Here is a 57,006-nt window from a genome sequence, read left to right as displayed (position 1 = left end):
AGGGGTCCAGGATCTTCCAGGAGAGCTCGACCTCTTCATGGCGCGGGAACAGCGGCGGCTCGCCGAGCAGCACATCGAGGATCAGCCGTTCATAGGCCTCGGGGCTGTCCTCGGTGAAGGCGTGGCCATACCCGAAGTCCATCGTGACGTCGCGGACCTCCATCTGGGTGCCGGGCACCTTGGAGGTGAACCGGATGGTGGCGCCCTCGTCAGGCTGGACCCGGATGACGACGGCGTTCTGACCGAACTCGTGGTCGTCGTGGTCCTGGAAGAGCAGATTCGGGGCGCGCTTATAGATCACCGCGATCTCGGTGACCCGACGGCCCAGGCGTTTCCCGGCGCGAAGGTAGAACGGGGCGCCGGCCCAGCGGCGGGTGTTGATGTCCAGCTTCAGCGCGGCGAAGGTCTCGGTGGTGGAGTCCGGGTTGAAACCCTCTTCGTCCAAGAACCCGACGACCTTCTCCCCGCCCTGCCAGCCGGAGGTGTACTGTCCGCGGGCCGAGGCGGAGCCGAGGTCCTCGGGGAGCCGGACGGCGCCGAGCACCTTCTCCTTCTCGGCGCGCAGATGCTCCGCGTCGAAGGAGATGGGCTCCTCCATGGCGGTCAGCGCGAGCAGCTGGAGCAGGTGGTTCTGGATGACGTCGCGGGCCGCGCCGACGCCGTCGTAGTAGCTGGCCCGACCCCCGATGCCGATGTCCTCGGCCATGGTGATCTGCACGTGGTCCACGTACTGGGCGTTCCAGAGCGGCTCGAAGAGCTGGTTCGCGAAGCGCAGCGCCAGCAGGTTCTGCACCGTCTCCTTGCCCAGGTAGTGATCGATCCGGAAGACCGCGTCCGGCGGGAAGACCGACTCCACCACGGCGTTGAGCTCCCTGGCCGAGGCCAGGTCATGGCCGAAGGGCTTCTCGATGACCACCCGGCTCCACGGATCCTCCACGCTGTTCTGCGCGGTGGCGAGGCCGTGGGAGGAGAGCTTCTCGCAGACGATCTCGAAGGAGTTCGGCGGGATCGAGAGGTAGAACGCGTGATTGCCGCGGGTCCCGCGCGATTCCTTGAGCTCATCCAGGGTCTCCCCGAGACGGGCATAGGCGGCGTCGTCGTCGAACCCGGTGGTGGTCACGAAGCGCAGCCCGGCGGAGAGCTGGTCCCAGACCTGCTGATCGAAGTGGGTGCGTGCGGAGATCTTGACCTGCTCGAGCACCTCCGCGGCGAACTCCTCATGACTCCACTCCCGCCGGCCGAAGCCGACCAGCGAGAAGCTCGGCGGCAGCAGCCCCCGGTTGGCCAGGTCATAGATGGCCGGGAGCAGCTTCTTGCGCGCCAGGTCCCCGGTGACGCCGAACATCACCATCGCCGAGGGCCCGGCGATCCGGTTCAGCCGGCGGTCACGCGGATCGCGCAGCGGATTGCCCGGCTTGGCCCGGGAGCTGCTCCGAGAGCTGCTCGTGCGCGATGACCCGGTCCGCGATGACCCGGTCCGCGATGACCCGGTCCGCGAGGATCCGGCGCGCGAGGAGTCGCCGGTGCGGGCTGCGTTCACAGGGCGTCCACGGTCTCGATGACCTGGGTCAGGCCCGCGGTGCGGTCATTGAGGTGCACCTGCAGCACCGGCATGTCGTGTCCGGCCAGGACCTGGGCGTCGCCCTCGGCCTGGGCGGCGATCAGCTTGGACAGCGTGAACGGCCGGTCCGGGACCTCGACGTCGGTGCTGGAGCTGGTGGTCAGCTGCAGGAAGGCGCCGATATGCGGGCCGCCCTTGTGGAACTGTCCGGTGGAGTGCAGGAACCGGGGTCCCCAGCCGAAGGTCACCGGGCGTCCGGAGAGCGAGGAGAGCTGGGCCCGGATGGCTTCGAGCTGGGTCTCGGTGGTGCGGTCCAGGTACGCGGTGACCGCCAGGTAGCCGTCCTCCGGGACAGCCTTCACCAGCGCCTGCAGAGCCTCGCTCAGGTTCGACGCGTCGGCGTCGGTCAGCGCGGACCCGCCGAGGGTGCGGAACGCCACGGCGCCGTCGGTCACGGAGTCCCCGGCCTCGGGGGCGGGCGCGTCGAGCAGGCCGCGGGCGGCGGTCTTGGCGGATTCCACGTCGGGCTGGTCGAAGGGGTTGATGCTCAGCAGCGCGCCGGCGACCACGGTGGCGACCTCCCAGAGCATGAACTGCGCCCCGAGGCTGCCACCGGTGCGCACCGCGTGGGAGCTGACCACCAGATCGGCGTCGTCGTTGTCCACCGAGGCGCCGTCTTCGACCTCGACGTCGATGATCTGGGTGATCAGCACGTCGTCGACGTCGCGGTGCAGCTCGGGCTCGCCGTCGGCGACGATCACCGGCAGCAGACCGGTGCCGTTCTTGCCGGTGGACTCGGCGACCAGCTGTTCGATCCAGTTGCCCAGCCCGATCAGCGGGGAGCCGGCGTCGACGATCACGAGCTTGTTGCGCAGCGGGACGGTGCCGCCGATGGCGGAGCCCAGGCGCAGGCCGGGGTTGTCGGCGTCGTCCTCGGCGAGGATCGCGAGCGAGTCCTCGGCGTCGTCGAGCAGGGATTCCACGTCGGCACCGGCCAGGCCGGAGGGGACCAGACCGAAGGCGGTGAGCGCGGAGTAGCGCCCGCCCACGGTGGGGTCGGCCTCGAAGATCGCACGCACTCCGGCCTCGGCGGAGGACTTCGCCAGCGGGGAGCCGGGGTCGGTGACGATCACGGTGCGGGTCACGGCGTCGATCCCGGCCTCGGTCATGGCCTGCTGCACGATCCGGCGCTGCGAGTCGGTCTCCACGGTGGAGCCGGACTTCGAGGAGACCACGAGCACGGTCTTCTCGATGTCGGTGCCGATCACGGCGGCGACATGCTGCGGGTCGGTGGAGTCCAGCACGGTGAGCTCGACCCCGGCGGTGGCGCAGATGACCTCGGGCGCCAGCGAGGACCCGCCCATGCCCGCGAGCACCACCCGGGTGAGGCCTTCGGCGGCGAGCTCCTCGCGCAGCGCGGCGATCTTGGGCAGCAGCGCGCGGGAGTCCTCGAAGAGCGAGACCCAGCCGAGCCGCTTGCTGGCCTCGTCCTCGGCGGCCACACCCCAGAGGGTGTGGTCCTTGGCGGCCAGCCGGGAGGCGAATTCGTGGTCGAGCAGACCTGGAACCTGGTTCTCGGCGGCCTGACGGGCCGCTCCGGTCAGTGTCAGGGAGAGTGAGCTCATGACGTGCTTCCTTTCTCAGCCGAACGCCTCGGTTCAGCCTGGCCAGCATCTGCGCTTATAGGGGGCCGGTGGGATTGACGTGGCTGTTGTCCCTGATCGGCGCCCGGTGGGGGAGTCTCTGCTCCAGTCTTGCTGGATCAAGACGCCGCCCGGGCCGGGCGCCGTACGGGGTGAACAGTCGAATGATCAGCTCAGCGTGCGAGCCGACCGGCATGCACGGTTCAGCTGTTGCGCTTGAGCCCATCATCGATGGTGCCCAGCAGGCCAGTCCAGGAGACCTCGAACTTCTGCAGACCCTCGGTCTCCAGGGTGTCGACGACCTCGCGGTAGCTGATCCCGGCGGCGGAGATGCCGTCGAGGACCCGGTTGGCCTCCACGTAGGTGTCGGCGAGCGTGTCCTTCTCGACGACGCCGTGGTCGGCCAGCGCCAGCAGGGTCTTCTCCGGCATGGTGTTGACCACGTCGGCGCCGGCCAGCTCGGTCACGTACAGGGTGTCCGAGAGGTTCGGGTCCTTGGTGCCGGTGGAGGCCAGCAGCAGCCGCTGCGGGCGTCCGCCGCGCTCGGCCAACAGCTGCCAGCGCTCGGAGGAGAAGGTCTCCACCGCGATCTGGTGCGCCAGTCGGGCGTTGGCGACGGCGGCCTGGGACTTCAGCTTCTCGGTGCCGGGCTTGCCCGCTTCGGCGGCGAGCTCCAGGCGCTTGTCGATCTCGGCGTCCACGCGGGAGACGAAGAAGGAGGCCACCGAGTGGATCTTCGAGATGTCGATCCCGTCCGAGTGGGCCTTCTCCAGGCCGAGCATGAATGCGTTGATGACCGCGCGGTAGCGCTCGAGCGAGAAGACCAGGGTCACGTTGACGCTGATCCCCTCGGCGGTCACCGCGGCGATCGCCTCGATGCCCTCGACGGTGGCGGGAATCTTGATCAGCACGTTCTCCCGGTCCACCGCCTTGTAGAGCTCGCGGGCCTGGGCGATGGTGCCGGCGGCGTCGCGGGCCAGCCGGGGGTCGACCTCGATGGAGACCCGGCCGTCGACGCCGTCGGTGGCGGCGTAGACCCCGGCGAACACGTCGCAGGCCTCACGCACATCGGCGGTGGTGATGTCGAAGACGGCCTTCTCGGCGTCGGCTCCGGCGGCGGCCAGCTCGGTGAGCTGCGCCTCGTAGGCCTCGCCGTCCTTCAGCGCGGACTCGAAGATGGTCGGGTTGGTGGTGACGCCGACGATGTTGTGGGTCTCGATCAGCTTCGCCAGCGAGCCGGAGTTCAGCCGTTCGCGGGAGAGGTCGTCGAGCCAGATCGAGACGCCGAGGTCGGAGAGCGCCTGAGTGTTCTTGTTTGCAGTCATATCTGTTCTCCTGATGCCAGGTGATGGATGAGTCTTTGCGCGCCGGGTGCCTCCAGGAGGCGGCGGCGATTAGGAGGCGGCGGCGATGGATTCCTGGGCGGCCTCGGTGACAGCGGCGGCGGTGATGCCGAACTGCTCGTAGAGCACCTTGTAGTCGGCGGAGGCGCCGAAGTGATCCAGTCCGATGATCCGGCCTGCGTCACCGACGATGTCGCGCCAGCCCATGGAGGACGCGGCCTCCACCGAGACGCGCGCCCTGACCGCGGCCGGGATGACGCTCTCGCGGTAGGCGGCGTCCTGCTCGAAGAACCACTCGCGGCAGGTCATCGAGACCACCCGGGCGGCGATGTTCTGCTCGGCCAGCGCTTCGCGGGCCTGCACGGCCAGCTGGACCTCGGAGCCGGTGCCGATGAGCACGACGTCGGGGGTCACCACGGCGCCGTCGCGGACGGCCTCGGCGAGCACGTAGGCTCCCTTGGCCGCGCCCTCGACCGCACCGAACTCGGTGGCGGTGGCCGCACCGGCGCCGCGGGCGTAGGTGGGGATGTTCTGCCGGGTCAGCGCCAGACCGGCGGGACGGTCGTTGCGGCGCAGCACCTCGCGCCAGGCGATGGCCACCTCGTTGGCGTCGCCGGGACGCACCACATCGAGGTTCGGGATGGCGCGCAGGGTGGCGAGCTGCTCCACCGGCTGGTGGGTGGGGCCGTCCTCGCCCAGACCGATGGAGTCATGGGTCCAGACGAAGATCGAGCCCGCGCCCATCAGCGCGGCCAGCCGGATGGCGGGGCGCTGGTAGTCGGAGAAGATCAGGAAGGTCCCGTTGTAGGTGCGCAGCGGGGTGGACAGCGAGATGCCGTTGCTGATCGCGGCCGCGGCGTGCTCACGGATCCCGAAGTGCAGGTTGCGCCCGTAGGGGTTGCCGGTGAACTTCTCGGTGGAGTGGGACTCCGGGATGAAGGAGTCGTAGCCGGCCAGCAGGGTGTTGTTGGACCCGGCGAGGTCGGCGGAGCCGCCCCAGAGCTCGGGCAGCACCTCGGCGATGCCGTTGAGCACCTTGCCCGAGGCCGAGCGGGTGGCGACCTCTTCCCCGGCGGGGAACTCCGGCAGCTGGGACTCCCATCCCTCGGGCAGCTCGCCGGCGGTGAGCCGGTCCAGCAGCTTGGCCTCATCGGTGTGGGCCTCGCGCCAGGAGGCGTACTTGGAGTCCCATTCCTTGCGGGTCTCGACGCTGCGGTTGAGGATCTTGCGGGCGTGGTCGATGACCTCGTCCTCCACGGCGAAGTGGGCTGACGTGTCGAAGCCGAGCAGCTCCTTGAGCGCCACGAGCTCCTCGGTGCCCAGCTTGGCGCCGTGGATCCCGCCGGTGTTCTTCTTCTTCGGCGAGGGGTAGCCGATCATGGTGCGCAGCGCGATGAGCGAGGGCTTGGAGGTCTCGGCCTTGGCCGCCTCCAGCGCGCGGTGCAGCTCGTTGATGTCCTCGTCGTAGTCGCCGGTCTGCATCCAGTCCACGCGCTGGACGTGCCAGCCGTAGGCCCGGTAGCGGGCCTGGACGTCCTCGGTGAAGGAGATGTCGGTGTCGTCCTCGATGGAGATCTTGTTGTCGTCCCAGATCACCACGAGGTTGCCGAGCTCCTGGTGCCCGGCGAGCGAGGAGGCCTCGGAGGTCACGCCCTCCTGGAGGTCGCCGTCGGAGGCGATGACCCAGATGGTGTGGTCGAAGGGGGACTCTCCGGCGGGGGCGTCGGGGTCCATCAGTCCGCGCATCCGGCGCTGGCCGTAGGCGAAGCCGACCGAGGAGGCCAGGCCCTGGCCCAGCGGGCCGGTGGTGATCTCCACGCCGGCGGTGTGGCCGTACTCGGGGTGGCCGGGGGTGAGTGAGTCCCAGGTGCGCAGCGCGGCCAGGTCCTCGACCTCGAGGCCGTAGCCGGAGAAGTAGAGCTGCAGGTACAGGGTCAGGGAGGTGTGACCGGGGGAGAGGATGAAGCGGTCGCGGCCGAGCCACTTGGGATCGGTCGGATCGTGCTTCATCACCTTCTGGAACAGCAGGTAGGCGGCTGGGGCCAAGGACATCGCGGTGCCGGGGTGGCCGGAGCCGACCTTTTCGACGGCGTCTGCGGCCAGCACGCGCAGCGTGTCGACTGCTCGCTTGTCCAGATCGGTGAATACGGCATTATCGGTCACTATGTTTCCTCCAGATGGTGAGGGACGGTGGACAACGAGGGCCGCGCACATCGTTGTGCCGCGCAGGTTCAACCCTACCGGGGTAGAGGCTATTCCTGGCGGATCATCAGAGCATTGCAGAATGCTCACGCGTGATGATCGCGAGTATGAGGACTTGGAGCTGCGACGTCTTCGGGCAGCTCAGCCCATCCCCAGGGCCAGGGAGATGAGCTCGAAGGAGCGGTGATCGATCACCAGGTCTGCCTGCTCGGCCAGTGCGGGCTTCGCGCAGAAGGCGATCCCCACTCCGGCGGCCGCCAGCATGTCCAGGTCGTTGGCGCCATCGCCGACGGCGACCACGTTGCGGGGGAGCAGCCCCTGTGACGCCGACCACTGTTCAAGATACTCCCTCTTGGCCGCCCGGTCGACGACGGCGCCCCGGACGGTCCCCTCCAGGGTTCCCTGCGCCGAGATGGCCAGGTCATTGGCGTGGTAGCCGGTGAGTCCCAGATCAGCGGCCAGCGGAGCCAGCACCTGGAGGAACCCGCCGGAGACGGCGTAGCTGGGCCAGCCGCGGCGGCGCAGGTCTGCGAGCAGCTCGCGGGCGCCCTGCGTGGGGGTGATCGCGGCGAGGGTGGAATCGATCACGCCCTCGGGCAGTCCGGTGAGCGCCTGGACCCGCTGGTGCAGCGAGGCCGCGAAGTCGATCTCTCCGCGCATCGCGCGCTCGGTGACCTCGGCGACCTCGGCCTCGCGGCCGGCGTCGCGGGCCAGCAGCTCGATGACCTCCTGGTCGATGAGCGTGGAGTCCACGTCCATCAGCAGCATCAGCCGGCCGTCCTCGGCGTGCAGCTGGGCCCGCCGCGGGGCGGGCAGCACCGTCTGGGTGACCGTGCCCTCGAGCTGATGAGCGGCGTCCTCGAGCAGCGAGACCGCCAGCTGCGAGCCGTAGGAGTCATCGGAGTCATCGAGCGTCAGGGACCAGCGCACGGCGGAGACCTCGGTGCCGTCGCCCAGCGGGACCTGGCGCAGCTCCACGCTGTGCACGACGCCGCGCCGGGAGAACTCGTGGGTCAGCGAGCGGATGAGCGGCCCGTCCAGCTCAGCGGCCGCCAACATGGCCACCGTGCCGTGGGGGAGATCAGGGCTGGGCAGATCAGGTGTGCGGAGATCATGGTGAGGGTGCGCAGTCATAGCGTGTTCAGCCTATAGCGCCTCATCGGGTTCGATAGTGTTGGGCCCATGAGCCCTGTCCTCGATATCCAGAATGTCAGCGTGCGCCGCGGGCGCAAGAAACTCCTCGATGACGTCTCCTGGACGGTGAACGAGGACGAGCGCTGGGTGATTCTGGGGCCGAACGGGGCGGGAAAGACCACTCTGCTGCAGATCGCCGCCGCCCGGATGTTCCCGACCACCGGTACGGCCGCGATCCTCGATGAGCAGCTCGGCGCCGTCGACGTCTTCGAGCTGCGCCCGCTGATCGGCTTCAGCTCCAACTCGCTGACCACCACGGTCCCGATGCAGGAGACGGCGCTCAACGTCGTCGTCACCGCCGCCTACGGGGTCACCGGACGCTGGCGCGAGGAGTACGAGCAGCTCGATGAGCGCCGGGCCTTCGCGCTGCTCAACGAGTGGGGCGTGGGAACGGTCTTCGACCGTCCCTTCGGCACCCTCTCCGAGGGGGAGCGCAAGCGGGTCCAGATCGCCCGGGCGCTGATGACCGACCCAGAGCTGCTGCTGCTCGACGAGCCCGGCGCCGGACTGGACCTGGGCGGGCGCGAGGCGCTCGTGGCGCGGACCAGCGAGCTGGTCCGCAGCGAAGAGGCTCCCACCACCGTGCTGGTCACCCACCACCTCGAAGAGATCCCGCCCGGATTCACCCACGTGCTGCTGCTGCGCGACGGCAAGACCGTCGCCGCGGGACCGATCGAGGAGACCATGACCTCGGCGAACCTCTCCACCACCTTTGACACCGAGCTTGATCTGATCCACCGCGACGGGCGCTATTCGGCCTTCAAGAAGCAGCCCGAGGCGGCTGCGGCCGGCTCCATGGCTGCTCCGGCGGCTGGGCTGTCGCAGGCTCGTGGTTGATGGAGGCGCTCGCTGACTTCTTCCTGAACGAGCTCAGCGTCGCGCAGCTGCTGCTGATCCTGGTGGCCGGGATCTGGGCCGGCGCGATCAACACGGTGGTCGGCTCCGGCACCCTGGTGACCTTCCCGGTGCTGGTGGCCATGGGAGTGCCGCCGGTCTCGGCCACGGTCTCCAATGCGATGGGCCTCATCGCCGGGAACTTCACCGGCGCCTGGGGGTACCGGCGCGAGATCCGGCAGGTGAAGTCGGTGCTGGTGAAGCTGGTGCCGGCCTCGATCCTGGGCGGCGTCATCGGCGCCACGCTGCTGATCACCCTGCCCGAGGAGATCTTCGGGAGGGTCGCCCCGATCCTGATCGTGGTCTCGCTGGGCTTCGTCATCGCCCAGCCCAGACTCTCGGCCTGGGTCCGGGCGCGCGCCGCGGCCCGAGAGTCCGACGCCGGGGCCGCCGGAGCATCCGGAGCTGCCGGAACTTCCCGGCCGGCCGAATCCGGTGCGGGCGACGCGCCCAAGGCGGGCAGGCCCTCGATGCCCACGGTGAGCCTGGCGCTGATGCTGCTGGTCTTCGCGGCCGGCATCTACGGCGGCTACTTCGTCGCCGCGCAGGGGATCCTGCTCATGGGCATCCTCGGGATCTTCCTGATGGCCAACATCCAACAGGCCAACGGCGTGAAGAACCTGCTGGTCGCCGTCGTGAACCTCACCGCCGCGATCAGCTACGTGTTCGTGGACTATGTGCTGCGCGAAGCCGGGGACCGCGTGATCCTCTGGGAGGTGGTGGTGGTCATCGCCGTGGGCTCCACGCTGGGCGGCCTCATCGGCGCCTGGGTGGGACGCCGCCTCTCGCCGCTGGTGCTGCGAATGATCATCGTCACCCTGGGCCTGGTGGCGCTGTTCGTGATGCTGCGCAACCTCTTCGTCGCCTGACCCCTCCTCTGACCCTCCCGGGTGGTTGAGTTTTCCGGCTACTACGTAACCGCCGGAAAACTCAACCACCCGGGAGGGTTAGGTTCTTTGCGACCGGCGCCGGACAGGGGCACGGCCGATTTGATATAGTGCTGTGTTGGTCCAAACTCGGCCCACCCTCAGTTCCACGCCTCTGGCAAAATCCAGCGGCAGATGAAAAGGACACACTCCATGAAGTCTGATATCCACCCCAAGTACGAGCCGGTCATCTTCAACGACCTGGCCTCCGGTGAGAAGATCCTCACCCGCTCCACCACCTCCTCGAAGAAGACCATGGAGTGGGAAGACGGCAACACCTACCCGGTCATCGACGTCGAGATCTCCGCCGCTTCGCACCCGTTCTACACGGGCAAGCAGCGCATCATGGACTCCGAGGGTCGCGTCGAGCGCTTCAACGCACGCTTCAAGGGCTTCGGCGGCAAGAAGTAGGCAGTTCACGCTTCTGGCGTCTCAAGCATCCTCAGCAGGGCCGCAGTCACCTCGACTGCGGCCCTGCTGCTGTCTCAAGGCCCTGGGCAGTGAGGCGCAACGCCGACTAGAATGAGTCATGACCAAGACCGGCCGGAACACCGCCGCGGCGGTGCTGCTCGTGGCAGCGGCAGCGCTGGCGCTGCTGGGGGTATTGGTCCATCACAGTTTCACGGCTGAGTACGGCATCATCACGCATAGTGCAGTCGAGGGCCTGGTCTGGGGATTTACGGCCGGCCTCTCCGGAGCAGCTCTCGTGCTGGTCGGGGTCGTCGCCGTGTTCGCCCTGGTGCTCTCACCGCGACCGTGGATGCGGTGGACGGCCGTCGCCATCCCGGTCCTCATGCTGCTCGGGATGCTTGCTCTCACCCCCGTGGCGCTCCAGCAGAAGACTGAGGCCCAGTACGACGCCGTTCCGCAATGCGTGACCGAGGGTTCGGGTGAGCCCGCTGCCGCTGCAGAGCGTGAGTCCCAGCGGGCATTCGACTCCATCGAACACGTCGGATACTTCGGCGGCGGCGGCGCCAGTGGGGTCGATGGCTGTGACCGCAGCTTGGTGGTCTCCGAAGAGGTCGATGTGCTCGAGCACTATCGGGCAGCGCTGCCCGAGGCGGGCTGGGAGGTGATCGAGGACGACGGACGCCATCTGCGGGCCCAGCGGGAGGGGATGGCGTTCGAAGTGGCGCTCTGCCCCGGAGGCGGCGTCGTGTGGGCTGGAAGCGACGACGGCGCCGGTGCGCAGTGCGAGCCTGGCTGACCCGGAGCTGTCCTGCAGGGTCACCGCTGCGCGGGTGCTCTCAGTCGTCAGCGACCACCGGGTAGATGTAGTTCATGAAGCACAGCGCCGCGATCGCGGTGCCATAGGCCTTGGAGGGGACGATCGACTCCACGATGTAGCGGATGCCGCTCAGCTCGAAGTGCTGGTAGCCGTTGTAGTACAGCTCATCGAGCATGTCGCGAAGATGAGGTTTGACGTCTTCCTCGCCCATCCCCCCGCCGAACTCGCACACCAGGCCGCCCTGCTTCTCCCCGTTCTCATCGTGGAGCAGTCCGTAGATGATCCCTGCGGTGGCCCGCTCGCCGGGGCCGCACGAGAACTCAGCCACGATGGACTCCATCACCTCGCCGTGTGCGATCGCCTTGCGACCGGGATACTCCTTCAGCACCGCAGTCTTCGGCAGGATCGAGCTGTACGTCATGATGTTCGCCATCTCGATCCCGGCGTCGTGGAGTGCCAGGTGGTAGGACCCCGCGTGGATGGTCACATCACTCTCACCCTTCCCCTGCGTCTCGAAGTAATCACAGGGTATGCGGTTGCCAATTTTCATAGATCTACTCCAAACGTGGGGCTCTGTCGATCACGGGGACGGTGCATGCCCGTCGGCTCTGCAGCTCCCCGAGGTCCGACATCGCAGATGTTCAGGGCGCCCCTGGAACGGAGGGGCGCCTGTCACGGTGCACTGACCACGCTAGGTCGGGAGGCCGGCCCTGCATCACAGTGATGGGCGAACCCCCGCGTGGACTACGGGGGAACCCCCGTGATTCCCGGTGGTGAAACATTCCTGCCCTGCTTGCCCTATCACCGGCAGGAATAGGATTGCCCCATGACGGACACGCATCAGCAGCACGGGGAGTACAAGGTCGTGGGCGGCAAGCTCGTCGTCGTCGACCTCCACACCGACCTTGATCCCCGCACCCACCCGCGCGACGCGCGCATCACCGCCGCCTCGGTCAACGGGGACTTCTTCCTGGAGCCCGATGAGGCGCTGGACTCGCTCAATGCCGCGCTGATCGGGCTGCCGACCCGCGCCACCCGGGAGGAGATCGCCGAATCCGTGCGCGCCGAGCTGCCCGCGGAGGCCCATATGTTCGGCTTCGACGAATACGCCATCGCCACCGCGGTGCGCCGCGCCCTGGGCCATGCCACCCGCTGGGAGGACCACGACTGGGAGGTCATGCCGGCGGTGCAGATGCCCGTGGAGATGCACGTGGCGCTGGATCAGGTCCTCACCGAGGAGGTGGGCCGCGGCACCCGGCCGCCGCTGATGCGGATGTGGGACTACGCCGGCCGGGCCGTGGTGATCGGTTCCTTCCAGTCCCTGGTCAACGAGGTCGACTCGGAGGCCGCCGAGCGGCTCGACGCCACCGTGGTGCGGCGGATCACCGGCGGGGGAGCGATGTACATGGACGAGGGCAGCTTCGTCACCTACTCGCTCTCGGTGCCGCAGTCCCTGGTGGACGGGCTCAGCTTCGCCGACTCCTACCCGTTCCTGGACGCCTGGGCGATGGAGGCGCTGACCTCGATCGGGATCACCGCCTCGTATAAGCCGCTCAACGACATCGTCTCCACCGAGGGCAAGATCGGCGGGGCCGCGCAGAAGCGCCTGGCCAGCGGCGGAATGGTGCACCACGTGACCATGAGCTACGACATGAACGCCGACGACATGCTCCAGGTGCTGCGCATCGGGCGGGAGAAGATCTCCGACAAGGGGATCACCTCCGCAGCGAAGCGGGTGGATCCGCTGCGCAGCCAGACCGGGCTGGCCCGAGCGGAGATCCTGGACGCGTTCGTGCAGACCTTCGCCACCAAGTACGGGGCGCGGATCGCCGAGATCCGTCCCGAGGAGCTGGCCCGCGCCGAACAGCTGGTGAAGGAGAAGTTCAGCACTCCCGAATGGACCGCCAGAGTCCCCTGAGCTGGGAGGATACAGAGTTCGACGGCGGGGCTGAGGTCCACGATTCGCGGTCCAGTTCAGCGTCGTGCTAATGTTTCTTGTCGTTGCCTCTGAGGCAATAACAAGATGCGCGGGTGGCGGAATAGGTAGACGCGCTAGCTTGAGGTGCTAGTCCTCGTAAAGAGGGTAGGGGTTCAAGTCCCCTTCCGCGCACATCTGAGAACGAAGCAAAGACCCCGGTCTGACATGGAGCAATCCATGTCGGCCGGGGTCTTTTGCTTGCCTCCTTCAGAAGGGCACCTGGGTGGCGAGCAGCCCGGCCGCCGGTGCGCGACCGCTGGTGACGCGGCAGAACTCAAACGGGTCCATGGCGAGGTGCTCTCCGCCCACGCCGGCGTTCCCGCCGTCGCCGAATGTCCAGTGCCCGCCGGCGGGTCCGCTGAGCTCGAGGACGACGGGCCGCCCGTGGCGCAGGGCCCACTCGTGGACGGCGTCGTCGACGATGACGCCCTCATGGTCGGCCGTGGCGAGCATCTCCATGCCGGTGGCCCGGGTGATGTCGATCCGGTGCATGAACGGGTCGCGGGTCAGGATCACGTCGAACAGGTAGCCGAAGGTCCATCGCCCGTCGGTCTCCTCCTCCATGGTCTGGTTTCGCAGGAACGTCGGTGAGCGGCGCCGGTTGCGGACAGCCTGTGGGCTCAGCCTCCGGTACTGACGGGCGACCTCCTCGGCGGTGAGCGCTGCGTTCTTCTCGACTTGGAGCGCGGTCAGCGCATCGATCTGCAGGCCGCCGCGGCGCCGTGCGCGCAGGGCGGCCGTCGCCTGCTGGCGGATCATCTCGGGCACCGAGGCTGCCATCTGGACCATCCCCAGCATGTGCCCGGCCATCGCGCGCACATCCCACTCGGGGCAGTCGGTCTGGGCGGCCCACTGTTCAGGGGTGAGCTGGTCCAAGAGATCGGCGACGCGCGCGTATTCGGTGGTGGCGAGCTGGGTCGCGAGGGCGCGGTCCAGCTGGGGGAGGCGGGCCTCCCGGGTCAACTCTTGCTGCTTGGTGCTCATGACTGCTCCTTAGGCAGTGGGTGGTTCTGGAGTCAGGGCAGGTCGAGGTCGTCGGCCAGCATGTCGATGGCACGGTCGAGCAGTCGAGCCCAGCGGTCTCCGCCGGGATCGTTGGCGTGTTGAGAATCCACCAGGCCCCCTACCAGCGCGGTGAACAGGTCGAGGTCCTCTTGTGCCGTGATGCCGTGGCGAATGAAGATCTCGCGAGCGAGGTCCAGCGTCGCGACGGCAGGGGCGTAGTTGTGCGCGCTCGGGGTGAAGCCCGGGATCGTCCGCAGATTCATCAATTGATGTCGGGGAAGGTCGCTGACGGCGAAGTCGAAGAAGCTCCGCGCGATGAACCGGAGCGCCTCGCGCGCGTCCTCCGGGACCTGGTCCCGCAGGGACTCGAACTGGGTGAGACATTCGGCCCAGGCCTGCCCGAACATGGCGTCGTAGATCGCGTGTTTGGATCCGAAGTGCGTATAGAGCGACGGCGCGCGCATGCCGACCCGCTCGGCCACCCCGCGCAGGGTGATCTCCGCGAGCCCGGCCTCACGCGCCATGGACCAGGCCGCGTCGAGGATTTCGAGCTGCGTGGCCTCACGCCGTTCGGCCTGCCTATCACGCGTAGTTCCACCTAACATAGTTAGGATTCAAGCACCGGCGCGTATGGCCTGTCCAGGGTTCGGGTCCTCATCCCCGCCCCTCAACGCAGGGGGCGCCGCTCAGCCGTCGTTGGCGTTGCCTCGGTCGGCGTAGTCCTCCGGGTCGCCGCCGTCGTGCTGTGCCCACTGCTCCGCGCAGGTGCCCCCGGGGGGATTCGGCTCCCAGTCGGCGCGGGCCTGGGACTGCTGCCACAGGTTCTGGTCGACCTCTTCCTGGGACTGTCCGCCCCGCACGAGCGTCGAGGTCTCGATTCCTTCCCAGCAGGCGAAGTGGGACTCCAGGTGTTCCCACTCATCGATCTGCAGGTAGTCCGGGTGGCACAGCGGGTCCGGCATCGCTCCGCTGCCGTCCCAGTCCTGCGGCCAACCTGCCGGCTGGGCGCCGTCGTTGTGCGCGGCTTTCGCGGCCAGCGCCTCGTCGTCGTTGCAGTGCAGATGGAAGACCTCGCTGCCGTCGTCCTCCTCCGGAGAGATGTAGAAGAACTCCACGCCATCGGGCCCGCCAATGAGCTGCTGGCCTCCGGGGTGCTGCTCAGCGTCATGCTCAGCGTCATCCGCGGTGCCCGGCCCGGCGGCATCTGACTCGGCGGGGGCGTCTTCGTCGCTGGTGTCTGCCGCAGCCTCTGCGGTCTCACTGGAACTCGACGCCGGCTCCTCAGCCGCAGCGACATCGTCGGCAGGATCATTCTCGACGGGAACATCGGCCGCGCAGGAGGAGAGCAGCAGGGCCGCTCCGACGGTCGAGAATACCGGAATCCAGCGTCTGTCAGGCATGTTCACACCATACATATCGCTGATTCTCAAGTGAATAACAATGAGCAATCATCTTGGCCGAGCCGAGCGGGGAAACCTTGCGATCCTGGCGTGTCGCCCGGCACGCCTGGCCGACGCGCTGCGCGTCATCTCCTTGAGCGCACCTGGTTCCTCCTGGAAAAAGCCCGTGTGCTAGCGTCATACGGTCTCCGGCAGGGGCCTCCACCCGCGCCGGATTCCCCGGTCGCGGTGCAGGTCTCGGCAACAGACTTCAGACCGTTCATCTCGCCGACTTCGCCACGTGTTCAGAGACGGAGCAGCCGATGAAGCACCATGCCGAGGACGCCCCCGCGACGCCTCGGCGAGGACCGGCTGATGTCCGGTCCGCGGAGGAGCAGCACGGCTCGTCGTCGGTGATCGCAGCAGGAACCCCGCGCATCAACTACGCACTGATCCTCGGCTCCACCCTGGCGCTGACCGCTATCGGGCTCACCATGGTGTTCTCCACCACCGCGATCAACGCTTTCGGCGACGCCGAGGGCAGCACCGGCGTGTTCCGGGGTCAGGCAGAGTGGGCGGCGGTCGGGCTGCTGGGGATGATGCTGGTCTCCCGGGTCAGAGTGCAGCTCTTGGGGGCTCTCGGCTGGGTGCTCATGGCGCTGTCCTGCGTGCTGCTGGTGCTGATGGTAGTCACGCCGCTGGGTGTCGAAGCCGGCGGGAGCACCAATTGGATCCGGCTCGGCCCCATCACGGGTCAGCCCTCCGAGGTGGCGAAGCTCGCGCTGGTGCTCTGGGGCTCCACGGTTCTCACCCGCAGAGCCAGCGGCGACCGGAGGCTCCTTGACTGGCTGGTCCCGATCGTGATGCCGGGGGCGCTCGTGGTGCTCACACTGGTCTGGATGGGCGGCGATCTCGGCACAAGTCTGATCATCATCTTGATCGTCGGTGCCCTGCTGTTCAGCGCTGGCATCGCCAAGCGATACCTCCTCATCACGGCGGGGGCCGCCCTGGCTGCGGTGGTCCTGCTGATGTGGACCACGCCGTACCGGATGATGCGGGTCTCTGCCTGGCTGCGCCTGAACTGTGATCATCCGCTCGGGCCCTGCCGGCAGTGGGAACAAGGCTTCTCTGCACTCACCTCAGGGGGCTTCTGGGGCGTCGGGCTGGGGGAGTCCCGGCACCGGTCTTCCCTCCCGGAGGCAGAGCATGACTTCATCTTCAGCATCCTCGGCGAGGAGCTCGGCCTGCTGGGCGCAGCGGTGGTGCTGGGACTCTTCGCGGTGCTGTTGCTGGGAATCCTCCGGGTGGTCGCCGCATCCCAAGACAGGTTCATCCGCCTCATCGGCACCGGCGTGGCTGTATGGATCGCCGGTCAGGCGTTCCTCAACATCGGCATGGTCACCGGTCTGCTTCCCGTGGTGGGGGTGCCGCTGCCCTTCATCTCTGCCGGTGGTTCCGCGCTGACCTGCGTCCTGCTCGGCGTCGGGGTGCTTCTGAACTTCGCGCGACGCCAACACCTCGACCGGCAGTCCGCACTCCGTTCCGCGCGGTGAGGGGCGCCGTCGGTTCGCCCGCTGGCCCAGCGGGGCCAGGCGTGCCGCCTCAGTGATTCGCCGCTGCCGCGTCGTGGGCCGCTTGGCCTGGGTGGACCGCGTCCTGACCGAGCTCAAGCCGCTCTTCGACTCCCTCGATGAGCTGCCGGCCCCCTTCACCGCCCAGCAGCTGACCGAGTTCGCCGCGGGACTTGGCCATGATGATGACGAGGGTGTCAGAACAGAGCAGCCCAAGGCCCGATCCCGGCGTTGAGTGGCGGATTCTACGACTACATCGGGCCATTTCGGGCCCAACTGGTCGGAGAATCCGCCCCTCAACGGGAAGGTTCGCCCCTCAACGGGGACGGAAGAGAAGTGTCAGCGCGGGGCGGTGCCTGCGCCGGGGTTGCCGGGGTTGCGGCCTGAACGGCTGCGCACGGTGCGGAAGACTTTGCGGCCGAGCCACATGAGGACTGTTCTGATGATCATCTCCGGAGCATAGCCGAGCCCCCACCCCGCCCAGCACACGCGAGCTGAACAGGGCCTGGGCAAGTCAGACTCGATAGGCTGATGGCAGAAGAATCCCAACCCCAGGAGACGCCCTGTGAGCATCGCCCCCGGCACGAATCCCGCAGATCCCGCCGCAGCAGCCGAGACCGAGGTCATCGACTTCTGCCGCGACCTGATCCGCTTCGACACCTCCAACTGGGGCGAGGGCAGGTCCAACGGGGAGCGCGAGGCCGCAGAATACTGCGCCGCGGTGATGCGTCAGGCCGGGCTGGCGCCGGAGATCTACGAATCCGCTCCGGGGCGCACCTCGGTGGTGGCCCGGATGAAGGGCGCCGACCCGGAGCTCGGCGCGCTGGTGGTGCACGGGCACCTCGACGTCGTCCCCGCCCAGGCGGAGGACTGGCAGGTCGACCCCTTCGCCGCGGAGATCCGTGACGGGATGATCTGGGGCCGCGGCGCTGTGGACATGAAGGACATGAACGCGATGATCCTCGCCGCGATGCTGCGGATGCACCGCGAGGGCCACCAGCCCCAGCGCGACCTGATCTTCGCCTTCTTCGCCGATGAGGAGGACAACGGCAGGTTCGGCGCGAAATGGATGGTCGAGCACCACCCCGAGGTCTTCGACGGGGCCACCGAGGCCATCAGCGAGGTCGGCGGGTTCTCCACCGACGTCGCCGGCCAGCGCGCCTACCTGATCCAGACCGGGGAGAAGGGGCTGCACTGGACCAAGATGACCGCCTCCGGCACCGCCGGGCACGGCTCGGCCGTCCACAGCGACAACGCCGTGGTCCGGCTCGGCGCGGCCGTGGCCGCCATCGGCGAATACGAATGGCCGCTGGACTACACCAAGACCACCCGGGCACTGATGGAGCAGCTCTCCGAGCTCACCGGGATCCCGTTCGACGAGAAGGACCCCTCGAAGCTGCTCGAGGCCACCGGCAGCGCCTCGAAGTTCATTTCCGCCACGCTGCGCAACACCTCCAACCCGACCCTGCTCGAGGGCGGCTATAAGCACAACGTGGTCCCCGGCTCCGCCTCCGCGCTGGTCGACGCGCGCACCCTCCCGGAGCAGGACGACCAGGTCGCCGCGAAGCTCAAGGAGCTGGCCGGGGAGAAGGTCAGCTTCGAGCTGCTCAACGGCGGGCCTTCGCTGGAGGTCCCCTTCTCCGGGCTGCTGGTCGAACAGATGGTCGCTTCGCTGAAGGCCGAGGACCCCGAGGCCGTGGTGCTGCCCTACATGCTCGGCGGCGGCACCGACAACAAGCACCTGGCCTCGCTGGGGATCTCCGGCTATGGCTTCGCCCCGCTGCAGCTCCCCGCCGACTTGGACTTCACCGGCATGTTCCACGGCGTGGACGAACGGGTCCCCACCGAGGCGCTGACCTTCGGCGTCCGCGTGCTGCACCGCTTCCTCACCGTCCAGTAAGTACCGCAGCAGACGACCCCGGCGGACGGCCCTGAGCTGCGCGCCGGCACATCACCTTCCAAGCAACACCCGAGCCCCCACCGCAGGAGCGCACCATGGACCCCGTCACCACCGTGCTGAGCCCGGAGCTGCTGGCGCGCATCGCCGCCCGCGCCCCCGGATACGACGCCCGCAACGAGTTCTGCCACGAGGACCTCGCCGAGCTCACCGAGGCCGGGTACCTGCGGGCCATGGTCCCGGCGCAGATGGGCGGGCTCGGCTGGGACCTGCCGACCCTGGTCGCCGCGCAGCGTCGGCTCGCGGCCGCCGCCCCGGCCACAGCGCTCGCGGTGAACATGCACCACATCTGGGTGTCCGTGGCGCGCAGCATGGTCGCCGGCGGGCACGCCGCCTTCGAGCAGGTGCTGAAGGAGGCCGCAGCCGGGGAGATCTTCGCCTTCGGCATCTCCGAGGCCGGCAACGACGCGGTGCTCTTCGACTCCACGACCCAGGCAGTCCTTGACGACGACGGCGCGGTCAGCTTCACCGGCACCAAGATCTTCACCACCTTGTCCCCGGTCTGGACCCGGCTGGGCCTCTTCGGCAAGGACACCGCCGCCACCGGGCAGGAGGGGGAGACCCCGCTGATCTTCGGGTTCCTCGAGCGCGAGGCCCCGGGCTGGCGCACCATCGAGAACTGGGACACCCTCGGGATGCGCGCCACCCAGTCCCACGCCACCGCCCTGGAAGGGGCCAGGATCCCGGCGGAGCGGATCGTGCGACGGCTCCCGGTGGGACCGAACCCGGACCCGCTGGTCTTCGCGATCTTCTCCTCGTTCCTGACCCTGCTCGCCGCGGTCTACACCGGGATCGGGGACCGCGCGCTGACCCTGGGCGCGGAGCTGGTGGCCCAGCGCCGCTCGCTGCTCAGCGGGGAGACCATGGACCGGGACCCCGACGCCCGGTACAAGCTGGCCGAGGCTCAGCTGGCCCAGCTGTCCCTGGATTCTCAGCTGCGCGGACTCGCCGCGGAGATCGAAGCCGGAGCCGAGCACGGCGCCTCCTGGTCGCCCCGGCTGGCGGCGCTGCGCACCAGCGCCACGCGGACCGCGCGGAAGGTGCTGGACCTGGTCCTGGGAGTCAGCGGGGGAGCGCAGTACCACCGCGAGTCCGAGCTCAGCCGGCTCTACCGCGACGTGCTCGCCGGGATCCACCACCCCTCCGACGACGAATCGGCGCACCGGACGCTGGCGAACTACACCCTCGGCCCGCTCTGAGCCGCCCCCTCTGACCGGCCTGTGCTGACCGGCCCGCGCTGACCAGCCTGCGCTGAGCCGGCCTCCGGGCCGCGTCACCACCTGCCTGCCCTACAGCGTGCGCTGGACCCGCATCACCCGGCGGCGCAGCCAGTATCGACGCATTCCGCCGGTATAGATCATGGAGCGGCGCAGCTCCCATTTGCCGTACTCCGCGTGGTCGGTGACCCGGCGGCGAACCTCTTTCAGCGACTCCTGCGGCTGGCAGGTGATGACCATGTATTCCCAGGTGGGGCCGGCGTCGTCGGTCGTGGTGTAGAGCTCGGCCATGGGCTGGGACCACCAGTTCTGCTGGGTCATCAGAGGTTCACCGTCACTTTCGTGGAGAAGCTTCAGCCTACGTCGGACAGAGTCTCGATCCGAGGTCTCAACCAGGACTTACCGAAGTGGTGTCTCGTTGGTACGGTGAGCATATGACTATGGATCCTCGCGTGGCACTCAACGCGCTGACGAACGCTCTCGAAGAGCACCTCTCCGCCTCGCTGAACCGCCGTGGGAATGAGGATCCGGCAGTGGAGTCCGCGTTCTACGAGATCTCCGACGCCTTCGAAGCCTACGAAGACGCGCTCTTCGCCGCCAGCGGCGAGGTCACCCCGCTGGACCTCTACGACGAGGACGACAGCGACGATGACGACGACGATGACAGCGACGACGAGCTCGAAGAAGAAGAAGACGACGACGATGAGGACGACGATGGCGAGGCAGAGGTCTACGAGGAGGACGAGGAGCGCTAGGCGCTCAGCGACTCCAGCAGACCCAGCACCCCGGTCCTCTCCCAGAGCATCTCCAGAGGTCTTTCAGCGGGTTCACAGCCCCGCGTGATCTTCGCCACTGTGGTCGGTCACCGGCAAGCAGACTCCGATGCTCTAAGCTCGGCCTGTGCAGTGGATAGAAGCAATCATTCTTGGCCTGGTGCAGGGCCTCACCGAGTTCCTCCCCATCTCATCCTCCGCGCACCTGCGGATCGTGGGGGAGTTCCTGCCTGGCGCCGCTGACCCCGGCGCGGCGTTCACCGCGATCACCCAGCTCGGCACCGAATTCGCGGTGCTGGTCTATTTCTGGCGTGACATCGTGCGGATCGTGAAGGCCTGGTTCGCCGCCCTGATGGGCAAGCTGCCCCATTCCGACGCCGATGTGCGGATGGGCTGGCTCATCATCGTGGGCACCGTCCCGATCGTCGTGCTCGGGCTGCTCCTCGAGGACATGATCGAATCGGTCTTCCGCACGCTCTGGCTCACTGCGACGATGCTGGTGATCTTCGGCGTGCTCCTGGCCTTCGCCGACGCCTACGGCAAGCAGCGCAAACCGCTGGATCAGCTCAGCGTCCGAGACGGCATCATCTTCGGCTTCGCCCAGGCCATGGCGCTGATCCCCGGGGTCTCCCGCTCCGGCGGCACGATCACCGCGGGTCTGCTGATGGGCTACACCCGTGAGGCCGCCGCCCGGTATTCCTTCCTGCTGGCCATCCCGGCGGTCTTCGGCTCCGGGTTCTACAAGCTCTTCGGCTCGCTGGGGGAGCAGACCGGCCCCTACACGATGGGCCAGACCATGGTCGCGACGGTCGTCGGGTTCTTCGTGGCCTATCTGATCATCGGCTGGTTCCTCAAATACGTCTCCACGAACTCCTACACCTTGTTCGTGAACTACCGGATTCTGCTGGGCCTGTTCGTGTACGTCATGCTGGGCCTCGGAATCATCAACGCCTGATCGGCGTTCAGTCAATAACGACTCTCTTCCCGGCAGCGGGTTCCGCGGCGGCTCAACGCTGCCGATCACCTGCCGGGCTGCCCCACTGGTGAAAGGACCTCTGCGTGAAATCGTGGACCTCCCCGGACGTGCCCACCCTGCCTGCGCTGCCGGAGACCCTGCAGCTGCACGACACCTCGGCGGACGCTCTGGTCCCGGTGGAGTCCACCGACGGCGTGGGGTCCCTCTACGTCTGCGGCATCACCCCCTATGACGCCACGCACCTGGGCCACGCGAACACCTACGTCCAGTTCGACCTGCTGGTGCGCTATTGGCGCGCCGCCGGACTGCGCGTGAACTATGTGCAGAACGTCACCGACATCGACGACCCGCTGCTGGAGCGCGCCACCGCCACCGGCGTGGACTGGTTCGAACTCGCCAAGGAGCAGACCGAGCTCTTCCGTGAGGACATGGCCGCCCTGGGCGTGATCGCCCCCGACACCTATCTGGGCGCGGTGGAGACCATCCCGGTGGTCGCCCACGACGTGGCCCAGCTGGTCGAGCTCGGCATGGGCTACCCGGTGCCGGTGCCGCTGGAGGAGCTGGCCGACGGCGTGACTCCCGGTGAGCCGGAATCCTTCGACATCTACTTCGACACCACGGCGGCCCAGGCCACCACCCCGTGGACGCTGGGCAGCATCGGCCACTACGACCGCGCCGAGATGGAAGAGCTCTTCCCGCAGCGCGGCGGAGACCCCGAACGGGTCGGCAAGCGCGACCCGCTGGATCCGCTGCTGTGGCGTGCGCGCCGGAATTCCGAGCCGCACTGGGACGGTCAGAGCCTCGGCCAGGGCCGCCCCGGCTGGCACATCGAATGCTCGGTGATCGCCCGCCGCCACCTGCCCGCGCCGTTCATGGTCCAGGGCGGCGGCTCCGACCTGCGCTTCCCGCACCACGAGTTCAGCGCCGCCCACGCCACCGCAGCCGACGGCGTGGCGCTGGCCCAGACCTACCTGCACGCCGGGATGGTCGGCCTCGACGGAGAGAAGATGTCGAAGTCCAAGGGCAACCTGGTGCTCTCCTCCCGGATGCGCGCCGAAGGGGTCGACCCGCAGGTGATCCGCACGCTGCTGCTCAGCCACCACTACCGCGCGGAGTGGAACTACACGCCCGACCTGCTCGACGCCGCGGCGCAGCGCTGGGAGCGCTGGAACGCCGCGCTGGACGCGGCTCCGGAGACCGACGGCTACGGCGAGCTCGGGACCGCCGGCGCCGTGCCCGAGGACCTGCAGCACGCGCTGCACTCGGCCCTCTCACAGAACCTCAACGCTCCGGCGGCCCTGGACACCCTCGACATGTGGGCCACCGGCCAGCTCGCCGGCCGCACCAGCCGGGCGCGGGTCATCGCGGTGGTCAAGGCGCTGCTGGGCATCGAGCTCCAGGAAGCGACTCCCGCGCACAGCGGGCATGCCACCAAGGCCAAGACCGCCGGCTGACGACACGCCGGCCAAGCCGGTAGGCGTCGGCAGAGACCGCCGGCTGAAGCGTCTGACGCGATCAGCCCTCGGGGCGCTTGCGGCGGCGCAGGTAGCGTTCGAACTCCTGCGCGATGGCCTCGCCGCTGGCCTCAGGCAGATTCGTGGTGTCGGTGGCCTCTTCAAGACGCTTGACGTAGTCAGCGATCTCGGCGTCCTCCTCGGCCAGATCATCGACCCCGCGCTCCCAGGCCTCGGCATCCTCGACGACCTCGCTCTCATCGAGGGTCAGCCCGAGCAGATCCTCGAGCTCCCGCATGATCGCCAGCTGCGCCTTCGGTGAGGGCGCCTGACCCACATAGTGCGGAATCGCCGCCCAGAGCGAGACGGCGGGAAGCCCGGCCTGAGCCGCCGTGTGCGCGAGCACCCCGACGATCCCGGTGGGACCCTCATAGGTGGGCTCATCGATGTCCAGGATCTCCTGCAGCGCGACGTCCTCGCTGGAGAGCGAGGCCGGGATCGGGCGGGTGTGCGGCACATCGGCCAGCAGCGCGCCGACCAGGATGATCCCGGAGACGTCGTTCTCCGCGGCGCGGGTCAGCAGATCTGCGGTGAAGGCCTGCCAGCGGAAGCTCGGCTCCACGCCGTGGACCAGCAGCAGATCCACCGCCGCCCGGGCCGGTCTGGCCCGGTAGATCTTGGTGGAGGGCCAGATGATCTCCCGGTGCCCCCCGGAGCTGCGCACCTTGGGCCGGGAGAACTGGTAGTCGTAGTACCCCTCGTCGTCGACCTTGCCGACCAGTTCGGCGCCGCAGGCCTGTCCCACCGCGCGCACCGCGGAGGAGGCGGCCGCGCCGGCGTCGTTCCACCCCTCGAAGGCCATCACCATCACGGTGGGCCGCGAGCGGGGAGCTTCACCTTCGCCGGTGACCGCGGCGGTCTGGTTGGCGCGCAGGTGCTCGGCGAAGCGCTGCGCGAAGCCTTCGGGCAGCGCGGATTCTCCGGCCGCCTGGGGTTCGCCGGAGTCCTCGGGGGAGGAGTCCTGAGGCGCTGTCTCGTCGCTCACGCTTCTCACACTATCCCCCTGGTGACCCCACGGGAAGCGTACGATTGAGCCCATGCCTTCGACCTCTTCTGCCACTGTTCAGCACCAGACCTCCGATGCTTCCGCCGCCCCTGAGGCGCTCTCCGGGGAGCTTCAGGCCGTGTTCTGGGACATGGACGGCACGCTGGTGGACACCGAGCCGTATTGGATCTGGGAGCAGCGCGCCCTGGTCGAGGCCCACGGCGGCACCTGGTCCCAGGAACAGGCGCACGGGCTGGTCGGGCAGGCGCTGAGCTACAGCGCCCTGATGCTGCGCGAGGCCGGGGTGGACATGACGGTGCGCGAGATCATCGACCACCTCATCACCCGGGTCGCGGAGCGCGCCGTCGCCGAGATGCCCTGGCGTCCCGGAGCCCGCGAGCTGCTCGCGGAACTCAGCGCCGCCGGAGTGCGCTGCGCCCTGGTCACGATGAGCGAGAAGCCGCTGGCCGAGGCGATCGTCGCCGCGCTTCCGGCGGGGCAGCTGGAGTTCATCGTCAGCGGGGACATGGTCAGCCGCGGCAAGCCGGATCCGGAGGCCTATCAGCAGGCGTTCACCAGGATGTCCGGCGACCACGGACAGCGCAGCGGGGAGCCGCTGCAGATGAGCCGCTGCATCGCGATCGAGGACTCGGTCCCCGGGGTCACCGCCGCCTCTGACTCCGGACTGGTCACCATCGCGGTCCCGCACTACACCCCGATCCCCGCGGATGCGCGCTGGCAGACCCTTGACGGGCTGGCGGGCGTGAGCGCGGCAGACCTCGAACGGCTCCTGGCCCGATGACCGCAAGCCCCGGCAGACGGCGCAAGAAGGCGACGACCCGGGTGCGGATCGCCGGCATCCCGGTGCGGTTCCGCGCCTCCTGGTTCCTGGTCAGCGCCGTCATCGTGGTGCTCTTCGGACCCCAGGTGCAGCGGATCTTCCCTGAGCTGGGCGTCCTGGCCTACCTGGTGGCGCTGGGCTACGCGGTGCTGCTGATGTTCTCGGTGCTGGCCCATGAGCTCGCCCACGCGCTGGCCGCGCGCTCCTTCGGCTGGCCCGCCACCGAGATCGAGCTCAACCTCTGGGGCGGACACACCGAGTTCCTGGCCCACCGCGCCACACCGTCGAAGTCTCTCGCGGTCTCCCTGGCCGGCCCCGCCGCCAACCTGGTCATCGCCGGACTCGGCTTCTACCTCTCCGGCGCGCTCGAGCTCACCGGGGTCACCGCCATGCTGGTCCAGGTCACCGTGCTGGTGAACTTCTTCGTCGGGATCTTCAACCTGCTCCCCGGGCTGCCGCTGGACGGCGGACGGATCGTGGAGTCCGCAGTCTGGGCCGCCACCGGCGACCAGGACCGCGGCATGCGCGCCGCCGGATGGGCCGGGCGCCTCGTCGTCGTCGCGCTGCTTGTCGGACTGGCCGTCGTGGTGATCACCGGGGTGCGCGAGGTGAGCCTGGTCGTCGTCGTGGTGGCGGTGATGGTCAGCTTCTTCATCTGGCAGGGCGCCTCGGAGAACGTGCGGGTGGCCAATGCGCGGCTGAAACGGCCGCGCTGAGCTTCAGCTCCGCTGGCGCCGACCACGACTGCTGCCTCCGGGTCCGATGGGGGATCGCTCCGCGCTGATGGCCAGGCCGTGACAGGGATAGGCTGAACGCAGACGATACGTCCGCCCGGACCGGATCATGGTCGGCGGAGCCGCAGCACCTCAGAGAGCGAGATTCAGTGACCACGAGCACCTCCGGCGAGTCCCCGGCGACGACCCCCTCCGGTCCCATCGGGGCCCATATGCGCTCGGGTCCGCTGCGCGCGGGCCAGCGCGTGCAGCTCACCGACCGCAAGGGCCGGCCCAGCACCATCACGCTGCAGCCCGGCGGGGAATGGCACACCCACCAGGGCGTGCTGCGCCACGATCTGCTCATCGGCGCCAGCGAAGGCATCCTGGTGGCCAACGACGCCGGCCACGAGTACCAGGTGCTGCGCCCGCTGCTCAACGACTTCGTGCTCTCGATGCCGCGCGGCGCCACCGTGGTCTACCCCAAGGACTCCGCCCAGATCGTCCAGGTCGCCGACATCTTCCCCGGCGCCCGCGTGGTCGAGGCCGGCGTGGGCTCCGGCGCCCTGTCCATCTCGCTGCTGCGCGCGGTGGGGGAGAGCGGGGTGCTGCACTCGTTCGAGCGGCGCGAGGACTTCAAGGACATCGCCGTGGGCAACGTCGAGGCGTTCTTCGGTGAATCCCACCCCGGCTGGGAGGTCTACCTCGGCGACATGCAGGAGGAGGTCCTCACCGTGGAGGAGCCCGGAAGCGTGGACCGGGTGGTGCTGGACATGCTCGCCCCCTGGGAGTGCCTGGACGCGGTGAAGACCGTGCTGGCGCCCGGCGGCGTCTGGGTCAGCTACGTCGCCTCGGTGACCCAGCTGTCCCGGCTGGCCGAAGAGATCCGCTCCTCAGAAGGCTTCACCGAGCCCGAGGCGCACGAGACCATGCTGCGCACCTGGCACCTCGACGGCCTCGCCGTGCGCCCCGATCACCGGATGGTCGCCCACACCGGCTTCCTGCTCTCGGCCCGTCGGCTCGCCGACGACCAGACCCCGCTCCAGCTGAAGAAGCGCGAGAAGGTCTCCGTGGTCAGCGAGGAGGACCACGCCGCCTGGCCGGCCAACGACCCCGACGTCGTCTGGGACGAGGCCAGCCTGAAGACCCGGACCGTCTCCGGGAAGAAGGCCCGCAAGGCTGCGGCCTATTCACAGAAGATCGCCGCCCAGGCCAAGGAGGTGTTCACCCGTGAGTGAGCAGACAGGCAACGAGCGAAACACCGAGCACAGCACCGAGCGCCACCCGGCACGGACCCCTGACCCGGAGCCCGCGCAGAACCCGGCGCAGACCCGAGAGGCGCAGCTGCAGCAGGAGCGGCTCGCCCAGGCGCACCGCCAGCTGGACACGCTGCGCAGCCGCTCCAAGCAGCTCGAGGCGCAGCTGCAGAGCGCCGGGCGGAACAACCAGCGGATGACCGACCTGCTGGAGACCACCCGCAACGAGATCTCCCAGCTGCGCAACGCGCTGCAGGCCGACGGTCAGGCGCCGTTCACCTTCGGCACGGTCATCGGCTACCGCCCCGAACACCCCCAGGCCGAGGGCCGCGAGATCCAGGCCACCACGGTGGCCGGGGTCGACATCCTCCAGGCCGGACGCAAGCTCCGGGTCAGCCTGTCCCCGCTGATCAGCCCGGACCAGCTGCAGGCCGGCGACGAGGTGCTGCTGAACGAGAACTTCACCATCGTGGCGATCCTCGGCGCCGAGCGCACCGGAGAGCTCGCGAGGGTCAAAGAGGTGCTGCCCGATGCGCGGCTGGTGATCATCTCCCGCGGCGAGGACGAGCGGGTGGTCACCCTCACCGAGGCCGCCACCGCCCAGGCCCAGCGCGAAGGCCTGCACGGCGCCCGGGTCGGCGACGCCGTGATGGTGGACCTGCGCACCGGCACCGCCACCGAGATCGTGCCGCTCTCCGAGGTCGAAGACGTGGTGCTCGAAGAGTCACCGGACGTCTCCTACTCCGACATCGGCGGCCTCTCCGAGCAGATCGAAGCGATCCGCGACGCCGTGGAGCTGCCCTTCCTGCACGCCGAGCTCTATCAGGAGCACGGGCTGCGCGCACCGAAGGGGATCCTGCTCTACGGGCCTCCCGGCTGCGGCAAGACCATGATCGCCAAGGCCGTGGCCAGCTCGCTGGCCGAGACCGGACAGGCGGCAGCCGACGACGCCGGCCAGCCCAGCCCCGGCCAGCCCAGCCCCGGTCCGAGCAGGAGCGCGTTCTTCCTCAACATCAAGGGCCCCGAGCTGCTGAACAAGTACGTGGGCGAGACCGAGCGGCACATCCGGGTGATCTTCGCCCGGGCCCGCGAACGGGCCTCCGCCGGGCAGCCGGTGGTGGTGTTCTTCGATGAGATGGAGGCGCTCTTCCGCACCCGCGGCTCAGGGGTCTCCTCCGACGTGGAGACCACCATCGTCCCGCAGCTCCTCGCCGAGATCGACGGGGTGGAATCGTTGGAGAACGTCATCGTCATCGGCGCCTCGAACCGCGAAGACATGATCGACCCGGCCATCCTGCGCCCCGGACGCCTCGACGTGAAGATCCGGGTCCAGCGCCCCGGCCGGGAGGGCGCCGGGGAGATCCTGGGCATCCACCTCGGCGGAGCAGTCCCGCTGCACGCCGACCTGCTCGCCGCCCACGGTGACCGCGGCGCCGCCGTCGCCGGCCTGGTCGACGCGCTGCTGGACCGGCTGTTCCCCCGGACGCGCAAGGCCCGGCTGCGCCTGATCCACGCGGACGGCACCCACACCGCGTTCCAGGCGGCGGACTTCATGTCCGGGGCGGTGCTCAGCAACATCGTGGACCGGGCGAAGAAGGCCGCGATCAAGGACTTCCTGCGCGCCGGCACCGACCCGGCGCAGAAGGGCCTCACCCTGGAACATCTGCTCGCCGCCGCCGAGGAGGAGCTGCGCGACCAGGAGGACCTGGTCAACACCGCAGATCCGCAGGCCTGGGCTCGGGTGGTCGGCGCCTCGACCTCCCCGGTGGTCCGGATCGAACGGCCCGGCGAGGCGGCAGCCGCCGCACACACCGGAGCCCCCGAGGTGCAGGGATGACCGTGCGCCGGCTGATCGGGATGGAGACCGAATACGGGATCCACGCCCCGGCCAACCCGCGCGCCAGCCACATCGCGCTGTCCATCGAACTGGTCAACGCCTACGCCGCCCACATCACCGAGTCCGGCGGTGCGGTGGCCGGCACCGAATGGGACTACCAGTCCGAATCCCCGCTGGTCGACGCCCGCGGCTGGGTGCTCCCGCGCTCCGCCGCGCACCCCTCCCAGCTCACCGACACCGGGGAGGCGCTGGCCCATGCCAGCCACGACGACGCGCTCACCCACGCCACCGAGCAGGAAGCGGGCCAGGGCCCGGTGCGCGATGCGCTGGGCAACGTCAGTGGAGGAGACCCCAGCCCGGCCGACCTCGCCGGGTCCTTCCACGCCCCCGGCTCACCGCACTGGCGAGGCGAGTTCTTCCAGGCCGATGAGGGCGCCCCGAAGCTGCTGATGAACCTGGTCCTGGGCAACGGGGCCCGGTTCTACGTGGACCACGCCCACCCCGAATACTCCTCACCCGAGGCCATCGGCGCCCGCCGGGCGGTGCTCTACGACGTGGCCGGAGACCGGGTGGCGCTCGCCGCCGCCCGCCGGCTGAGTCAGGAGCAGCACGCCCCGCAGGTGCTGCTGTATAAGAACAACACCGACAACAAGTCCGTGTCCTACGGCGCCCACGAGAACTACCTGGTGCCGCGCAGCGTGGACTTCGACGCCCTCGTGGCAGGGCTGCTGCCGTTCTTCGCGACCCGGCAGGTCCTCTGCGGCGCCGGGCGGGTGGGGATCGGACAGACCAGCGCTCAGGCCGGCTATCAGATCTCCCAGCGTGCCGACTTCTTCGAGGAGCAGGTCGGACTCGAGACCACGGTCCGCCGTCCGATCATCAACACCCGCGACGAGCCCCACGCCGATCACGACCGGTTCCGCCGGCTCCATGTGATCATCGGCGACGCGAACATGAGCGAGTACTCCGCCTGGATGCGGGTGGGCAGCACCGCGCTGGTGCTGGACCTGATCGAATCCGGCCGAGCCCCGGAGCTGACGCTCACCGACCCGGTGGCCGCGCTGAAGACGATCTCCCATGACCCCAGCCTCACCGTCACGGTGCCGACCTCCCGCGGGGAGCTGACCGCGGTGCAGATCCAGCAGCTCTACCTGCAGGCCGCCCTGGACTGGGAGCGGGAGAAGACCCCGCCGCCTGGCACCCACACGGTCCCGGACACCGAGACCGCCGAGGTGCTCGAGGCCTGGGAAGAGCTGCTGCAGGACCTGGGCACCGATCTCTACGCCGCCGCGGACCGGGTGGACTGGATCGCGAAGCTGACCCTGCTGGAGTCCTACCGCCGCCGCGATGGCCTGGCCTGGGACGCCCCGCTGCTGGGCATGGTGGATCTGCAGTATGCCGATCTGCGCCCGGAGAAGGGCCTCTACTACAAGCTGGCCCGCGCCGGCCGGATGCGCCGTCTCTTCACCGACCACCAGATCGCCTGGGCCTCAGAGCACCCGCCCGAGGAGACCCGCGCCTGGCTGCGCGGCCAGCTGGTGAGCGACCACGCCGACGTCGTCGTCGGCGCCAGCTGGGACCAGATCCTGCTGCGCGCTGATGACGTCTCCCCGGTGGTGCGCCTGGGACTGCCGGACCCCTATGCCGGGACCCGCGCGGCGGCGGAGAATACACTTGTCAGCGCGGCGACCCCTGAGGACCTCATCACTGGACTCCAGCGGCTGCTGGGTCAATAAAGGAGACACCATGTCCACACAACCGCAGAAGCGCCCGCAGGGCGGCAACGACGACGGCGCAGCGCCCGAGGCCGCAGCCACGGCCGGCGCCAACGCGCAGGCGCAGAAACGCGCAGGTGAGCTCGACAGCCTGCTCGACGAGATCGATTCGGTGCTGGAGTCCAACGCCGAGGAGTTCGTCAAGGGCTTCGTGCAGAAGGGCGGCGAGTAGGCCTCCATGGATCGGCGCGTCATCGGGGTCGAGACCGAGTTCGGCATCACCCACACCGGCGGCACCCACCGCGGCCTGCCCCCGGACGAGGTGGCCCGCTACCTCTTCCGCCCGGTGCTGCGCTGGGGGAGAAGCTCCAACGTCTTCATCCCCAACGCCTCCCGGCTCTACCTCGACGTCGGCTCACACCCGGAATATGCCACCGCCGAATGTGATGACCTGCTGGATCTGATCGCCTCCGACCGCGCCGGCGAGCTGATCATGCATGACCTGGCCCAGCGCGCCGAAGCGGCGATGGCCCAGGACGGCTTCGACGGCAGCGTCTACCTGCTGAAGAACAACGTGGACTCCCAGGGCAACTCCTATGGCAGCCACGAGAACTACCTGATCCCGCGCACCACTCACTTCCGTCGGCTCTCCACCATCCTGCTGCCCTTCCTGGTCACCCGGCAGATCATGGTCGGCGCCGGACGGCTGGTTCCGGCCACCGACGAGAGCGACCCCCATTACGCGTTCTCCCAGCGCGCAGACCACATGTGGGAGGGCATCTCCTCGGCCACCACCCGGTCCCGGCCGATCATCAACACCCGCGACGAGCCGCACTCCGACGCCGCCGTGCACCGCCGGCTGCACGTGATCGTGGGCGACTCCAACATGTCCGAGACCACCAGCCTGCTCCGCTACGGCGCCACCGACCTGGTGCTGCGCATGGTCGAGTCCGGGGTCCCGGTGGGGGACTTCGAGCTGGAGAACCCGATCAGCGCGATCCGGCACATCAGCCACGACATCACCGGTCAGGCCGCCGTGAAGATCCGCAACGGAGGCGAGCAGACCGCGGTGGACATCCAGGCCCGGCTGCTGGACCGGGCGCGGCGCTTCGTCCGGGAGAACGGCGCCCATCACGAGCGGGTCGAGCAGATCTTCGAACTCTGGGAACGCACCCTGCAGGCGGTGGCCAGCGGTCAGCACGCGCCGATCGAGCGCGACATCGACTGGGCGATCAAGAAGCGGCTGCTCACCGACGTCGCCGAACGCGGCAGCCTCCCGATGAGCCACTCGAAGCTGGAACAGCTCGACATGGCCTATCACGACGTCCACCCCACGCGCGGGGTGTTCAACCTGCTCGCCGCCCACGGGCGAGCCAGCACCCAGCTTCAGCCGGAGCGGATCCAGCGCGCCATCGTGGACCCCCCGGCCACCACTCGCGCCGCGCTGCGCGGACGCTTCCTCTCCACCGCCCGGGCCATGGGCGCCGAACACACCGTGGACTGGGTGCACCACAAGCTGGTGGACCGCCCGCTGGACGCGCTGATGCTCAAAGACCCGCTCAGCGCAGAGGATCCCCGGCTGGACACCCTGCTCGGTCGGCTCGGTGAACGGGTCGCGACATTGAGCGAGCAGACCCTGGATCAGCGCCGCGCCCAGGAGGTCCCGCTGGCCCTGAGCGAGCGCTACAAGCTGGGGCATCCCCAGGAGCTTGCTGAGCCTCCGCTGATCTGACGAACCAGGTGTCCGGCCTGTACAGTGCTGGGCAGGCCCAGACCTTGTCAGGTCGCCGTTCAAGCTGAAGGAAACACCGTGCATTCTTCGTTCCGCCGCACCAGCGTGGCTCTGTCCATCCCGGCAGTCCTGCTGCTCACGTCTTGCTCCGACGACGGTCTGGGTGACACCGACGCACTCTCCGGCGTGGACCTGCATTTCACCGATGAAGGCACCCCCGAGGTCATCCTGCGCAGCCCGCTGGAGCTCGAGGAGGAAGCCTCCCGGGTGCTCGACCGCGGCGACGGCGAAGACCTCGACGAGGAGCAGATCCTGGAGGTCTCCCATGCTGTGGCCGACCCCAGCTCCGGAGAGATCCAGGAGGAGAGCTTCAGCGAGGGCAGCCCATCGATGATCTACCTGCCGCAGATGCAGGAGCAGAGCGAGTTCATCTACGACTCGCTCACCGACACCGACCTCACCGTCGGCTCTGAGATCGCGCTCTTCGAACCGGCCAACGCCGAGACCGGCGCCCAGGCCACGCTGCTGGTGCTGCGTGTGGAGGGCCAGTCCCCGGCCTTCGCCGAGGGCGAGGTCCAGGAGCAGGACGGCGAGCTGCCCGAGATCGAGAACGAAGAAGGCGTGCTCCCGGAGCTGAACGGCGGCAACGAAGGCGAGGAGCCCGAGGAGGTCAGCACCGAGGTGCTCATCCAGGGCGACGGCGACGAGGTGGCCGCCGACGACCAGGTCGTCGTGCGCTACTCCGGCTGGAAGTGGTCCGACGGCGAGCTCTTCGACTCGAACTGGCCCCAGGACGACGAAGAGCCCGACGCAGGTCCGGCAGGCTTCCCGCTGAGCAGCCTGGTCCCCGGCTGGGCCGAGGGTCTCGAGGGCGAGCAGGTCGGCTCCCGCGTGCTGCTGGTCATCCCGCCGGAGTCCGGCTACGGAGAGAGCGACGAGGACGCCGAAGAGGGCGCCGAGCACGAGCTCGCCGGCGAGACCCTGATCTTCGTGGTCGACCTGATCGCCTCCGCCGAAGCACCCCAGGCGGCACCCGCTCCCGAGGGGGGCCAGCCCGAGCTCTCCGAGGAAGACATCGAAGAGATGATCGAGCAGATGGAGGCCGAGCAGGGCGGTGCCGACGGCGCTGAAGGCGACGACGCCGGCAGCGACGATGCAGGCAACGATGATGACGCGAACACTGATGCAGAGAACGAAGAGGAGACCGACTGATGTCTTTCGGCCAGCGCAGCTATGACCGCACCCGCCCCGAGATCGACTTCCCGGGCGAGACCCCGCCCGAGGACCTCGTCATCGAGGAGCTCATCGCCGGTGGCGGACACCCCGTGGAGCCCGGCGATTCCATCTCCTGCCACTACGTGGGCGTCTCCTGGTCCACCGGCGAGGAGTTCGACGCCTCCTGGAACCGTGGCGAGACCCTCGACTTCACCGCCGGCATCGGCCAGGTCATCCAGGGCTGGGACCAGGGCCTGATCGGGATGAAGGAGGGCGCACGGCGCCGCTTCGAGATCCCGCCGCACCTGGCCTACGGCGAGCAGGGCGCCGGAGCCGCCATCGGCCCGAACGAGACCCTGATCTTCGTGGTGGACCTGGTCAGCGTCCGCAAGGCCTCCTGATCCGCCACGGTGACTGAGAAGATCGACGGCGAGACGGCGCCGCCCGCGACGGATGCGCAAGATCTCCAGGCGGGCGAGGAGGAGCAGGACGTCTACGCCGACTATGGCGTGGCGCGCGCCTTCTCGCTGGCCGCGAGCATCCTCGACGCCGGTCAGGGCGGACTGACCAAGGCGGAGATCCGCGACCGGGTCGAGCACTACCGCAGCCAGTCCGAGGAGCAGTCTCAGGACGCCTGGGAACGGCTCTTCAGCCGTGACAAGGACCATCTGCGCAGCTGCGGCATCGCCATCGAAGAGCCCGCCGCGGACCGCGAGGACTACCGCTACAGGATCGACCCGGCCGACTACGGCCTGCCGCCGCTGCCGCTGAGCGAGACCGAGACCCTGGTGCTCTCCCGCGCCACCCAGCTCTGGGCCGGCAGCCGCACCCGCTCCTGGCTGGAGCAGGCCAGCTGGGCGCTTGCCGGACCAGGCGAGCCCCCGCCGTCGTCGTCCGCCTCGCCGAGCGTGACGCCCAGCTCGTCGTCGCCCGCGGCTGCACCAGCGCAGGCCTCCACCGCACTGAGCTTCAACCTGGGCAGCGACGAGGAGTTCGAACGGCTCACCGAGCTCGCCGCGCTCGAGCCGCGACAGCCGATCTGCTTCGACTACACCGGCAGGGGCGCTCAGCAGCCCGAGCCGCGCCGGGTGGTGCTGCTGGACTTCGCCGCCCGCGGCCACTGGTACCTGATCGGGCATGATCTCGACCGGGGCGCCCGCAGGACCTTCCGGCTGGACCGGGTGCACGGGCCCATCGGCCCGCTGCGCCCCGCACCGCAGCTGACCGAGCCGGACCGCGCCGCCATCGACGCGGCCGACGTCGGCGCCGCGCTGGACGGACTCGCCGGGGAAGAGGATCCGGCGCGGCTGCTGCGCGGAGCCCTCGAGGCCCATGAGGGCCCCGCCCCGAAGCCGCCCCGATTGGCGCCGGCCGCCGCGCCGCGCCGGGCCGATCCCGCCCACCGCAAGGTGGAGCGTGTGCTGGCCATGGCCGCCTATCTGCTCAGCGCCGACGGGGTGCGTCCGTCTGAGCTGCTGACACGACACCAGATCACGCCCAAGCAGCTGCTCAAGGACCTGCTCTCCATCCAGCAGTCCGGCAGCTTCGGCCCCGGACAGTACGGCGAGTTCATCGACATCCACCCCGCGCCGCCGCTGAACCTGGACGCCTTCACCCAGGACTACCTGGTGACCGACGCGCCGATCACCCTGGCGATGCCCTCCGCGCGCACCGGCGACGTCCTGGCACGCCCGCTGACGCTGACCAAGCCCGGCGCGCTCTCGCTGCTGATCGCGCTCAACACCATGATCAGCGCCGCGGACTCCGCGGCCGACGACACGGCCGCTGACGACACGGCCGCCGACGACACGGCCGCCACGGCCGCGGCCGACGCCGCCGCCGAGAGCTGGGTCTCCGCGGCCGAGTCCCTGCGCGGGAAGATCGCCCGCGTGCTCCCCGCGGGTCTGCAGGAGGCCGCGACCAAGGTGGCCGCCGGCGCCCAGGCGCGCGATGAATCCACCGCCGAACTGCGCGCCGCGGTGACGGGCGGCTGCTGCGTCGAGCTGCGCTATGAGGACGCCTCCGGGACCATCACCGAGCGGGTGGTCGAGCCGACGCACGTCTACATCGACGGCCCCCGCACCTATCTGCAGGCCTGGTGCCGCCTGGCGCAGGGACCACGGAACTTCCTCGGCTCACGCATCCGGGCGCAGCGCCCGCTGCCCGAGGAGCCGATCAGCGAGACCGCACGTCTGCTCGCCCAGTCCCCGGCGGAGCCGCCACGACCGCCGCAGGGCAGCGGAGCGTTCGACGTCGTCCTGCGCTTCTCCCCGGCCGCCGCCGCGCTGGCCGATCGCTATGCGCCGCAGCGTCAGCGCATCCAGCCCGACGGCGTCCGGATCATCAGCACCTGGTTCCAGAGCCGCGAGGCTCTGATCAGGCTCTGCCTGCAGCTCGGGGGAGATCTCACCGTCCTGGTCCCTGCCGAGATTCGCGAGAAGGTGACTATGCGGGCACGCGAGGAGCTGTCGGTCCTGTCTGAGTGATTGGCGTACGATTGGGCTCGAGGAAAGGAAGTCACTATGGGTATCCAAGGCTGGCAGTTCGCGATCATCGCACTGCTCATCATCCTGCTCTTCGGCGCCCCGAAGCTGCCGAAGCTGGCCAAGTCAGTGGGCCAGTCGATGCGCATCTTCAAGTCTGAGGTGCGCACCATGAGCGACGAATCCAAGCGGAACTCCTCTGATTCTGATTCCGAATCCCCGGACGTCTCCGCTGCGCCCAGCAGGGACCCGCGTGAAGATGAGCGCGCCCCCGTCGAGGGCCGGGTGCTCAACCCCAATGACCCCACCGCCGAGCAGGCCCGCCGCAATGAGCGGGAGCAGCGGGGAGACCACCGCTAAGCCGCATGGCCACATCGAAGAAGCGGCGGCGCGATCCCGAGCGCACGATGGCTCTGAAGGATCACCTCAGGGAACTGCGCAATCGCCTCATCAAGGCCGGCATCGGCATTCTGCTCGGGGCCATCGCCGGATTCTTCCTCTACGACTGGCTCTTCCGTCTGCTGGCTGAGCCTATCGTCGGCTATGAGGGGGAGGGCCGGCTCGCGGAGATCGCCTTCAACACCGTGGGCGGCCCGCTGGATCTGATGATCAGGCTCTCGCTCTTCGTGGGCGTCGTGATCTCCTCACCCATCTGGCTCTACCAGATCTGGGCCTTCATCATGCCGGGGCTGAAGAAGACCGAGAAGCGCTACGCCATCGGCTTCATCGCCGCCTCGGTGCCGCTCTTCCTCGGCGGGATCGTCGGCGCCTACAGCGTGCTGCCCCAGGCCATCGACTTCTTCTTCGCGCTGAACCCCGAAGGCACGTCGAACCTGATCAACCCCGACGTCTACTTCACCTTTGTGCTGCATCTGTTCCTGGCCTTCGGGCTTGCCATGGTGATCCCGGTGGTGCTGGTCGGGATCAACATGATGGGCCTGGTCACCGGCAGACAGGTGCTCAAGGCCTGGCGCGGGGTGGTGATGCTCATCGCGGTGGTCTCCGCGCTGGCAGCCCCGGGCGGCGACGCGGTGAGCATGTTCTTCATCGCCCTGCCGCTGACCGTGCTCTTCGGCGTCGCGATCCTGCTCTGCATGCTCAACGACCGCCGGCGCCGCAGACGCGAGGCCGCCGCCGAGTCCGAGATCGACGAGCTGCTGCTCGACTGAGCCGGGCCGCACGCCGCCCGCACCCAGCCCGAACACCGCCCGCGCGCCCGTCCCGCGCGCCTGTCCCGCACCCCGCCCGCCGGGCTCAGCCCTGGGCCGCCGCCTGGGCGCGGAGTCCGCGCAGCAGCTGATCCTGCTCCTCGATGAGCAGCCGGCGCAGCGCCGCGGGGGCATCCGCGTTCTCATCGAGCCAGCGCTGCGTGCGCAGCGCCAGCGGGTGCTCGGTCGGCTCCGCTCCGGCGTCGAGGTCCTGAGCCCCGGGGTAGAGCCCGGAGACCACCCGGGTGGCCTGTCCCTGGCTCATCCGCTCCCACACGTCGGTCAGCGCGTCGAAGTACGCATCGGTCTGCCGCTCTATCACCGCCGCGGTCTCCGGGTCACCTGCCACGGTGAAGCCGTCCACGGTGGCGGTGAGGTGATCGTTGGAGAGCTCCTCGCCGGAGTCATCCGTCCCGGCGAGCGCCTGCCCGAAGGCCGCCTGCTTGACCCGACGGTCGGGCCTCGCGGCGGTGGCGAGCCGGTGCGCGATCCGGGCCCGGGCCGTGGTCTTGGCGGCCAGCTCCGCATCGAGCTGATCCAGGCTCACCCGACCGTGCGCGGCCAGGGCCTGCAGGAACGCCCAGCGCAGCTCCTCATCGATGCGCAGCCCCGAGATCCCATGGTCTGCGGCGCCGCCGTCGAGCAGCGCCTCGAGCAGCTCCAGCTGTGAGCCCTCTCGGCGGGAGAGTGTGGCCAGGGTTCGAGCGGTGGCGCGCTGATGGTCCCCGCCGGTGCGGCGGGTCAGCTCCGCGGCGAGCCGGGCGGCGAGGTCGCGCTGCAGCGCCGGCCGCTCGTCGGCTGGGGTGTAGCGCTCCAGTGCGGTCAGCGACTGCCGCAGCAGCCCCTGGACGACGACGATCTCGTCGATGCCCAGGCCCAGCTGCTGCACGGCCGCCAGGAAGCGGCGGGCGGGCAGCTCGCCGTCGCGCACCATGGACCACAGCGCAGCCCACACGGTGGCGCGCGCCAGCGGATCGGCCACCGGGTAGGTCAGCACCGCGGCCAGCGACTCCGGGTCGAGGCTGAGCTTGGCGTAGGTCAGGTCATCTTCATTGGGCAGCAGCAGCCGCGGCCGGTCCGCCGGCACGCTCAGCTCCGGCACCGGGGTGAGCCCCTCCGGGGCGGCCGGGTCCAGGAAGACCTCCTGGGCGGCGTGCAGTGCCAGCGTCTCGCCTGCGGCATCCATCACATGGACCCCGACGCGGATCTTGTGCGGCCGGGACACCGACTCCCCGGTGGCCGGGTCGACGCCCTGCTCGCGGACCAGCACCCGGCCCGCACCGCCACCGGCGGCGTCGAGCTCGGCGGAGAGCACCGGGACCCCGGCGGTCTGCAGCCAGGCCCGGGCCCAGTCGTCCATGTTCGCCCCGGTGACCTCTTCGAGCACGGCGAGGAAGTCGCCCAGCGAGGCGTTGCCGAAGGCGTGGCGGCTGAAGTAGCGCCGCGCGGCCTCGCGGAAGGCCTCACGTCCGGCGTAGGCGGCGAGCTGCTTGAGCACCGAGGCGCCCTTGGCGTAGGTGATCCCGTCGAAGTTCTGATCCGCGGCCTCGAGGTCGGGGATGTCCGCGACGATCGGGTGGGTGGTGGGCAGCTGGTCCTGCACGTAGGCCCACGCCTTGCGCCCGTTGGCGAAGGAGATCCAGGAGGTGGTCCAGTCGGTGGCCTCGTCCACGGCCAGGGATCCCATGTAGTCGGCGAAGGACTCCTTGAGCCACAGGTCATCCCACCAGTGCATGGTCACCAGGTCGCCGAACCACATGTGAGCCATCTCGTGCATGAGGGTGTTGGCCCGGGTCTCGTACTGGGCGTCGGTGGCGGCGGTGTCGAAGACGTATGTCTCGGTGAAGGTCACCAGCCCCGGGTTCTCCATCGCCCCGAGGTTGTACTCCGGGACGAAGACCTGGTCGTACTTGCCCCAGGGGTAGGGGTAGGCGAACTCGGCGTGGAAGAAGTCCAGCCCGCGCTGGGTGAGCTCCAGCAGCGCGTCGGCGTCGAAGTGCTCCGCCAGCGACGCCCGGCAGAGCACGCTCAGCGGGATCTGGACGGTCTCGCCGCCGGGCACTCCGCCGCGGTAATGGCCCTCCACGTGGTGATAGGGACCCGCCAGCAGCGCGGTGATGTAGGAGGACATCCGCGGGGTCTCGGCGAACTCCACCCGGACCAGCGGGCCGACGACGGCGGCACCGGCAGCCTCCGCGGCATCGTCCGCCCCAGCGGGCTCACCCTTCGCAGCCCCTGCGGCCTCACCGCTCTCCAGCGGCATCCGCGAGATCGCGGGGCTGTTGGAGCGCAGCTGCCAGTGCTGGGGGCCGATGATCGAGAAGCTGAACCGGGCCTTCAGATCCGGCTGCTCGAAGACCGGGAACACCCGGCGGGAGTCGGCCGGCTCGTACTGGGTGTAGAGGTAGACCTGCTCGTCCGACGGGTCCACGAACCGGTGCAGCCCCTCACCGGAGCGGGAGTACCGCGAGGTGGACCGGATCTCCACGGTGTTCTCCGCCCGCAGCCCGGGCAGCAGGATCCGAGCCGGACCCACATGGGCGTCCACATCCAGGGTCTCCCCGTTGAGCACCAGGGACTCCACCGAGGCGCCCAGGTGGTCCAAGAAGGTGCTCACACCGACCTCGGAGGACGCAAAGTCGATCCTGGTCCGCACCGGGTAGGTCTCGGCCTTAGGAGCGGGCGCGCCGCGCAGATCCACCTCGACGCGGTAGTGGGTGACCTCGAGCAGGGCGCCGCGCTGGGCGGCCTCCTCGCGGGTCAGATTCTCGACGTCGGCACGGGGGAAGGGCAGCTGAGCAGTCATCCTGCTATTCAAGCAGACGCCTGCTCAGCCGCCCATCACCCGAGAATCGCCAGCCCGTCGACCGCTCAGCTCAGCGGCTGATCAGCTGAGCGGCCCGAGCGGCCCAGCTCACTTCCGGCGCGAGTGCAGCAGCTTCTCATCCACCGGCGCGGTGGGAGAGGCCCGCAGCGTCCGGTAGTACTCCATGGACTCGTCCTGGCGTCGCTGCTCGGAGCCGGAGGTGATCTCCATGCGCACGTGCTCGGGGGAGTAGCCGAAGGAGTCCACGATGTCCTGGGCGTGCGGGCGCAGCCGCTGCAGCAGCCGGTTCACATACGGGCTCAGCGTGCGGGCGCGCTGGGAGGAGATCCGCCCGTTGAGCAGGTACCAGTCCAGCGTGTCCTCGATCTTGGTCAGCGCGTAGAGGTCACGCAGCCAGGTCATGATCTGCCTGGTCCCCGGATCGTCGACCTTCTCGAGGGCTTCAGTGAAGGATTCCCAGAGCAGCAGGTCCGCGTGGGCCTTGGCGGCGTTGATGATCTCGTACTGGTGGTCGTTGAAGATCGCCGCCTGCTTGGCCGCGGGCAGCTTCGACGCCGAGCGCAGCTCTGAAGCCACGTCGATGACCATCTGCCGGGAGCGTTCGGTGAGCAGCTGGCGCTGCACGTCGGGCTGCTTGAACCAGTTGGCGCTGCGGCGTTCATCCCCGGTGTCCTGCACCGACTGGAACGCCCGGCGCAGACCGAAGCGGTTCATCACCGTGGACTGCGCCTGGGTGGCCACATAGCGGGAGAGCACCCCGAAGTCGGCATCCTTGAACTCTGCGGCGTAGTCGCTGAGCAGACGCTTGGCCACCAGCTGGAGCAGCACGTTGTTGTCGCCTTCGAAGGTGACGTAGACGTCGAGGTCCGCGCGCAGCGAGACCAGCCGGTTCTCGGAGATGAAGCCGGCGCCGCCGCAGGCCTCGCGGGCCTCCTGCAGCGTGTCCAGCGCGTGCCAGGTGGTCACGGACTTGATCGCCGCGGCCAGAGTCTCCAGCTCCTGCCGGTTCTCATCGGAGTCGTCCTTGCCGGAGAACACGTCGTCGAGCTTGACCAGCAGGTTCTCATGGGCGAAGTTCGCCGCGAAGGTGGTGGCCAGGCGCGGGAGCAGTCGGCGCTGGTGCAGCCGGTAGTCCAGCAGCACCTCTTCCTCGATGGTGGAGGAGGCGTTGAACTGGCGCCGCTGGTTGCCGTAGGTTACCGCGCCGATCAGCGCGAGCTTCGAGGCCGCCACCGAGGCGCCGGTGAGCGAGACCCGGCCCTGCACCAGGGTGCCGAGCATCGTGAAGAACCGGCGACCGGGGGAGTCGATCGGGGAGCTGTAGGTGCCGTCGGCGGCGACGTCGCCATAGCGGTTGAGCAGGTTGGTCCGCGGGACCCGGATGTTGTCGAAGGTGAAGCAGCCGTTGTCCACCCCGTTGAGGCCGCCCTTCTGCCCCTCATCGGTGATGGTGATCCCCGCCAGCGGCTGGCCGTCATCGCCACGGATGTTGGTGTAGATGCAGTGCACCCCGTGGTTGACCCCGTTGGTGATCAGCTGGGCGAAGACGACGGCGTCCTTGGCGTCGTTCGCCGCATTGCCCAGGTAGCGCTTGGTGGCCGCGGGGAAGGGGGTGTTGAGGATGAACTCCTCGGTGGCCGGATCGTAGGTCGCGGTGGTGCCGATGGAGGCGACGTCGGAGCCGTGGCCGAACTCGGTCATCGCGAACGCGCCGGGAGCCCGGAGGTCCATGGTCGCGGGAAGGAACCTGCGGTGGTGATCCTCGGAGCCCAGGTGCAGCACCGCGGCGGCGAAGAGGCCCCACTGGACCCCGGCCTTGATCTGCAGCGAGGGGTCGGCGGTGACCAGCTCCTCGAAGGCGGCGATGTTCGCGCCGTGTGCATCGGAGCCGCCGAACTCCTTGGGGAAGGCGCGGTGCACGGCGCCGTCCTCGGCGAGCTTCGCCATCTGCTCGAAGACCCGCTCGCGGTGATCCTCCTTCGACATGCCCTCGACCTTGTGGAAGGCGGAGTCCTTGAGCAGCTCGCGGGCCTGACGCCGGGTGTCGGCCCAGTGTCCGAGCAGCACGTCCTCCATCACCTTCTTGTCCACGCGAGCGGAGTCGGCGGAATCGATGGCCTCGATCGGGTCGGTGACCGGGTGGGTGACCGGGTGGTGTGACATGAGGTCTCCTCAGACTGGGGGTTGAGCGTCAGGCGCACGGGATGATCTGCGCCGGTTCCTCGGCGCGGGGCTGATCAGTGATCCTGCACACAAAATAGTCTATGATACTGACCAGTAACAAATGCAAGACCTGCCGGACCCGCTGACCCAGCGGACGTTCCGTCGGGTGCCTGCACCCCTCGACCCAGGAGTCAGTTCCATGAGTGCACAGAACATCCGAGACGCCGTCATCATCGGTGGAAATCGCATCCCCTTCGCGCGGGCCCACACCGCCTACGCCACCGCGGGCAACCAGGACATGCTCACCTCGACGCTGAACGGCCTGGTGGCCCGCTTCGGGCTGCAGGGCGAACAGATCGGCACCGTCGCCGCCGGTGCGGTGATGAAGCACTCGAAGAACTTCAACCTCACCCGCGAGTCCGTGCTGGGCACCCCGCTGGACCCCAAGACCCCGGCCTTCGACGTGCAGATGGCGTGCGCCACCGGCATGGAGGCCATCGGTTCGATGGCGAACAAGATCAAGCTGGGCCAGATCGATTCCGCCATCGCCGGGGGAGTGGACTCCATCTCCGACGCCCCGATCGTGGTCACCGATGAGCTGCGCGGGATCCTGATGGAGGCCAACCGGGCCAAGTCGGTGCCCCAGCGGCTCAAGGCGCTGGCGAAGATCCGCCCCGGCCACCTGTCCCCGCAGGCCCCCGGCGTCAACGAGCCCCGCACCGGCATGTCCATGGGCGAGCACATGGCGATCACCGCCCACGCCTGGGGGATCACCCGGGCGGAGCAGGACGAGCTCGCCCTGGCCAGCCACAAGAACCTCGCCGCCGCCTACGATCGCGGCTTCTTCGACGACCTGGTCACCCCCTTCAAGGGCGTCGGACGTGACACCAACATGCGCGCCGACTCCACGCTGGAGAAGCTGGGCAAGCTCTCCCCAGCGTTCGGGCGTGACCTCGGCGCCGAGGCCACCATGACCGCGGCGAACTCCACCGCCCTGACCGACGGCGCCTCCGCGGTGCTGCTGGGCTCCGAGGAATGGGCCGATCAGCACGATCTGCCCAAGCTGGCGAACTTCATCGACTACGAAGAAGGCGCAGTGGACTTCGTCGACGGCGCCGAGGGCCTGCTGATGGCTCCGGCCTACGCCGCGGCCCGGATGCTCAAGCGCAACAACCTGAGCTTCTCGGACTTCGAATACCTCGAGATCCACGAGGCCTTCGCCTCCACGGTGCTGGCCCAGATCAAGGCCTGGGAGTCCGAGGAGTTCTGCAAGAACAAGCTCGGCCTGGACTCCGCGCTGGGAACCATCGACCGCAGCCGGCTCAACGTCAACGGCTCCTCGCTCGCCGCCGGGCACCCCTTCGCCGCCACCGGCGGACGGATCGTCGCCTCGCTGGCCAAGGCGCTGCACGGCAAGCCCGGCAAGCTCGGCTTCATCTCGGTCTGCGCCGCCGGCGGCCAGGGCATCACCGCGATCATCGAAGGACGGTAACCGCTTCATGGCTAGAGACACCTACACCGAATTCGCCAATACCAGCTTCGGCCGCACCCTGACCAAGAACCTCGGTCTCCCGCAGCCGGCGAAGCTGCGCCGCCACCGGCCAGGACGCCCGCTCATCGAAGGCCCCGTGGTCGTGCTGGGCAGCTCCGAGGCCGCCTCGGCGCTCGCGGACCGGCTGCTCGGCTGGGACCTCGATGTCCGCCGCAACGTCGGGCCCAAGGAGAAGGTGGCCGGCGTCGTCGCCTGCTTCGACTCCGCCTCCAGCCCCGCGGACCTCAGCAGCACCGTGCTGGAGATCGGGATGCTGCTCAAGCAGCTCAAGCCCTCCGGCCGGGTCATCACCGTCTCGCGCGATCCGCAGGGCACCTCGGATCCGGCCGTGCGCGCCGCCCGCAGCGCGGTCCAGGGCCTGACCCGCTCGACGGCGCACGAGATGCGCGCCGGCGGCACCGCCAACGGCATCGTGCTCGCCGACGACCTGGACCCCTCAGCGCCCGGTGCGGCCGGAGCGCTGCGCTTCCTGCTCTCCGGACGCTCGGCCTTCGTCTCGGGACAGTTCATCTCGGTGGACAGCGTCAACGGGGCGCTGCCGGGCAACTGGGACCGCCCGCTGCAGGGCCAGGTCGCAGTGGTCACCGGGGCCGCCCGCGGCATCGGCGCGTCCATCGCCCGGGTGCTGCACCGCGACGGCGCCACACTGATCCTGGTGGACATCCCCGCCGCAGGCGAGCAGCTCGCCGGCGTCGCCAACGAGGTCTCCGGCACCGCGCTGCAATTGGACATCACCGCACCCGACGCCGGGGACCGGATCCTCGCCCACGCGGAGCAGCACCACGGACGGCTCGACATCGTGGTGCACAACGCCGGGATCACCCGGGACAAGCTGCTCGCCAACATGGACGAGTCCCGCTGGAACTCGGTCATCGCAGTCAACATCGAGTCGCAGCTGCGGATGAACCGGGCCTTCCTGGCCTCGGAGCTCTTCAACGCCGACGCCCGCGGCGCGATGGGTCCGCGGATCATCTCGCTGGCCTCGACCTCCGGGATCGCCGGCAACCGCGGCCAGACCAACTACGCGGCCTCCAAGGCCGGGGTCATGGGGATGGTCTCCGCGACCGCCGCCCAGCTGGCCGCCCGGCACGGCACCATCAACGCCGTCGCACCGGGCTTCATCGAGACCGAGATGACGGCGAAGATCCCCTTCGCCACCCGGGAGGTCGCCCGGCGGCTGAACTCGCTGAACCAGGGCGGACTGCCCGTGGACGTGGCCGAGACGATCGCGTTCCTGGCCTCGCCGCAGGCCGGGGGCACCTCCGGGCTGACCCTGCGGGTCTGCGGACAGAACCTCGTGGGGGCCTGAGCCATGGTCACTGAAATCGAGATGCCCTCGCTGAGCAGCCTCTACGGCCGCGCCGCCTTGGGCGCCGCGCGCTCGAAGCTGCGCCCCGGCGCTGGCGCCCGCACCCTGCCGGGCAGGTCCGTGCTGGCCCAGCACCCAGGGGTCAGCGTCGAGCAGGCGGAGAGCTACCGCCGGCTCTTCGGCGGAGAATCCTTCGACGGCGCCCACCGCGCCGCGCTGCCCTCGGTGCTGGTCCACATCATCGGGTTCCCGATGCAGATGGCTCTGATGAGCGACGGCGAGTTCCCGCTGCCGCTGATGGGTCTTGTGCATGTGGCCAACGAGGTTGAGCACCTGCGCCCGGTCCGGGTGGGCCAGCCGGTGCAGATCCTGGTGGCCGCGGAGAACCTTCGCCCGCACCGCCGCGGCACCCAGGTCGACATCAAGGTCACCGTGCTCGAGCAGGGGGCAGACCCGGCGAACGCTGACTCGGAGAATGCAGCGGAGACCTCGGTGCTGTGGCGCTCGGTCTCGACCTATCTCAGCAAGGGCACCCAGCTGGGCACAGAGATCTCGGCAGACTCGGGGTCCACGGACGTGACCCGCTCCGACGCCGAGCTGAAGTCCTTCGTCCCGCCGGTCAAGACCGCCTCCTGGCGGCTGGGCTCGGAGGCGGGCAGGGCGTATGCCGCCGTGTCGGGGGACTACAACCCGATCCACGTCTCCCAGCTCGCCGCCAAGGCGCTGGGCATGCCCGCCGCGATCGTGCACGGCATGTACTGCGCGGGCAGGATGCTGGAAGGGCGGGAGCCCGAGGGCGCCGGACACCGCTGGTGGATCCGCTTCGAGGCGCCGGTGACCCTGCCCGGGACCGTGGCGTTCGCCGCGGAGCCGCATGGGCCCAAGGCGGTGCGCTTCATCGGCTGGAACCCGCGCAAGGCCCGGCGGCATTTCAGCGCCGAGCTGCAGCTGCCCTGATCCGGCTGCCCTGATTCGGTGCCGGAGGAGTCTGCACAGGATTCTGACCTGCAGCACCACGGCCGGTCTTTCCACCCCAGGATCCGCGTGGGATCCGGGCCGCTAGGATGAGCCCCATGGCTTCTCAGCGGACCGGGTCCTCGCGGACCGGCACACAGCGCGGCGGCGGTGCGGGCCGCGGTGCGAACAAGGCCGAGGGCCTTGACTTTCGCAGCGTGGAACCCGCCCCGCTGATCCTGCTCAAGGGCAACGAGGACTACCTCGCCGGCCGGGCGCTGGACAAGATCAAGCGGGCACTCCGGGCGCAGCACCCGGACCTGGAGTTCACCCGGCTCGACGTCGCAGACGCCGGGCCGGGAGAGCTGTTCACGGTCACCTCGCCCTCGCTCTTCGGCGAGGCGCGCCTGGTCCTGGCCGAGGACCTCGCCTCGATGAACGACACCTTCCTCACCGACGCCCTGGCCTACCTCGAGGAGAAGCCCGAGGACGTGACCCTGGTGCTGCGGCACAGCGGCGGCAACCGGGGCAAGAAGCTGCTGGACGCGCTGGCCAGGCGCGCCGTCGTCGTCGACTGTGCAGGGACCCGCAACGACAACGAGAAGCTCGACTTCGTGCGCCGTGAGTTCCGCGCCGCCGGACGTGAGATCCACGCCGACGGCGCCCGCGCGCTGGTGGCCGCCGCCGGCTCCACGCTCTCGGACCTCGGCGGGGCCTGCCAGCAGCTCATGGCCGACGTCGCCGGGGACATCACCGAGGAACACGTGGACCGCTATCACGGGGGCCGGGTCGAGGCCAGCGCCTTCAAGGTGGCCGACGCCGCCTTCGAGGGTCGCCGCGAGGCCGCCACCCGGCTCTACCGCCACGCCATCGCCACCGGGGTCTCGCCCATCGCCGTCACCGCCGCGCTGGCCCGCAAGGGCCGGCACATCGCAGCGCTGGTGGACCATCGCGGCAGCCCCGCCGCGCTGGCCGCCACCCTCGGTGCTCCACCCTGGCAGCTGCAGCAGGTCGCCGAGACCGCGCGGCGCTGGCACCCGCTGCGCGCGGCCGAGGCCATCGAGGCGATCGCCCGCGCCGACGCCGAGGCCAAGGGCGCCTCGCGGACCCCGGAATACGCGGTGGAACGCGCCATCACCGTGATCGCCTCCTCGGCGGGCCGCTGAGCCCGACGCCGAGCCCGACACCGGACCTGACACACACCCTGACACCGCCCTGCTCGGTGGCTGGAGTGCGGCTTCTCTGCTATCGTCTATAGGCAGTGTCTGGGGTTCGAAAGAGCCCCAAAACCCTGCGGCAGCAAGTCTCGCGCAGTCCTGGGCCCTCTACCTCAATGGGCTGCGCAATCGCTATGGCAACCCCACGCCACTGAAGTTTGTCTGCTGCCGGCCGACAGGGATGTATCCTCACGTCCAGTGACCTCAGACAGAAAGACAACTCGTGGCAAACATCAAGTCTCAGAAGAAGCGCATTCTCACCAACGAGAAGGCGCGCCAGCGCAACCAGGGCGTCAAGTCCCAGCTGCGGACCGCCATCAAGAAGGTCCGCAACGCTGTTGCCGCCGGCGACAAGGACGCAGCGATCGCAGCCAACCGCGAGGCAGCTCGCAGGCTCGACAAGGCCGTCTCCAAGGGCGTTCTGCACAAGAACAACGCCGCCAACCGCAAGTCCGGTCTGGCCGCCACCGTCAACGCTCTGTGAGCTTGACTCTCTAGAACGTCCGCTCACACGCGAGCGAGCAACGGGGCCCTGCGCGCTGCGCGGGGCCCCGTTCGTGTAAGACCTGACCGCGCCGTCGGCAGCGTCCCAGCGCAGCCACCGCCGCAGTCATGGAACAATGAAGTGCCAGGTGCAGCACAATGCCCGGCGTCTCGACGAAGCAAAGGACTCCCACCACCGTGTCACCGAAGGCCCGCAGCTCGCAGGTGCCCGCCGCCACTGACCCCAGTGTCATCAGGAACTTCTGCATCATTGCGCACATCGACCACGGCAAGTCCACGCTTGCGGACCGCATGCTGCAGCTGACCGGGGTGGTGCAGGCCCGCGACATGAAGGCCCAGTATCTCGACCGGATGGCCATCGAGCGCGACCGCGGCATCACCATCAAGTCCCAGGCCGTGCGGATGCCCTGGGAGCTCGACGGGCAGACCTACGCCTTCCACATGATCGACACCCCGGGCCACGTGGACTTCTCCTACGAGGTGTCCCGCTCCCTCGCCGCCTGCGAAGGCGCGCTGCTCCTGGTCGACGCCGCCCAGGGCATCGAGGCGCAGACCCTGGCCAACCTCTACCTGGCCATGGAGCACGACCTCAAGATCATCCCGGTGCTGAACAAGATCGACCTGCCCTCGGCCCAGCCGGAGAAGTACGCCGAGGAGATCGCCTACCTGATCGGCTGCGAGCCTGAGGACGTGCTGCGCGTCTCCGGCAAGACCGGCGACGGCGTCGAGGAGCTGCTGGACAAGATCGTCGCCGAGATCCCCGCCCCGCAGGGCGACGCCGACGCTCCGGCCCGCGCGATGATCTTCGACTCCGTCTATGACACCTACCGCGGCGTGGTCACCTTCGTGCGCGTGGTCGACGGCAAGCTCTCGCACCGCGAGAAGATCAAGATGATGTCCACCGGCGCCACCCACGAGCTGCTCGAGATCGGGGTCTCCTCCCCGGAGCCCGAGGCCACCAAGGGTCTCGGCGTCGGCGAGGTCGGCTACCTGATCACCGGTGTGAAGGACGTCCGCCTCTCCAAGGTCGGTGACACCGTCACCGCCCAGAACCGGCCCGCCGCGGAGATCATCGGCGGCTACGACGACCCCAGCCCGATGGTCTTCTCCGGGCTCTTCCCGCTTGACGGCTCCGACTTCCCGGTGCTGCGCGAGGCCCTGGAGAAGCTGCAGCTCAACGATGCCGCACTGAACTTCGAGCCGGAGACCTCCACCGCGCTGGGCTTCGGCTTCCGCGTGGGCTTCCTGGGCCTGCTCCACCTGGAGATCACCCGGGAACGGCTCGAGACCGAGTACAACCTGGATCTGATCTCCACCGCTCCCAACGTGGTCTACGAGGTCACCGCCGAGGACGGCGAGATCCATCGGGTGACCAACCCCTCGGAGTTCCCCGAGGGCAAGGTCAGCGAGATCCGCGAACCGATCGTGGACGCCACGGTCATCGTCCCCGCCGAGTTCATCGGCCCGGTCATGGAGCTCTGCCAGTCCCGGCGCGGCACCATGGAAGGCATGGACTACCTCTCCGCCGAACGCGTGGAGATCCGCTACAAGATGCCGCTGGCCGAGATCGTCTTCGACTTCTTCGACCAGCTGAAGTCCCGCACCAAGGGCTACGCCTCGCTGAACTGGCAGGGCACCGGTCAGCAGGCCGCCGACCTGGTCAAGGTCGACATCCTGCTCCAGGGTGATCAGGTCGACGCGTTCTCCGCGATCACCCACCGCGACTCCGCCTACGCCTACGGGGTCAAGATGGCCTCCCGGCTGAAGGACCTGATCCCGCGCCAGCAGTTCGAGGTCCCGATCCAGGCCGCCATCGGCTCGCGGATCATCGCCCGCGAGAACATCCGCGCGATCCGCAAGGACGTGCTCTCCAAGTGCTACGGCGGCGACATCAGCCGCAAGCGCAAGCTGCTGGAGAAGCAGAAGGAGGGCAAGAAGCGGATGAAGATGGTCGGCACCGTGGAGGTGCCGCAGGAGGCCTTCATCGCCGCGCTGTCCTCGGACGAGGACGCCGGCAAGGACAAGGCCGGCAAAGAGAAGGCCGGGAAGAAGTAGGCGTTGCCCTCCACCCTTCCCCTCGGCGACCCGGTCCCCGCCGACGGCGGCTTTCCCGCCGCCGTGCAGCGGGCCCTGCCCGCCCGTGCCGAGGTGCCCCTCGGCCTCTACGTGCACATCCCGTTCTGCAGCGTGCGCTGCGGCTACTGCGACTTCAACACCTACACCGCCGAGGACCTCGGCCCCGGCGCCTCCCAGGTGTCCTACCCGGACACGCTGATCTCCGAGCTGGTCTTCGCCCGCTCAGTGCTCGACGCCATGGGTGCCCCGGAGCGCCCGTTCTCCACGGTGTTCTTCGGCGGCGGCACCCCGACGCTGCTGCCGCCCGAGGAGCTCGCCCGGATCCTCACCCGGGCCCGTGAGCTCTTTGGCTTCCGTCCGGACGCCGAGATCACCACCGAGGCCAATCCCGACACCATCACCGCTGCCACCGCGCAGGTCCTCGCCGAGGCCGGGTTCACCCGGCTGAGCCTGGGCATGCAGTCCGCCGTGCCGGAGGTGCTCCGCACCCTGGACCGCACCCATGACCCGGCCAACGTGGAGCGCGCGGTCCAAGCCGCCCGCACCGCCGGCCTGCAGGTCAGCCTGGATCTGATCTCCGGCACGCCGGGGGAGAGCCTCGAAGACTGGCGCACCAGCCTGGACCACGCGGTCGCGCTGCGGCCGGACCACATCTCGGCCTATTCGCTGATCATCGAAGAGGGCACGGCGATGGCCGCCAAGATCAAGCGCGGCGTGCTGCCCGACATCGACCCCGATGATCAGGCAGACAAGTACCTGCTCACCGATCAGGTGCTCGGCGCCGCCGGGATGAGCTGGTACGAGGTCTCCAACTTCTCCACCAGTGCCGCGACCCGCTCGGAGCACAACCTGAACTACTGGGTGGACTCCGACTGGTGGGGCGCCGGGCCTGGCGCACACTCCCATGTGGCCGGACTGCGCTGGTGGAACGTGAAGCACCCCGCGGCCTATGCACAGCGGCTCTCCAGCGGCACCACCCCGGGCCACGGCCGGGAGCTGCTGGCGGATCAGGACAAGACCCTGGAGCACCTGATGCTGCGGGTGCGTCTGGCCGACGGGCTCGACGTCGCCGGGTACAACGCGCTGCCGGAGCTGCGCCGCAGCCAGGGCGAGAAGATCTCGCGGAAGAGCCTGCAGTCACTGGTGCATGACGGGCTGATCGACGACGACGCCGCGGAGCCCAGCACCGCTCATCCGCAGGGCCGAGCGGTGCTCACCCTGCGCGGACGGCTGCTGGCCGATGCCGTGACCCGCCGACTGGCGCCCTGACCGAAGGCCGGGTGCTCGGTTGAGCAGGCGGCGATGCCCAGCGGATCAGCTGAGGATTCTCAGTGGATCAGGCGAAGGTTCAAGGGGTACCGGTAGGGGCGGCCCTTGTTGCACTGGATGCCGGCCACGAGCCCAGAGATGGTCATCGTGACCCAGATCAGCACCGCGAGGAGGCCGAAGACCCAACCGATGGCCGGGATCAGGGCAAGGATGTAGCAGGCCAGCATCACTGCGGTCAGCGGAAGCGTGAAGTTCAGCGCCTCTTTGGACTCCTGGGCGGTGAACGGGCCGCGGTCGCGGTAGACCAGATACACCGCGAGGGCGGGGAAGCAGCCGATGAGCGCGCCGAAGTGCGACAACGTGGCCCAGCGTCGATCCTCTGCCGGGGTCAGCGCCGCGGCGGCAGCGGAGGAACCCTTCAGGCGTGCAGAAGAATCCGTTCGAGCATCCTGCCCCGACCGGTCACCCTGGGGTTTCTGATTATGCTCCACTGCACCTCCGTGTCTGCGATGCCACCCTTGCGGCACCTGGCCGTTCCCGATTCGAATTCTACCCAATCGCCCTGGACATCGACTGGCCGACGGAGGCGTGTCGGAGTCCGGATTCTGCGCGCTGCGCCTGTGTGCCCGGACCCGGTGGTCTCGCTCGGTTCCTAAGTTCAGTGCTCCACCGTGACGAAGTCGATCAGCTCCTCCACCCGACCGAGCAGCGAGGGCTCGAGATCCGCGTAGCTGCTGACCTGGCCGAGGATCCGTTTCCACCCGTGCGCGATGTCACGCTGGTTCGCATGCGGCCAGCCCAGCGCCTGCAGCGTGCCGACCTTGATGTCCTGACTGCGCGGGATGTCCGGCCAGCGCTTCAGCCCGAAGAGATGCGGCTTCACGGCCTGCCAGACATCCACATAGGGATGGCCCAGGACAGCGATGTTGCCCTGTGCGCCGCGCTGCTGCATGACCTCGCGGGCGATGCGCGACTCCTTGGAGCCGGGGACCAGGTGATCCAGCAGCACTCCGACCCGACGCCGGGGTCCCGGCCCGAACGCGCGGATCGCGCCGAGCAGGTCATCGGCGCCGTGCAGAGGCTCCACGACGATGCCTTCGATCCGCAGGTCCTCGCCCCAGACCTTCTCCACCAGCTCGGCGTCGTGGGTGCCCTCGACCCAGATCCGTGAGGCCCGGGCGACCCGCGCCGGCGCGTTCGCCACCGCCACCGAACCCGAGGCGGTGCGGGTGGGCTTCGCCGCGGCGGCCCGCGGGGTGGGGGGAGTCAGCTCCACCGGCTGGCCCTCATACAGGAAGCCGTGGCCCAGCGGGAAGGAGCGGACCTTGCCGCGCCGGTCCTCGAGACTCACCACATGGACACCGCCGGAGGCCTCCACCGAGATGATGGCGCCGACCCAGCCGGACTCCACCTCCTCGATCACGGCGCCGTAGTCGGCGGGCATCGCGGAGACCTTGCGGAGCTGGCTCTGACGGAGCCGGGAGAGGTCCTGGGCACCCCAGTTCGGGGTGGAGGAGGGACGCCAGTCGGGGAAGTGCGGAGCGCTCATGATCACCCATTGTAGAATTGGCACTTGTACTCGAAGAGTGCCAGAAGTTCAGGAGGCGCCAAGCTTACATGTCAGACACCCGTCGTCTGCAGGTTCTGCGTGCCATCGTGGAGGACTACGTCCAGACCCGGGAGCCGGTCGGATCCCGGGCCCTGGTGGAGCGCCATGACCTGGAGGTCTCGCCCGCCACGATCCGCAACGATATGGCCCACCTCGAGGAGGAGGGTCTGATCGCCGCCCCGCACACCTCTGCCGGGCGGATCCCCACCGACCTCGGCTACCGACGCTTCGTGGACAAGATCACCGAGGTCCGTCCGCTCTCGGCCGCCGAGCGGCGCGCCATGGACACCCTGCTCGAGACCGCCGATGACCACGACGCGATGCTCGAGCACACCGTGCGGCTGCTCGCGATGCTCACCAACCAGGTCGCCGTGATCCAGCATCCGCAGCGCTCCACCGCGAAGATCCGACATATCGACATCGTCTCGATGTCCTCGCACAAGGCGCTGGCCATCGTGATCCTCTCCTCCGGGAAGGTCGAGCAGCGCATGGTCACCCTCGCCGACGCGATCGGCGACGACTCGCTGCACCGGATCGCCCAGGTGCTCTCCACCGAACTGCATCAGCGCTCCATCTCTGCCCTGCCGCTGCCCACCGACACCCTGATCAGCCGGGTGGAGCCGGTGCTGCGGCCGTCCATGGCGATCATCGCCCAGGCGGTGGAGACGATCCTCGAGTCTTCCCGCGTGGATCGCATCATCATGGCCGGGACTGCTAACCTCGCCAGGTCGGGCCGCGACCTCGGTCCCTCCATCGGTCCCATTCTTGAGGCGCTCGAGGAACAAGTAGTGCTGCTTCGACTGTTGACAGAGATGGAGCAGGACCGACGCGGTCTCTCCATCCGCATCGGTCACGAGACCAGTCATGATTCGCTGATCGAGACCGCTGTCGTCGCAGCAGAGTATGGCTCCCAGGCGGGAGCCGAAGGTGCCAAGCTCGGCGTCGTCGGTCCGACCCGCATGGATTACGGCTCCACCATGTCCGCGGTGCGCGCAATGGCGCGCTACCTGTCCCGAATTCTCTCCGAAGGGTGAACGTCCTTGAAGATGACGACTGACTATTACGAAGCGCTCGGCGTCAGCCGCTCGGCGTCCACCGAAGAGATCAAGAAGGCCTACCGCAAACAGGCCCGCAAGCTTCACCCCGATGTGAACCCCTCCGAGGATGCCGCCGAGCAGTTCAAGGCGCTCGGCCGCGCCTACGAGGTGCTCTCCGACCCGCAGAAGCGGCAGAACTACGACGCCACCGGCGATGAGAACGGCCGCTCCGGATTCCCCGGCGGCGGAGCAGGCGGCGCCGGCTTCGGCGGCTTCGGCGACATCTTCGAGACCTTCTTCGGCGGGGGAGGCGGAGGCCCCGCCTCACGCACCCGCCGTGGCCAGGATTCGCTGATCCGGGTCCGCATCGACCTGCGCGACGCCGTGTTCGGCACCACCAAGGAGGTGGAGCTGGAGACCGCCGTGACCTGCACGGTCTGCGACGGCTCCTGCACCCGCAAGGGCACCTCGCCCACCACCTGCCCTGACTGTCACGGCCAGGGCCAGGTCCAGCGGCCGATGCGCTCGATCCTGGGCACCGTCATCCAGACCCAGACCTGCGCCCGCTGCGCCGGCTTCGGCAACATCATCGAGGACCCCTGCCAGGAGTGCGACGGCCAGGGTCGGGTGCGCGAGCGCAAGTCCCTGAAGGTCAAGGTCCCGGCAGGCGTGGACCGGGGCAACCGGATCCACCTGGCCGGCGAGGGCGAGGCCGGACTGGCCGGCGGCCCCTCCGGAGACCTGTTCATCGAGGTCGAGGTCAAGCAGCACGAGGTCTTCACCCGCCGCGGCAACGACCTGCACGCCACGGTCTCGATCCCGATGACCGCGGCCGCCCTGGGCACCACGGTCGACCTGGACACCTTCGACGGCGCCGAGGAGCTCACCGTGAAGCCGGGCACCCAGTCCGGTGAGGTGCTCACGCTCAAGGAGCGCGGGGTGACCCACCTGCGCGGCGGCGGTCGCGGCGCGCTGAAGGTGCACCTGAAGGTCGAGACCCCCACCAAGGTCTCCGACCGCGAGGCCCAGCTGCTGCGCGAACTCGCCCTCGAGCGCGGTGAGGAGCGCGGGGAGTCCACCACCGAACACCGTGGCGTCTTCGCCAAGCTTCGCGAACGCTGGGACGCGCTCTAGAGATGCGCGATCTGAGATGACGGCACCGCTGTTCCACCTCGACCCGGGTGCGCTGGACGACGCGGCCGTGGCCGAGGTGGTCACGCTCACCGGCGCGGAGGGCCACCATGCCGCCACCGTGATGCGGCTGCAGCCCGGCGAGCCGGTGCTGCTCTCCGACACGGTGGGGCGGCGCGCCGAAGGCCGCGTCCGCTCCGCCGGAGGCGGGCAGCTCGAGGTGGAGATCCTCGCCGTGATCGAGGAGCCGGTGCCGCTGCCCCGGCTGGTGCTGGTCCAGGCGCTTGCCAAGGACCGCCGCGACCTGCAGGGCGTGGAGTCCGCCACCGAGCTCGGCGTGGACGCGGTGATCCCCTGGCAGGCCGAACGCTCAGTGGCCCGCTGGAAGGCCGGCCGCGAGACCAAGAAGCACGCCGAGTGGGTCGCCCTGGTGACGACCGCGGCCAAACAGACCCGACGCACCACCATCCCCGAGGTGCGCCCGCTGCAGAGCACCGCCGGCTACCTCACGGCGATCCGGTCCGCGGGCGCCGAGGTCGGCGTCGTCGTGCTGCATGAGACCGACGAGACCTCGCTGGCCCAGGCCATCGCCGCGCTGCAGAAGCCCGCACGCAAGGATCCGACGCTGAAGGATCCGACGCTGAAGGATCCGATGCAGCAGGATTCCACGCACCAGCTGCAGGAGCTGCACGTGGTCGTCGGTCCGGAGGGCGGGATCAGCGACCGCGAGATCGAGCTGCTCACCGGCGCCGGAGCGCAGGTCGCCCGGCTCGGCCCCACCGTGCTGCGCTCCTCCACCGCCGGTCCCGCGGCGCTGGCCGCCGCGCAGCTGCTGCTGGGCCGCTGGGACTGGGGTGCTGAGACTGGTCAGCCTGAGCAGACCGCATAGACTGGGGACCAATGACTGAGACTTCGCAGAACCCGAGCACATCGCCCATCTCCGGAGCGGCCCGCGGCGCCACCGCCGCCGCGCTGGGCAACATCGAGCGTCAGGTCCACTTCGCCGACGCCGAGACCATGTTCCGCAGCCTCGGCGCCGGGGACCTCGCGCTGCGCATCCTGCAGGGCATCTACCCGGCGTCCTCCATCGGGCTGCGTGATCAGCTGGTCACCGTGGGCGGGCCCGCCGGGGAGATCACCGGGATCGTGGAGATCCTCACCCAGCTCAAGACCCTGGCCGCCTCCGGGACCACGGTCACCGAGGAGATCATCGAACAGGTCGCCACCATGGTGCGCGCCGACGCCGCGCAGGACTCCGCGCGGATCGTGACCACCAACATCCTCTCCCACCGCGGGCGCACCATCCGGCCCAAGACCAAGAACCAGCAGACCTATGTGGACACCATCGACGAGTCCACCGTGGTCTTCGGCATCGGCCCCGCCGGCACCGGCAAGACCTACCTGGCCATGGCCAAGGCGGTCCAGGCGCTGCAGGCCCGCGAGGTCAACCGGATCATCCTGACCCGCCCCGCCGTGGAGGCCGGCGAGAAGCTCGGGTTCCTGCCCGGCAGCCTCAACGAGAAGATCGACCCCTACCTGCGCCCGCTCTATGACGCGCTGCACGACATGATCGACCCGGACTCGATACCGCGGCTCATGGAGTCAGGCATCATCGAGGTCGCCCCGCTGGCTTACATGCGCGGACGCACGCTCAACGACTCCTTCATCATCCTCGACGAGGCGCAGAACACCACCGCCGAGCAGATGAAGATGTTCCTGACCCGGCTGGGGTTCAATTCCAAGATCGTGGTCACCGGTGACATCACCCAGGTGGACCTGCCGCGCGGCACCGACTCCGGACTGCGCACCGTGATCGAGATCCTCGACGGCGTCGAGGGCATCGAGATCTCCCGCTTCGGCTCCGAGGACGTGGTCCGCCACGAACTGGTGGGCCGCATCGTGGACGCCTATGAACGCCACCAGGACCGGGCTCCCGCCCCCGCGACCCGACGCGGAGGACGGCGATGACCGAGGTCCAGGTCACGGTCGAGGACAGCTCCGGCTCCGATCAG

At 69.0% G+C, this 57,006-nt stretch carries 51 protein-coding genes and 1 tRNA gene (2 of these 52 running past the window's edge); 37 read left to right on the top strand and 15 right to left on the bottom strand.

Features of this window, described 5'->3' with window-relative positions:
• The 5 genes from zwf to serB all read right to left on the bottom strand — a co-directional run.
• A protein-coding gene (gene zwf / locus LTH93_RS01565) for a glucose-6-phosphate dehydrogenase (RefSeq protein WP_241470345.1) crosses the window boundary here: on the bottom strand, positions 1–1,351 show its 5' portion. It extends 119 nt beyond the left edge of the window; the window shows 1,351 of its 1,470 coding nt (coding positions 1–1,351); its start codon is at positions 1,349–1,351; its stop codon lies off the left edge, out of view.
• Positions 1,352–1,536: 185 nt separating this feature from the next.
• Positions 1,537–3,186: a glucose-6-phosphate isomerase gene (locus LTH93_RS01560; RefSeq protein ID WP_241464497.1), complete on the bottom strand. Its 1,650-nt coding sequence runs from the start codon at positions 3,184–3,186 to the stop codon at positions 1,537–1,539.
• Between the two features lie 221 nt (positions 3,187–3,407).
• Positions 3,408–4,529 carry a transaldolase gene (tal, locus tag LTH93_RS01555; protein ID WP_241464498.1) on the bottom strand — a complete coding sequence of 374 codons (1,122 nt, stop codon included), beginning with the start codon at positions 4,527–4,529 and terminating at the stop codon, positions 3,408–3,410.
• A gap of 69 nt (positions 4,530–4,598) precedes the next feature.
• Positions 4,599–6,761 (bottom strand): transketolase, encoded by a 2,163-nt coding sequence (gene tkt, locus LTH93_RS01550; RefSeq protein ID WP_370642620.1) that lies wholly within the window; start codon positions 6,759–6,761, stop codon positions 4,599–4,601.
• Positions 6,762–6,890: 129 nt separating this feature from the next.
• Positions 6,891–7,883, bottom strand: a complete 993-nt coding sequence (serB, locus tag LTH93_RS01545) for a phosphoserine phosphatase SerB (RefSeq protein WP_241469765.1) — start codon at positions 7,881–7,883, stop codon at positions 6,891–6,893.
• A gap of 48 nt (positions 7,884–7,931) precedes the next feature.
• Between serB and LTH93_RS01540 the strand changes: the two genes are divergently transcribed.
• The 4 genes from LTH93_RS01540 to LTH93_RS01525 all read left to right on the top strand — a co-directional run bounded on the left by LTH93_RS01540 (position 7,932) and on the right by LTH93_RS01525 (position 10,970).
• Positions 7,932–8,780, top strand: a complete 849-nt coding sequence (locus LTH93_RS01540; protein WP_241469764.1) for an ABC transporter ATP-binding protein — start codon at positions 7,932–7,934, stop codon at positions 8,778–8,780.
• Positions 8,780–9,706, top strand: a complete 927-nt coding sequence (locus tag LTH93_RS01535) for a sulfite exporter TauE/SafE family protein (protein WP_241469763.1) — start codon at positions 8,780–8,782, stop codon at positions 9,704–9,706. The genes LTH93_RS01540 and LTH93_RS01535 overlap by 1 nt, the downstream gene beginning before the upstream one ends.
• 210 nt (positions 9,707–9,916) lie before the next feature.
• A complete protein-coding gene (locus tag LTH93_RS01530) occupies positions 9,917–10,174 on the top strand; it encodes a type B 50S ribosomal protein L31 (protein WP_036474713.1) in 258 nt (85 codons plus the stop codon).
• A gap of 118 nt (positions 10,175–10,292) precedes the next feature.
• The gene (locus LTH93_RS01525) at positions 10,293–10,970 is read left to right on the top strand and encodes a hypothetical protein (RefSeq protein WP_241469762.1); all 678 of its coding nucleotides are present in this window, start codon (positions 10,293–10,295) and stop codon (positions 10,968–10,970) included.
• Between the two features lie 40 nt (positions 10,971–11,010).
• Here the strand turns inward: LTH93_RS01525 and LTH93_RS01520 are convergent, their stop codons facing one another.
• A complete protein-coding gene (locus tag LTH93_RS01520) occupies positions 11,011–11,541 on the bottom strand; it encodes a pyruvoyl-dependent arginine decarboxylase (protein WP_255727100.1) in 531 nt (176 codons plus the stop codon).
• Positions 11,542–11,817: 276 nt separating this feature from the next.
• Here LTH93_RS01520 and LTH93_RS01515 point away from each other — a divergent pair, with 276 nt between their 5' ends.
• Positions 11,818–12,909, top strand: a complete 1,092-nt coding sequence (locus LTH93_RS01515; RefSeq protein WP_241469761.1) for a lipoate--protein ligase family protein — start codon at positions 11,818–11,820, stop codon at positions 12,907–12,909.
• Positions 12,910–13,016: 107 nt separating this feature from the next.
• A tRNA-Leu gene (locus LTH93_RS01510) sits at positions 13,017–13,101 on the top strand.
• A gap of 75 nt (positions 13,102–13,176) precedes the next feature.
• On the opposite strand, the gene LTH93_RS01505 is transcribed toward LTH93_RS01510, so the two are convergent.
• From LTH93_RS01505 to LTH93_RS01495, 3 genes are all read right to left on the bottom strand, one after another.
• On the bottom strand, positions 13,177–13,953 hold the full coding sequence (locus LTH93_RS01505; protein WP_241469753.1) for a maleylpyruvate isomerase family mycothiol-dependent enzyme: 777 nt from the start codon (positions 13,951–13,953) through the stop codon (positions 13,177–13,179).
• Positions 13,954–13,985: 32 nt separating this feature from the next.
• Positions 13,986–14,579 carry a TetR/AcrR family transcriptional regulator gene (locus tag LTH93_RS01500; RefSeq protein ID WP_241469751.1) on the bottom strand — a complete coding sequence of 198 codons (594 nt, stop codon included), beginning with the start codon at positions 14,577–14,579 and terminating at the stop codon, positions 13,986–13,988.
• A gap of 81 nt (positions 14,580–14,660) precedes the next feature.
• Positions 14,661–15,374 carry a hypothetical protein gene (locus tag LTH93_RS01495; protein WP_241469746.1) on the bottom strand — a complete coding sequence of 238 codons (714 nt, stop codon included), beginning with the start codon at positions 15,372–15,374 and terminating at the stop codon, positions 14,661–14,663.
• Positions 15,375–15,676: 302 nt separating this feature from the next.
• On the opposite strand from LTH93_RS01495, the gene LTH93_RS01490 reads away from it, so the two are divergent.
• From LTH93_RS01490 to LTH93_RS01475, 4 genes are all read left to right on the top strand, one after another.
• The gene (locus LTH93_RS01490; protein WP_241469745.1) at positions 15,677–16,906 is read left to right on the top strand and encodes an FtsW/RodA/SpoVE family cell cycle protein; all 1,230 of its coding nucleotides are present in this window, start codon (positions 15,677–15,679) and stop codon (positions 16,904–16,906) included.
• Positions 16,907–16,997: 91 nt separating this feature from the next.
• Positions 16,998–17,159: a hypothetical protein gene (locus LTH93_RS01485; protein ID WP_241469744.1), complete on the top strand. Its 162-nt coding sequence runs from the start codon at positions 16,998–17,000 to the stop codon at positions 17,157–17,159.
• Between the two features lie 330 nt (positions 17,160–17,489).
• Entirely contained in the window at positions 17,490–18,824 is a 1,335-nt protein-coding gene (locus tag LTH93_RS01480; protein WP_370642618.1) for a M20/M25/M40 family metallo-hydrolase, read from the top strand.
• A gap of 95 nt (positions 18,825–18,919) precedes the next feature.
• Positions 18,920–20,080 (top strand): acyl-CoA dehydrogenase family protein, encoded by a 1,161-nt coding sequence (locus LTH93_RS01475; protein ID WP_241469742.1) that lies wholly within the window; start codon positions 18,920–18,922, stop codon positions 20,078–20,080.
• 90 nt (positions 20,081–20,170) lie between these two features.
• On the opposite strand, the gene LTH93_RS01470 is transcribed toward LTH93_RS01475, so the two are convergent.
• Positions 20,171–20,389, bottom strand: coding sequence for a DUF5703 family protein (locus LTH93_RS01470; RefSeq protein ID WP_241465073.1), 219 nt, complete (start codon positions 20,387–20,389; stop codon positions 20,171–20,173).
• A 143-nt stretch (positions 20,390–20,532) separates the two neighbouring features.
• Here LTH93_RS01470 and LTH93_RS01465 point away from each other — a divergent pair, with 143 nt between their 5' ends.
• The 3 genes from LTH93_RS01465 to mshC all read left to right on the top strand — a co-directional run bounded on the left by LTH93_RS01465 (position 20,533) and on the right by mshC (position 23,301).
• Positions 20,533–20,853, top strand: a complete 321-nt coding sequence (locus tag LTH93_RS01465) for a primosomal protein (RefSeq protein ID WP_241469741.1) — start codon at positions 20,533–20,535, stop codon at positions 20,851–20,853.
• 145 nt (positions 20,854–20,998) lie between these two features.
• Positions 20,999–21,826, top strand: a complete 828-nt coding sequence (locus tag LTH93_RS01460) for an undecaprenyl-diphosphate phosphatase (RefSeq protein WP_241469740.1) — start codon at positions 20,999–21,001, stop codon at positions 21,824–21,826.
• A 104-nt stretch (positions 21,827–21,930) separates the two neighbouring features.
• Positions 21,931–23,301 (top strand): cysteine--1-D-myo-inosityl 2-amino-2-deoxy-alpha-D-glucopyranoside ligase, encoded by a 1,371-nt coding sequence (gene mshC / locus LTH93_RS01455; protein ID WP_241469739.1) that lies wholly within the window; start codon positions 21,931–21,933, stop codon positions 23,299–23,301.
• Positions 23,302–23,362: 61 nt separating this feature from the next.
• On the opposite strand, the gene LTH93_RS01450 is transcribed toward mshC, so the two are convergent.
• A complete protein-coding gene (locus LTH93_RS01450; RefSeq protein ID WP_241469738.1) occupies positions 23,363–24,346 on the bottom strand; it encodes a PAC2 family protein in 984 nt (327 codons plus the stop codon).
• Positions 24,347–24,398: 52 nt separating this feature from the next.
• Between LTH93_RS01450 and LTH93_RS01445 the strand changes: the two genes are divergently transcribed.
• The 12 genes from LTH93_RS01445 (at position 24,399) to tatC (ending at position 37,307) form a co-directional block, all read left to right on the top strand.
• Entirely contained in the window at positions 24,399–25,148 is a 750-nt protein-coding gene (locus LTH93_RS01445; RefSeq protein WP_241469736.1) for an HAD family hydrolase, read from the top strand.
• The gene (locus tag LTH93_RS01440; protein WP_241469734.1) at positions 25,145–25,903 is read left to right on the top strand and encodes a site-2 protease family protein; all 759 of its coding nucleotides are present in this window, start codon (positions 25,145–25,147) and stop codon (positions 25,901–25,903) included. The genes LTH93_RS01445 and LTH93_RS01440 overlap by 4 nt, the downstream gene beginning before the upstream one ends.
• A gap of 230 nt (positions 25,904–26,133) precedes the next feature.
• Complete coding sequence (locus LTH93_RS01435; protein WP_241465074.1) at positions 26,134–27,138, top strand: tRNA (adenine-N1)-methyltransferase; 1,005 nt, start codon at positions 26,134–26,136, stop codon at positions 27,136–27,138.
• On the top strand, positions 27,131–28,993 hold the full coding sequence (gene arc, locus LTH93_RS01430) for a proteasome ATPase (RefSeq protein WP_241469731.1): 1,863 nt from the start codon (positions 27,131–27,133) through the stop codon (positions 28,991–28,993). Before LTH93_RS01435 ends, arc begins: the two co-directional genes overlap by 8 nt.
• Complete coding sequence (gene dop / locus LTH93_RS01425; RefSeq protein ID WP_241469729.1) at positions 28,990–30,729, top strand: depupylase/deamidase Dop; 1,740 nt, start codon at positions 28,990–28,992, stop codon at positions 30,727–30,729. Before arc ends, dop begins: the two co-directional genes overlap by 4 nt.
• A 10-nt stretch (positions 30,730–30,739) precedes the next feature.
• On the top strand, positions 30,740–30,940 hold the full coding sequence (locus tag LTH93_RS01420) for a ubiquitin-like protein Pup (protein WP_241464521.1): 201 nt from the start codon (positions 30,740–30,742) through the stop codon (positions 30,938–30,940).
• A 6-nt stretch (positions 30,941–30,946) separates the two neighbouring features.
• Positions 30,947–32,440, top strand: coding sequence for a Pup--protein ligase (gene pafA / locus LTH93_RS01415; RefSeq protein ID WP_241469727.1), 1,494 nt, complete (start codon positions 30,947–30,949; stop codon positions 32,438–32,440).
• 78 nt (positions 32,441–32,518) lie between these two features.
• Entirely contained in the window at positions 32,519–33,652 is a 1,134-nt protein-coding gene (locus LTH93_RS01410) for an FKBP-type peptidyl-prolyl cis-trans isomerase (RefSeq protein ID WP_241469725.1), read from the top strand.
• Positions 33,652–34,056 (top strand): FKBP-type peptidyl-prolyl cis-trans isomerase, encoded by a 405-nt coding sequence (locus LTH93_RS01405; protein ID WP_241464524.1) that lies wholly within the window; start codon positions 33,652–33,654, stop codon positions 34,054–34,056. Before LTH93_RS01410 ends, LTH93_RS01405 begins: the two co-directional genes overlap by 1 nt.
• A 9-nt stretch (positions 34,057–34,065) precedes the next feature.
• Positions 34,066–36,141 carry a helix-turn-helix transcriptional regulator gene (locus LTH93_RS01400; protein WP_241469723.1) on the top strand — a complete coding sequence of 692 codons (2,076 nt, stop codon included), beginning with the start codon at positions 34,066–34,068 and terminating at the stop codon, positions 36,139–36,141.
• 36 nt (positions 36,142–36,177) lie between these two features.
• Entirely contained in the window at positions 36,178–36,498 is a 321-nt protein-coding gene (gene tatA, locus LTH93_RS01395; RefSeq protein ID WP_241464526.1) for a Sec-independent protein translocase subunit TatA, read from the top strand.
• Positions 36,499–36,503: 5 nt separating this feature from the next.
• A complete protein-coding gene (gene tatC, locus LTH93_RS01390) occupies positions 36,504–37,307 on the top strand; it encodes a twin-arginine translocase subunit TatC (RefSeq protein WP_241464527.1) in 804 nt (267 codons plus the stop codon).
• An 85-nt stretch (positions 37,308–37,392) separates the two neighbouring features.
• On the opposite strand, the gene pepN is transcribed toward tatC, so the two are convergent.
• On the bottom strand, positions 37,393–40,152 hold the full coding sequence (gene pepN / locus LTH93_RS01385; protein ID WP_241469721.1) for an aminopeptidase N: 2,760 nt from the start codon (positions 40,150–40,152) through the stop codon (positions 37,393–37,395).
• 108 nt (positions 40,153–40,260) lie between these two features.
• The gene (locus LTH93_RS01380; RefSeq protein WP_241469719.1) at positions 40,261–42,336 is read right to left on the bottom strand and encodes an acyl-CoA dehydrogenase family protein; all 2,076 of its coding nucleotides are present in this window, start codon (positions 42,334–42,336) and stop codon (positions 40,261–40,263) included.
• Positions 42,337–42,535: 199 nt separating this feature from the next.
• On the opposite strand from LTH93_RS01380, the gene LTH93_RS01375 reads away from it, so the two are divergent.
• The 7 genes from LTH93_RS01375 (at position 42,536) to hemW (ending at position 51,217) form a co-directional block, all read left to right on the top strand.
• Positions 42,536–43,828 carry an acetyl-CoA C-acetyltransferase gene (locus LTH93_RS01375; protein ID WP_241464530.1) on the top strand — a complete coding sequence of 431 codons (1,293 nt, stop codon included), beginning with the start codon at positions 42,536–42,538 and terminating at the stop codon, positions 43,826–43,828.
• Positions 43,829–43,835: 7 nt separating this feature from the next.
• Positions 43,836–45,197 carry a 3-oxoacyl-ACP reductase gene (locus LTH93_RS01370; protein WP_241469717.1) on the top strand — a complete coding sequence of 454 codons (1,362 nt, stop codon included), beginning with the start codon at positions 43,836–43,838 and terminating at the stop codon, positions 45,195–45,197.
• Positions 45,198–45,200: 3 nt separating this feature from the next.
• Positions 45,201–46,154 (top strand): MaoC/PaaZ C-terminal domain-containing protein, encoded by a 954-nt coding sequence (locus LTH93_RS01365; RefSeq protein ID WP_241469715.1) that lies wholly within the window; start codon positions 45,201–45,203, stop codon positions 46,152–46,154.
• Between the two features lie 116 nt (positions 46,155–46,270).
• Positions 46,271–47,317: a DNA polymerase III subunit delta gene (gene holA / locus LTH93_RS01360; RefSeq protein ID WP_342357741.1), complete on the top strand. Its 1,047-nt coding sequence runs from the start codon at positions 46,271–46,273 to the stop codon at positions 47,315–47,317.
• 274 nt (positions 47,318–47,591) lie between these two features.
• Positions 47,592–47,852 (top strand): 30S ribosomal protein S20, encoded by a 261-nt coding sequence (gene rpsT, locus LTH93_RS01355; RefSeq protein ID WP_241464534.1) that lies wholly within the window; start codon positions 47,592–47,594, stop codon positions 47,850–47,852.
• A gap of 197 nt (positions 47,853–48,049) precedes the next feature.
• Positions 48,050–49,927, top strand: a complete 1,878-nt coding sequence (gene lepA / locus LTH93_RS01350) for a translation elongation factor 4 (RefSeq protein ID WP_241464535.1) — start codon at positions 48,050–48,052, stop codon at positions 49,925–49,927.
• 3 nt (positions 49,928–49,930) lie between these two features.
• Positions 49,931–51,217, top strand: coding sequence for a radical SAM family heme chaperone HemW (hemW, locus tag LTH93_RS01345; protein ID WP_241469712.1), 1,287 nt, complete (start codon positions 49,931–49,933; stop codon positions 51,215–51,217).
• 59 nt (positions 51,218–51,276) lie between these two features.
• Here the strand turns inward: hemW and LTH93_RS01340 are convergent, their stop codons facing one another.
• Together LTH93_RS01340 and LTH93_RS01335 are read right to left on the bottom strand one after the other, a co-directional pair.
• A complete protein-coding gene (locus LTH93_RS01340; RefSeq protein ID WP_241464537.1) occupies positions 51,277–51,708 on the bottom strand; it encodes a DUF4870 domain-containing protein in 432 nt (143 codons plus the stop codon).
• Between the two features lie 167 nt (positions 51,709–51,875).
• Positions 51,876–52,766 (bottom strand): DUF3097 domain-containing protein, encoded by an 891-nt coding sequence (locus LTH93_RS01335; RefSeq protein ID WP_241464538.1) that lies wholly within the window; start codon positions 52,764–52,766, stop codon positions 51,876–51,878.
• Between the two features lie 68 nt (positions 52,767–52,834).
• On the opposite strand from LTH93_RS01335, the gene hrcA reads away from it, so the two are divergent.
• The 5 genes in view from hrcA to ybeY are tightly spaced (at most 16 nt apart) and all read left to right on the top strand, a layout consistent with a single transcriptional unit that may run on beyond the window.
• A complete protein-coding gene (gene hrcA / locus LTH93_RS01330; protein ID WP_241464539.1) occupies positions 52,835–53,860 on the top strand; it encodes a heat-inducible transcriptional repressor HrcA in 1,026 nt (341 codons plus the stop codon).
• A 12-nt stretch (positions 53,861–53,872) separates the two neighbouring features.
• Positions 53,873–54,997: a molecular chaperone DnaJ gene (gene dnaJ / locus LTH93_RS01325; RefSeq protein WP_241464540.1), complete on the top strand. Its 1,125-nt coding sequence runs from the start codon at positions 53,873–53,875 to the stop codon at positions 54,995–54,997.
• A gap of 16 nt (positions 54,998–55,013) precedes the next feature.
• Complete coding sequence (locus LTH93_RS01320) at positions 55,014–55,883, top strand: 16S rRNA (uracil(1498)-N(3))-methyltransferase (RefSeq protein WP_241469710.1); 870 nt, start codon at positions 55,014–55,016, stop codon at positions 55,881–55,883.
• 11 nt (positions 55,884–55,894) lie between these two features.
• Positions 55,895–56,962 (top strand): PhoH family protein, encoded by a 1,068-nt coding sequence (locus tag LTH93_RS01315; RefSeq protein ID WP_241469709.1) that lies wholly within the window; start codon positions 55,895–55,897, stop codon positions 56,960–56,962.
• Positions 56,959–57,006, top strand: the start of a protein-coding gene (gene ybeY, locus LTH93_RS01310; RefSeq protein ID WP_241469708.1) for an rRNA maturation RNase YbeY. 444 nt of this gene lie beyond the right edge of the window; only the first 48 of its 492 coding nucleotides appear in the window; the start codon lies at positions 56,959–56,961; the stop codon falls past the right edge of the window. The genes LTH93_RS01315 and ybeY overlap by 4 nt, the downstream gene beginning before the upstream one ends.

The sequence above is a fragment of the Nesterenkonia sp. DZ6 genome, assembly GCF_022565835.1.
Lineage (GTDB): Bacteria > Actinomycetota > Actinomycetes > Actinomycetales > Micrococcaceae > Nesterenkonia.
This window is presented reverse-complemented; position numbering and strand designations above follow the sequence as displayed.

What these genes read in the sequence shown, in the direction of transcription:
- LTH93_RS01560 (WP_241464497.1), bottom strand. Translation starts at nt 3,186, where the DNA reads ATGAGCTCACTCTCCCTGACACTGACCGGAGCGGCCCGTCAGGCCGCC.
- tal (WP_241464498.1), bottom strand. Translation starts at nt 4,529, where the DNA reads ATGACTGCAAACAAGAACACTCAGGCGCTCTCCGACCTCGGCGTCTCG.
- tkt (WP_370642620.1), bottom strand. Translation starts at nt 6,761, where the DNA reads ATGTGCGCGGCCCTCGTTGTCCACCGTCCCTCACCATCTGGAGGAAAC.
- serB (WP_241469765.1), bottom strand. Translation starts at nt 7,883, where the DNA reads ATGACTGCGCACCCTCACCATGATCTCCGCACACCTGATCTGCCCAGC.
- LTH93_RS01540 (WP_241469764.1), top strand. Translation starts at nt 7,932, where the DNA reads ATGAGCCCTGTCCTCGATATCCAGAATGTCAGCGTGCGCCGCGGGCGC.
- LTH93_RS01535 (WP_241469763.1), top strand. Translation starts at nt 8,780, where the DNA reads ATGGAGGCGCTCGCTGACTTCTTCCTGAACGAGCTCAGCGTCGCGCAG.
- LTH93_RS01530 (WP_036474713.1), top strand. Translation starts at nt 9,917, where the DNA reads ATGAAGTCTGATATCCACCCCAAGTACGAGCCGGTCATCTTCAACGAC.
- LTH93_RS01525 (WP_241469762.1), top strand. Translation starts at nt 10,293, where the DNA reads ATGACCAAGACCGGCCGGAACACCGCCGCGGCGGTGCTGCTCGTGGCA.
- LTH93_RS01520 (WP_255727100.1), bottom strand. Translation starts at nt 11,541, where the DNA reads ATGAAAATTGGCAACCGCATACCCTGTGATTACTTCGAGACGCAGGGG.
- LTH93_RS01515 (WP_241469761.1), top strand. Translation starts at nt 11,818, where the DNA reads ATGACGGACACGCATCAGCAGCACGGGGAGTACAAGGTCGTGGGCGGC.
- LTH93_RS01505 (WP_241469753.1), bottom strand. Translation starts at nt 13,953, where the DNA reads ATGAGCACCAAGCAGCAAGAGTTGACCCGGGAGGCCCGCCTCCCCCAG.
- LTH93_RS01500 (WP_241469751.1), bottom strand. Translation starts at nt 14,579, where the DNA reads ATGTTAGGTGGAACTACGCGTGATAGGCAGGCCGAACGGCGTGAGGCC.
- LTH93_RS01495 (WP_241469746.1), bottom strand. Translation starts at nt 15,374, where the DNA reads ATGCCTGACAGACGCTGGATTCCGGTATTCTCGACCGTCGGAGCGGCC.
- LTH93_RS01490 (WP_241469745.1), top strand. Translation starts at nt 15,677, where the DNA reads ATGAAGCACCATGCCGAGGACGCCCCCGCGACGCCTCGGCGAGGACCG.
- LTH93_RS01475 (WP_241469742.1), top strand. Translation starts at nt 18,920, where the DNA reads ATGGACCCCGTCACCACCGTGCTGAGCCCGGAGCTGCTGGCGCGCATC.
- LTH93_RS01470 (WP_241465073.1), bottom strand. Translation starts at nt 20,389, where the DNA reads ATGGCCGAGCTCTACACCACGACCGACGACGCCGGCCCCACCTGGGAA.
- LTH93_RS01465 (WP_241469741.1), top strand. Translation starts at nt 20,533, where the DNA reads ATGACTATGGATCCTCGCGTGGCACTCAACGCGCTGACGAACGCTCTC.
- LTH93_RS01445 (WP_241469736.1), top strand. Translation starts at nt 24,399, where the DNA reads ATGCCTTCGACCTCTTCTGCCACTGTTCAGCACCAGACCTCCGATGCT.
- LTH93_RS01440 (WP_241469734.1), top strand. Translation starts at nt 25,145, where the DNA reads ATGACCGCAAGCCCCGGCAGACGGCGCAAGAAGGCGACGACCCGGGTG.
- LTH93_RS01435 (WP_241465074.1), top strand. Translation starts at nt 26,134, where the DNA reads ATGCGCTCGGGTCCGCTGCGCGCGGGCCAGCGCGTGCAGCTCACCGAC.
- dop (WP_241469729.1), top strand. Translation starts at nt 28,990, where the DNA reads ATGACCGTGCGCCGGCTGATCGGGATGGAGACCGAATACGGGATCCAC.
- LTH93_RS01420 (WP_241464521.1), top strand. Translation starts at nt 30,740, where the DNA reads ATGTCCACACAACCGCAGAAGCGCCCGCAGGGCGGCAACGACGACGGC.
- pafA (WP_241469727.1), top strand. Translation starts at nt 30,947, where the DNA reads ATGGATCGGCGCGTCATCGGGGTCGAGACCGAGTTCGGCATCACCCAC.
- LTH93_RS01405 (WP_241464524.1), top strand. Translation starts at nt 33,652, where the DNA reads ATGTCTTTCGGCCAGCGCAGCTATGACCGCACCCGCCCCGAGATCGAC.
- tatA (WP_241464526.1), top strand. Translation starts at nt 36,178, where the DNA reads ATGGGTATCCAAGGCTGGCAGTTCGCGATCATCGCACTGCTCATCATC.
- tatC (WP_241464527.1), top strand. Translation starts at nt 36,504, where the DNA reads ATGGCCACATCGAAGAAGCGGCGGCGCGATCCCGAGCGCACGATGGCT.
- pepN (WP_241469721.1), bottom strand. Translation starts at nt 40,152, where the DNA reads ATGACTGCTCAGCTGCCCTTCCCCCGTGCCGACGTCGAGAATCTGACC.
- LTH93_RS01380 (WP_241469719.1), bottom strand. Translation starts at nt 42,336, where the DNA reads ATGTCACACCACCCGGTCACCCACCCGGTCACCGACCCGATCGAGGCC.
- LTH93_RS01375 (WP_241464530.1), top strand. Translation starts at nt 42,536, where the DNA reads ATGAGTGCACAGAACATCCGAGACGCCGTCATCATCGGTGGAAATCGC.
- LTH93_RS01370 (WP_241469717.1), top strand. Translation starts at nt 43,836, where the DNA reads ATGGCTAGAGACACCTACACCGAATTCGCCAATACCAGCTTCGGCCGC.
- LTH93_RS01365 (WP_241469715.1), top strand. Translation starts at nt 45,201, where the DNA reads ATGGTCACTGAAATCGAGATGCCCTCGCTGAGCAGCCTCTACGGCCGC.
- holA (WP_342357741.1), top strand. Translation starts at nt 46,271, where the DNA reads ATGGCTTCTCAGCGGACCGGGTCCTCGCGGACCGGCACACAGCGCGGC.
- LTH93_RS01335 (WP_241464538.1), bottom strand. Translation starts at nt 52,766, where the DNA reads ATGAGCGCTCCGCACTTCCCCGACTGGCGTCCCTCCTCCACCCCGAAC.
- hrcA (WP_241464539.1), top strand. Translation starts at nt 52,835, where the DNA reads ATGTCAGACACCCGTCGTCTGCAGGTTCTGCGTGCCATCGTGGAGGAC.
- dnaJ (WP_241464540.1), top strand. Translation starts at nt 53,873, where the DNA reads ATGACGACTGACTATTACGAAGCGCTCGGCGTCAGCCGCTCGGCGTCC.
- LTH93_RS01320 (WP_241469710.1), top strand. Translation starts at nt 55,014, where the DNA reads ATGACGGCACCGCTGTTCCACCTCGACCCGGGTGCGCTGGACGACGCG.
- LTH93_RS01315 (WP_241469709.1), top strand. Translation starts at nt 55,895, where the DNA reads ATGACTGAGACTTCGCAGAACCCGAGCACATCGCCCATCTCCGGAGCG.